The sequence below is a fragment of the Candidatus Weimeria sp. HCP3S3_B5 genome (assembly GCF_052064335.1).
Lineage (GTDB): Bacteria > Bacillota > Clostridia > Lachnospirales > Lachnospiraceae > Weimeria.
This window is the reverse complement of sequence record NZ_JBQHVU010000019.1, coordinates 1-50,652: the sequence shown is the minus strand read 5'-3', so window position 1 is coordinate 50,652 and position 50,652 is coordinate 1. Positions and strand designations below refer to the sequence as shown.

General features: G+C 46.2%; 46 protein-coding genes, 1 other RNA gene and 1 pseudogene. 9 read left to right on the top strand and 39 right to left on the bottom strand.

Annotated features, from left to right (window positions below; all coding sequences use genetic code 11):
* A pseudogene (locus ACTNCK_RS09530) lies at window positions 1–352 on the bottom strand (hypothetical protein); the annotation flags it as partial.
* Window positions 353–451: 99 nt separating this feature from the next.
* On the bottom strand, window positions 452–1,357 hold the full coding sequence (locus tag ACTNCK_RS09525; RefSeq protein WP_441082312.1) for a hypothetical protein: 906 nt from the start codon (window positions 1,355–1,357) through the stop codon (window positions 452–454).
* A gap of 290 nt (window positions 1,358–1,647) precedes the next feature.
* On the opposite strand from ACTNCK_RS09525, the gene ACTNCK_RS09520 reads away from it, so the two are divergent.
* Window positions 1,648–3,198, top strand: coding sequence for a flagellin N-terminal helical domain-containing protein (locus tag ACTNCK_RS09520; RefSeq protein WP_441082310.1), 1,551 nt, complete (start codon window positions 1,648–1,650; stop codon window positions 3,196–3,198).
* Between the two features lie 487 nt (window positions 3,199–3,685).
* On the opposite strand, the gene ACTNCK_RS09515 is transcribed toward ACTNCK_RS09520, so the two are convergent.
* Window positions 3,686–4,507, bottom strand: coding sequence for an aldo/keto reductase (locus ACTNCK_RS09515; protein WP_441082308.1), 822 nt, complete (start codon window positions 4,505–4,507; stop codon window positions 3,686–3,688).
* Window positions 4,508–4,722: 215 nt separating this feature from the next.
* Between ACTNCK_RS09515 and ACTNCK_RS09510 the strand changes: the two genes are divergently transcribed.
* From ACTNCK_RS09510 to panD, 4 genes are read left to right on the top strand one after another with little or no spacing between them, the layout of a single operon-like run.
* Window positions 4,723–5,559 carry a Rossmann-like and DUF2520 domain-containing protein gene (locus tag ACTNCK_RS09510; protein ID WP_441082306.1) on the top strand — a complete coding sequence of 279 codons (837 nt, stop codon included), beginning with the start codon at window positions 4,723–4,725 and terminating at the stop codon, window positions 5,557–5,559.
* Window positions 5,550–6,392: a 3-methyl-2-oxobutanoate hydroxymethyltransferase gene (gene panB, locus ACTNCK_RS09505; RefSeq protein WP_441082304.1), complete on the top strand. Its 843-nt coding sequence runs from the start codon at window positions 5,550–5,552 to the stop codon at window positions 6,390–6,392. Before ACTNCK_RS09510 ends, panB begins: the two co-directional genes overlap by 10 nt.
* The gene (panC, locus tag ACTNCK_RS09500) at window positions 6,389–7,234 is read left to right on the top strand and encodes a pantoate--beta-alanine ligase (RefSeq protein ID WP_441082302.1); all 846 of its coding nucleotides are present in this window, start codon (window positions 6,389–6,391) and stop codon (window positions 7,232–7,234) included. The genes panB and panC overlap by 4 nt, the downstream gene beginning before the upstream one ends.
* A 4-nt stretch (window positions 7,235–7,238) precedes the next feature.
* Window positions 7,239–7,622 (top strand): aspartate 1-decarboxylase, encoded by a 384-nt coding sequence (gene panD / locus ACTNCK_RS09495; RefSeq protein WP_441082300.1) that lies wholly within the window; start codon window positions 7,239–7,241, stop codon window positions 7,620–7,622.
* A 460-nt stretch (window positions 7,623–8,082) separates the two neighbouring features.
* Here panD and ACTNCK_RS09490 read toward each other — a convergent pair whose 3' ends face one another.
* The 6 genes from ACTNCK_RS09490 to ACTNCK_RS09465 are packed head-to-tail and all read right to left on the bottom strand — an operon-like array spanning window position 8,083 to window position 11,975.
* Window positions 8,083–8,490, bottom strand: a complete 408-nt coding sequence (locus ACTNCK_RS09490) for a hypothetical protein (protein WP_441082298.1) — start codon at window positions 8,488–8,490, stop codon at window positions 8,083–8,085.
* Between the two features lie 9 nt (window positions 8,491–8,499).
* Window positions 8,500–9,234, bottom strand: coding sequence for a tRNA pseudouridine(38-40) synthase TruA (truA, locus tag ACTNCK_RS09485; protein ID WP_441082296.1), 735 nt, complete (start codon window positions 9,232–9,234; stop codon window positions 8,500–8,502).
* A complete protein-coding gene (locus ACTNCK_RS09480; RefSeq protein WP_441082294.1) occupies window positions 9,231–10,871 on the bottom strand; it encodes an ABC1 kinase family protein in 1,641 nt (546 codons plus the stop codon). Before ACTNCK_RS09480 ends, truA begins: the two co-directional genes overlap by 4 nt.
* Window positions 10,871–11,242: a hypothetical protein gene (locus ACTNCK_RS09475; protein WP_441082292.1), complete on the bottom strand. Its 372-nt coding sequence runs from the start codon at window positions 11,240–11,242 to the stop codon at window positions 10,871–10,873. Before ACTNCK_RS09475 ends, ACTNCK_RS09480 begins: the two co-directional genes overlap by 1 nt.
* A gap of 17 nt (window positions 11,243–11,259) precedes the next feature.
* Window positions 11,260–11,652, bottom strand: coding sequence for a diacylglycerol kinase family protein (locus ACTNCK_RS09470; RefSeq protein WP_441082290.1), 393 nt, complete (start codon window positions 11,650–11,652; stop codon window positions 11,260–11,262).
* Window positions 11,649–11,975: a DUF1805 domain-containing protein gene (locus tag ACTNCK_RS09465; RefSeq protein ID WP_441082288.1), complete on the bottom strand. Its 327-nt coding sequence runs from the start codon at window positions 11,973–11,975 to the stop codon at window positions 11,649–11,651. Before ACTNCK_RS09465 ends, ACTNCK_RS09470 begins: the two co-directional genes overlap by 4 nt.
* A gap of 145 nt (window positions 11,976–12,120) precedes the next feature.
* Between ACTNCK_RS09465 and ACTNCK_RS09460 the strand changes: the two genes are divergently transcribed.
* Window positions 12,121–13,110: a LacI family DNA-binding transcriptional regulator gene (locus ACTNCK_RS09460; protein ID WP_441082287.1), complete on the top strand. Its 990-nt coding sequence runs from the start codon at window positions 12,121–12,123 to the stop codon at window positions 13,108–13,110.
* A gap of 667 nt (window positions 13,111–13,777) precedes the next feature.
* Here ACTNCK_RS09460 and rnpB read toward each other — a convergent pair.
* The 7 genes from rnpB to ACTNCK_RS09425 form a co-directional block, all read right to left on the bottom strand.
* Window positions 13,778–14,111: RNase P RNA component class A (gene rnpB, locus ACTNCK_RS09455), an RNA gene on the bottom strand.
* A 79-nt stretch (window positions 14,112–14,190) separates the two neighbouring features.
* A complete protein-coding gene (locus ACTNCK_RS09450; RefSeq protein WP_441082285.1) occupies window positions 14,191–15,603 on the bottom strand; it encodes a sucrose-6-phosphate hydrolase in 1,413 nt (470 codons plus the stop codon).
* Between the two features lie 57 nt (window positions 15,604–15,660).
* Window positions 15,661–17,544 carry a glucose PTS transporter subunit IIA gene (locus ACTNCK_RS09445; RefSeq protein ID WP_441082283.1) on the bottom strand — a complete coding sequence of 628 codons (1,884 nt, stop codon included), beginning with the start codon at window positions 17,542–17,544 and terminating at the stop codon, window positions 15,661–15,663.
* Between the two features lie 242 nt (window positions 17,545–17,786).
* Complete coding sequence (locus ACTNCK_RS09440) at window positions 17,787–17,996, bottom strand: hypothetical protein (protein ID WP_441082281.1); 210 nt, start codon at window positions 17,994–17,996, stop codon at window positions 17,787–17,789.
* Between the two features lie 11 nt (window positions 17,997–18,007).
* A complete protein-coding gene (locus tag ACTNCK_RS09435) occupies window positions 18,008–18,742 on the bottom strand; it encodes an amino acid ABC transporter ATP-binding protein (protein ID WP_441082279.1) in 735 nt (244 codons plus the stop codon).
* Window positions 18,742–19,443 carry an amino acid ABC transporter permease gene (locus ACTNCK_RS09430; RefSeq protein WP_441082278.1) on the bottom strand — a complete coding sequence of 234 codons (702 nt, stop codon included), beginning with the start codon at window positions 19,441–19,443 and terminating at the stop codon, window positions 18,742–18,744. The genes ACTNCK_RS09435 and ACTNCK_RS09430 overlap by 1 nt, the downstream gene beginning before the upstream one ends.
* A gap of 9 nt (window positions 19,444–19,452) precedes the next feature.
* A complete protein-coding gene (locus ACTNCK_RS09425) occupies window positions 19,453–20,256 on the bottom strand; it encodes a transporter substrate-binding domain-containing protein (RefSeq protein WP_441082276.1) in 804 nt (267 codons plus the stop codon).
* Window positions 20,257–20,583: 327 nt separating this feature from the next.
* Between ACTNCK_RS09425 and ACTNCK_RS09420 the strand changes: the two genes are divergently transcribed.
* Complete coding sequence (locus ACTNCK_RS09420) at window positions 20,584–21,099, top strand: helix-turn-helix domain-containing protein (RefSeq protein ID WP_441082274.1); 516 nt, start codon at window positions 20,584–20,586, stop codon at window positions 21,097–21,099.
* Complete coding sequence (locus ACTNCK_RS09415; RefSeq protein WP_441082272.1) at window positions 21,096–22,346, top strand: MvaI/BcnI family restriction endonuclease; 1,251 nt, start codon at window positions 21,096–21,098, stop codon at window positions 22,344–22,346. The genes ACTNCK_RS09420 and ACTNCK_RS09415 overlap by 4 nt, the downstream gene beginning before the upstream one ends.
* Before the next feature lie 54 nt (window positions 22,347–22,400).
* Here the strand turns inward: ACTNCK_RS09415 and ACTNCK_RS09410 are convergent, their stop codons facing one another.
* The 4 genes from ACTNCK_RS09410 to ACTNCK_RS09395 form a co-directional block, all read right to left on the bottom strand.
* Window positions 22,401–23,759, bottom strand: a complete 1,359-nt coding sequence (locus ACTNCK_RS09410; RefSeq protein ID WP_441082270.1) for a DNA cytosine methyltransferase — start codon at window positions 23,757–23,759, stop codon at window positions 22,401–22,403.
* A 108-nt stretch (window positions 23,760–23,867) separates the two neighbouring features.
* Window positions 23,868–24,119, bottom strand: a complete 252-nt coding sequence (locus ACTNCK_RS09405; RefSeq protein WP_441082269.1) for a helix-turn-helix domain-containing protein — start codon at window positions 24,117–24,119, stop codon at window positions 23,868–23,870.
* A 154-nt stretch (window positions 24,120–24,273) separates the two neighbouring features.
* Window positions 24,274–25,611 carry a hypothetical protein gene (locus tag ACTNCK_RS09400; protein ID WP_441082267.1) on the bottom strand — a complete coding sequence of 446 codons (1,338 nt, stop codon included), beginning with the start codon at window positions 25,609–25,611 and terminating at the stop codon, window positions 24,274–24,276.
* 642 nt (window positions 25,612–26,253) lie between these two features.
* The gene (locus tag ACTNCK_RS09395) at window positions 26,254–28,071 is read right to left on the bottom strand and encodes a glycerophosphodiester phosphodiesterase family protein (protein ID WP_441082266.1); all 1,818 of its coding nucleotides are present in this window, start codon (window positions 28,069–28,071) and stop codon (window positions 26,254–26,256) included.
* Window positions 28,072–28,182: 111 nt separating this feature from the next.
* Between ACTNCK_RS09395 and ACTNCK_RS09390 the strand changes: the two genes are divergently transcribed.
* A complete protein-coding gene (locus ACTNCK_RS09390; protein ID WP_441082265.1) occupies window positions 28,183–29,340 on the top strand; it encodes a GGDEF domain-containing protein in 1,158 nt (385 codons plus the stop codon).
* A gap of 40 nt (window positions 29,341–29,380) precedes the next feature.
* Here the strand turns inward: ACTNCK_RS09390 and ACTNCK_RS09385 are convergent, their stop codons facing one another.
* From ACTNCK_RS09385 to ACTNCK_RS09295, 19 genes are all read right to left on the bottom strand, one after another.
* Entirely contained in the window at window positions 29,381–30,619 is a 1,239-nt protein-coding gene (locus tag ACTNCK_RS09385; RefSeq protein WP_441082263.1) for a galactokinase, read from the bottom strand.
* Window positions 30,620–30,637: 18 nt separating this feature from the next.
* Window positions 30,638–31,975 carry an alpha-amylase family glycosyl hydrolase gene (locus ACTNCK_RS09380; RefSeq protein WP_441082262.1) on the bottom strand — a complete coding sequence of 446 codons (1,338 nt, stop codon included), beginning with the start codon at window positions 31,973–31,975 and terminating at the stop codon, window positions 30,638–30,640.
* Window positions 31,976–32,047: 72 nt separating this feature from the next.
* Window positions 32,048–35,074, bottom strand: coding sequence for a glycoside hydrolase family 2 TIM barrel-domain containing protein (locus ACTNCK_RS09375; protein WP_441082261.1), 3,027 nt, complete (start codon window positions 35,072–35,074; stop codon window positions 32,048–32,050).
* Between the two features lie 9 nt (window positions 35,075–35,083).
* Entirely contained in the window at window positions 35,084–35,923 is an 840-nt protein-coding gene (locus tag ACTNCK_RS09370; RefSeq protein WP_441082260.1) for a carbohydrate ABC transporter permease, read from the bottom strand.
* A complete protein-coding gene (locus tag ACTNCK_RS09365) occupies window positions 35,916–36,761 on the bottom strand; it encodes a carbohydrate ABC transporter permease (RefSeq protein WP_441082314.1) in 846 nt (281 codons plus the stop codon). Before ACTNCK_RS09365 ends, ACTNCK_RS09370 begins: the two co-directional genes overlap by 8 nt.
* Before the next feature lie 140 nt (window positions 36,762–36,901).
* Window positions 36,902–38,251, bottom strand: a complete 1,350-nt coding sequence (locus ACTNCK_RS09360) for an ABC transporter substrate-binding protein (RefSeq protein WP_441082258.1) — start codon at window positions 38,249–38,251, stop codon at window positions 36,902–36,904.
* A gap of 194 nt (window positions 38,252–38,445) precedes the next feature.
* Window positions 38,446–39,393, bottom strand: a complete 948-nt coding sequence (locus ACTNCK_RS09355) for an AraC family transcriptional regulator (RefSeq protein WP_441082257.1) — start codon at window positions 39,391–39,393, stop codon at window positions 38,446–38,448.
* Between the two features lie 8 nt (window positions 39,394–39,401).
* On the bottom strand, window positions 39,402–40,793 hold the full coding sequence (locus ACTNCK_RS09350; RefSeq protein WP_441082256.1) for a sodium-dependent transporter: 1,392 nt from the start codon (window positions 40,791–40,793) through the stop codon (window positions 39,402–39,404).
* Between the two features lie 78 nt (window positions 40,794–40,871).
* The gene (locus ACTNCK_RS09345) at window positions 40,872–41,309 is read right to left on the bottom strand and encodes a FoF1 ATP synthase subunit delta/epsilon (RefSeq protein WP_441082254.1); all 438 of its coding nucleotides are present in this window, start codon (window positions 41,307–41,309) and stop codon (window positions 40,872–40,874) included.
* 1 nt (window position 41,310) lies between these two features.
* Window positions 41,311–42,699, bottom strand: a complete 1,389-nt coding sequence (gene atpD, locus ACTNCK_RS09340; protein ID WP_441082253.1) for a F0F1 ATP synthase subunit beta — start codon at window positions 42,697–42,699, stop codon at window positions 41,311–41,313.
* A gap of 44 nt (window positions 42,700–42,743) precedes the next feature.
* A complete protein-coding gene (gene atpG / locus ACTNCK_RS09335) occupies window positions 42,744–43,643 on the bottom strand; it encodes an ATP synthase F1 subunit gamma (RefSeq protein ID WP_441082252.1) in 900 nt (299 codons plus the stop codon).
* Between the two features lie 6 nt (window positions 43,644–43,649).
* Complete coding sequence (gene atpA / locus ACTNCK_RS09330) at window positions 43,650–45,155, bottom strand: F0F1 ATP synthase subunit alpha (protein WP_441082251.1); 1,506 nt, start codon at window positions 45,153–45,155, stop codon at window positions 43,650–43,652.
* A 5-nt stretch (window positions 45,156–45,160) separates the two neighbouring features.
* Window positions 45,161–45,685, bottom strand: coding sequence for a F0F1 ATP synthase subunit delta (locus tag ACTNCK_RS09325; RefSeq protein ID WP_441082250.1), 525 nt, complete (start codon window positions 45,683–45,685; stop codon window positions 45,161–45,163).
* Entirely contained in the window at window positions 45,663–46,118 is a 456-nt protein-coding gene (locus tag ACTNCK_RS09320) for an ATP synthase F0 subunit B (RefSeq protein ID WP_441082249.1), read from the bottom strand. Before ACTNCK_RS09320 ends, ACTNCK_RS09325 begins: the two co-directional genes overlap by 23 nt.
* A 12-nt stretch (window positions 46,119–46,130) precedes the next feature.
* On the bottom strand, window positions 46,131–46,361 hold the full coding sequence (gene atpE / locus ACTNCK_RS09315) for an ATP synthase F0 subunit C (RefSeq protein WP_441082248.1): 231 nt from the start codon (window positions 46,359–46,361) through the stop codon (window positions 46,131–46,133).
* A gap of 18 nt (window positions 46,362–46,379) precedes the next feature.
* Window positions 46,380–47,066: a F0F1 ATP synthase subunit A gene (locus tag ACTNCK_RS09310; protein ID WP_441082247.1), complete on the bottom strand. Its 687-nt coding sequence runs from the start codon at window positions 47,064–47,066 to the stop codon at window positions 46,380–46,382.
* Between the two features lie 285 nt (window positions 47,067–47,351).
* Window positions 47,352–48,566 (bottom strand): aspartate kinase, encoded by a 1,215-nt coding sequence (locus ACTNCK_RS09305; protein ID WP_441082246.1) that lies wholly within the window; start codon window positions 48,564–48,566, stop codon window positions 47,352–47,354.
* A gap of 8 nt (window positions 48,567–48,574) precedes the next feature.
* Complete coding sequence (locus ACTNCK_RS09300; RefSeq protein WP_441082245.1) at window positions 48,575–49,774, bottom strand: homoserine dehydrogenase; 1,200 nt, start codon at window positions 49,772–49,774, stop codon at window positions 48,575–48,577.
* Between the two features lie 55 nt (window positions 49,775–49,829).
* On the bottom strand, window positions 49,830–50,282 hold the full coding sequence (locus ACTNCK_RS09295; protein ID WP_441082244.1) for an ACT domain-containing protein: 453 nt from the start codon (window positions 50,280–50,282) through the stop codon (window positions 49,830–49,832).
* Window positions 50,283–50,652: the final 370 nt, after the last annotated feature.

Here is a 50,652-nt window from a genome sequence, read left to right as displayed (position 1 = left end):
CTCTTCGTCCTTCATCTACAGCCTTTTCAATAGTTTTTTCCTGATCGTATTCAGTCAGTACCATCTTCATCACCTCGCTTCTGTTGTCAAGCAGGAATGGCTTTATCATATTGTCTTCCGGCATCTGATCAATGGCGGTATATACCGCTGCCTCGAGATCGTTCTTATCCTTCTGTAGCGTGCGGACCCTGTCGATAAACCAGGCATACTCACGGAGCGGTCTGCAGGCCTCCATCAGCGCCTTGTTCTTGCCATAGTTGATATTAAGCATAGTGACGAGGACCTCTATATCCCCATCACCCTCATATGCATCACTAAGCCGAAGGACACTGCTCTCAGGCTCATCCCGCATGCCATTGTAAAAGCAGACACATCTGGGACTTGGGATCTTCGATCTATAATAAAGGGCCCCGGTCTCCCAGAGCCCCACTTGAATTTCACATGACTTAATTTAAAGTGCCGTCACATGCAGCTTATCAGCCAGCTTCCTTATCGCTGATTCCGGAAGTCTGCTGATCCTTGAGATAAACGAGACTGTATGGTTTCCGTCCTGAAGCAGTTCAGTAGCAACTTCGACATTTCTTTCATCACGGCCTTCTTTTAGGCCTTCTTTTCTTCCTTCGTTTCTTCCTTCTCTTCGTCCTTCATCTACAGCCTTTTCAATAGTTTTTTCCTGATCGTATTCAGTCAGTACCATCTTCATCACCTCGCTTCTGTTGTCAAGCAGGAATGGCTTTATCATATAGTCATCCGGCATCTGATCAATGGCGGTATATACCGCTGCTCCAAGATCGTTCTTATCCTTCTGTAGCGTGCGGACCCTGTCTATAAACCAGGCATACTCACGCAGCGGTCTGCAGGCCTCCATCAGCGCCTTGTTCTTGCCATAGTTGATATTAAGCATGGTGACGAGGACCTCGATATCTCCGTCACCCTCATATGCATCACTAAGCCGAAGGACACTGCTCTCAGGCTCATCCCGCATGCCATTGTAAAAGCAGACACATCTGGGAGCAGGGATATTCTGGATCAGGCTGCTGTACTCATAGTAGCTGCTGCTTTTTATGTACTTATCATAGAGATCTCCTGAGTAGAGCAGGAATCTCATCGGCATATTCGGGTTGAAGGTGCTCTGATGCTCCCACAGCTCCATATCTGAGCTTATGATAAAGGATACATCATTCTTCATCCCCATATACACTGCGTCCTCTATCGTATTGAAGCTTATAGCTTCCGGATCGGTATAAGCTGATCCACGGATAGCATTGTAAAGTGATAGCGTCCAGGCCTTGTTCGCTGGATTGCCAAAGATAAACTTAAAGAGTCTGTCCTTATACTCCCTGTTCACATCTGCCATATTCTCCTCCTGTAAAAAACTGTTTGCTTTTGTGACAGTTACTTTCTGTCTCTATTATATCAGCCGGATAGAGAAATTACTATATCTTTTTATCTTTTCAATGCACTATTTCATACCAGAAAGTTGCACTCCACATACATAGAATCCTCTCCTGCCCCGTCCATGTGCACTACGACATCGGGAGGCGGATTCATACAGGAACTGCGGGAAAGGGATTCCCGCTTCACACTAAGGCTTGCCGGATGGTTCTAAAGGACACGGCAGCCAGAGATTACATGGAGGTAATTATTATGGTAGTACAGCACAACATGCAGGCAGCCAATGCCAACAGGATGCTCGGCATCACAACAGGAGCTCAGGCCAAGAGCACAGAGAAGCTTTCTTCCGGATACAAGATCAACAGAGCAGCTGACGATGCAGCAGGACTTGCTATTTCCGAGAAGATGAGATCCCAGGTCCGCGGACTTGACAGAGCTTCAACCAATGCTCAGGATGGTATCTCAGTAGTACAGACAGCCGAGGGTGCCCTTAATGAAGTACATTCAATGCTTCAGAGAATGAATGAGCTTTCCACACAGGCTGCTAACGATACTAATACCACACAGGACAGGAAGCAGATCCAGCTCGAGGTAGACCAGCTCACCTCAGAGATCGACCGTGTATCATCTACTACACAGTTCAACACGATGAACCTGCTCGATGGCTCGTTCTCTAAGAAGAACCTGCAGGTAGGCTCACTCTCAGGACAGACTATAGAGCTGAATATCGGCGAGATGAGCGCAAAGGGACTGGGACTGTCAGACGGCTCGGCTACAACAGCTACAGTGTCACTGACAACCGACGAAGTGCAGAAACAGTATGGTGCGTTAGCACTAACTAACGGAACTGCCAGCACGACATACATGTACTTCGACCACACACCTACTACATCTGAAAGAGACACAGACGGCGATGGGAAATCTGATACCGCTCTTGCAGTTGATGCCGGTGCTGGTTGGTATGAGGTAGATGCAGATGGTAAAATCGCTAAAGGTCAAGCTCTGACTCTAACAGACCCGCAAAAGAAAAATGAAGGTTTTAAAAACGCTAAGAATGGTGATAAGATCTCACTTGGCGCAGATAAAAAAGTAACATCCGCAGAAAACCACTCTAAACCAGCAACACACCCGAACAGTCTAAGCACAGATGAGATCTCAGCGAAGTACGGTGACATGCTCTACGATGGAACCGGCGCTGCCCTCGCAACAGGCAAATCATATGTCTACTACGACGCAGAAACAATAAAAACCGCAGATTTCGCAACGGGCGTTACCAACAAAGCCACAACAGCCGGGTGGTACGAGATAGGCACCGACGGGAAAATCGCAGCCGACGGTGCGACATCGGCAAACTCAAGCGCATCTGTCGATATCAAAACAAAAGACTCCACGACACCATTAGTGGGTAAAGCTGGCGATAAAATAACAATTGATGGTACAACTGCCGGAAAGATCGCATCTGCAAGTGAGCTTGTCTCAGGTCCTGTTGGATCCGTCGGTGGTCTTGATGTCACCACCCACGATGGTGCTGAATCCGCTATGGATAAGGTTCAGTCCGCTATCGACAAAGTCTCTACCCAGCGTGCTAATCTCGGTGCTGTTCAGAACCGTCTCGAGCACACTATCGCAAACCTTGACAACGTATCTGAGAACACCCAGTCAGCTGAGTCACGTATCCGTGATACAGATATGGCCAAGGAGATGGTTCAGTACTCCAAGAATAATATCCTTGCTCAGGCAGGACAGTCAATGCTGGCTCAGGCTAACCAGAGTAACCAGGGAGTGCTTTCTCTCCTTCAGTAACATCAATTATGAAGACCTGAGTCTTCATATGAGAAATCGAATTTCACAGGCGAGGGTCCACTATAGTGGGCTCTCGCCTTTTTATAAGATGTATGTCATGAGCAGTGTTGATAATATTCCGATCAAAAAATCAAAAAGGCCCCGACAGGTTATTACAAACCCGTTTATAATAGAAAACGGTGTTATGAGAGGGCGAGATTTTTTATCCCGTTAAACTCGATAACAAATGTCTCGATTTCTCGAATAAGGCCTATGGATCCAAAGCCCGGCATGATACATACACTGGTAGGGTTACTGCTTTTTTTGATCCCTGTAGATCAGATAAAGGAAATTTGCTAATAATAGTGAGACATTTATAGAAGACCTTATGGGCGATATCCGATTACGCTTTGAGGATCAGACCAGACAGCTTGCAGTTACAGATCCATCCAGCCCCAATCTGGAAAAATACGAGAGAATGAGAAAGCTCTGCAACCGCCCCTATCATCTATATCTTCTCAAGAGGGACTTTTCCACAAGGTGCAGGAAAGCTCTTGTCAAGCTCTGCCATATAGGGATCTAAGTCTGCATAAAGGCCCTTAAGGTCAGATACTATATGCTGGTAGGTGGAGCTTGAGAAAAGGGCAGTCAGATCGTGAGTCCTCAGATCAAAGGCCAGCATTATGGCAGCCGGACTAAGGCCCATCTCCTCTCCTATCCTCCTTATGTGCTCATTGCATTCGCATCTTTTCAGATCGCCGGTGGATGCAGACCCAAGAGTGGAATACGACATAGGGCGTACATCATGCTCCTTAAGCCAGGGAAGAAGGTCGTACTCTATCCCGCGATGACAGATATTGTAGAGGACCTGATCTACACAGCAGTCACTTCCATGCTCTACAGCAAACAGATCCTCCATATCGGACACATCGAAATTCGAAACTCCCCAGTGCAGGATAAGGCCCTCCTTTACCGCATCATTCATAGCGTCAGCGACGAAGGCCAGATCAGCCTTCTCTCGCCAGTGCAGCAGATAGAGGTCTATATAGTCGGTTCCAAGCCGCATAAGAGACCTCTTAAGACTTCTGCCAAAGCCCTCTTTTGTCGCATTATCCGGCAGGATCTTATCCACCAGATAGATATCCTCTCTTCTGCACCGGGAAAGCACCCGTCCCAGAGCCTCCTCGCTCCTGCCCGTCCCGTACATCTCGGCCGTGTCAATAAGGCTCACAAGGCCCTCATTTATAGCACGCCCCATTGCCTCTTCAGCATCCTCATTCCTGTTCCAGAAAACGGTGGTGCCAAGTCCCACCTCAGGCATATTTATCATAGTAAGCTCCTTTTTTTGCTCAAAAATACTTTTATTTATGATTATAGCATATCCTGTCCCAGGGTAAAAATTAACCCTTTACAAATCCATTCAAATGCGCTACCCTATCATTCGGATGGTATTCGAAAGAAACTGTACCAGCATGGGATTTGCATTCCGGGATCGCTTCTCGCAGTTGACTTTATGTAAGCAGCAAGCATAATGGAGGTGATGGAATGAGGATTGGCTTTATAGGTGCCGGAAAGGTAGGCACAGCCCTTGGAATCTATTTCCACGAAAGGGGCTACCCCATATCGGGTTATCTGAGTCACAGCAGGGATCATGCAGCTTTGTCGGCAAGAGCAGCCGGCGCATCAGTTTTTAATGATTACATGGATATCGCCAGTCACAGCGATATCCTTTTTTTAACGGTTCCGGACGCTTCTATCAGGGATGTCGCAGGGGAGCTTGCCGCATCGGCAGATGATCTTACCAGTAAGTGGATCATTCATACGAGCGGTGCATACTCCTCCTCTGTTTTCCCTGATCTGTGCGGTGCGTGCGGTTTCTCTCTTCATCCGGCAATGGCCATATCAGATCCATATAAGGCCGCCGGAGATTTTTCATCCACTATTTTCACTATCGAAGGAGCTCCTGATGGAGCAGCTTTATTTTTCAGGGAGGCAGGACTTAATGTCCTTCCTATAGCAAGTAAGGATAAGGCTATCTACCACCTGGCCTGCGCTGTATCAAGCAATTTCGTGGTCGCTCTTTTTTCCTGGGCGACTGACCTGCTCTCTCAGGCCGGCTTTGGGGCAGAGGATGCCAGGAAGATACTTACTCCCATCTTTATATCCAATGCCAGCTCTGTGGCAGAAAAGGGGCCCGTAGCAGCCCTTACAGGTCCTGTAGAGAGGGCAGATAAGGATACGGTGGGTAAGCACCTGTCCTGTCTTTCTGACCCGTCTGACAGACAGCTTTACCGGCTCTTATCAGAAAAGCTTATCAGGCTGGCAGAAGAGAAAAATCCTTCGAGAAGGTATGATGATCTGGAGGAATCATTATGGCATTAAAAAAACAGACAGTAACTACTCTTCAGAAAATGAAGACAGATGGCGATAAGATCGCAATGCTTACCTGCTATGATTTCACGACCGCAAGGCTTATCGAGCAGTCAGCTATCGATGCGGTGCTGGTTGGCGACTCTCTGGGAATGACGATGATGGGCTACGAGGATACCCTTCCTGTCACTATGGAGGATATGATACATCACAGTGCCTGTGTCTCAAGAGGGCTTAAGAATACCTTTCTAGTAGCCGATATGCCCTTCATGTCATATCACATCTCTGACCAGCAGGCCGTAGAAAACGCCGGCCGCCTGATAAAGGAGGGCCATGCAAATGCCGTAAAGCTCGAGGGCGGCGCCAAATACTGTTCCAGGATAAGAGCCATTGTAGACGCCCAGATCCCTGTAGTCGCCCATATAGGGCTCACACCCCAGTCAGTAAACGCCTTCGGCGGCTTCAAGGTCCAGGGCAGGAATGTCTCCCGTGCCAGAGAGCTAATCGATGATGCAAAAAAGATCGAGCAGGCCGGCGCCTTTATGCTGACGCTTGAATGCGTACCTGAAAAGCTGGCATCCCTGATCACAGAGGAGATAGCTATACCTACTATAGGAATAGGAGCCGGAGCGGGCTGTGACGGGCAGATTCTTGTCTATCAGGATATGCTCGATATGTATGACGGCCTGGCTCCGAAATTTGTAAAGCATTTTGCCCATATAGGACGCGAAATGAAGGATGCCTTTAATGAATATTCCGATCAGGTAAAGAAGCGCTCCTTCCCGGTGACTGGCGAACATACCTTTAAGATATCTGATGAAGTAATGGAGGAATTAAAGAAATGATCATTGCTCTTACAATTGCTGATGTAAAAAAATATGTAAATGAATGGAAGAAAAATGGTGAGTCCATAGGTCTCGTGCCTACTATGGGCTATCTGCACGAGGGACACGCCTCTCTGATAAAGAGAGCAAGGGAGGAAAACGACCGCGTGATCGTTTCTGACTTCGTAAACCCTACCCAGTTCGGTCCTAACGAGGACCTTGATAGCTATCCTCGTGATTTTGAGGCTGACAAGAGGCTCTGTGAATCGATCGGAGCTGACCTTATCTTCCATCCGACTCCTGAGGAGATGTACGGAGAGAGCCACTTCACTAAGGTCCATGTGGACACTCTTACAGAGGGGCTCTGCGGGGCTGTCCGTCCTGTACACTTTGATGGAGTCTGCACTGTAGTGACCAAGCTTTTCCATATAGCAGAGGCCGACAGAGCCTACTTCGGACAGAAGGATGCCCAGCAGTTGGCTGTCGTAAAGCGTATGGTCCATGACTTAAACTACAACATCGAGATAATCGGCTGCCCTATCATCCGCGAGGAGGACGGTCTGGCAAAGAGTTCAAGAAACACCTATCTTTCTCCTGAGGAAAGAAAAGCTGCTGTCATCCTTTCTGCCTCTCTTCGCGACGCAAGAGCCATGATAGATTCTGGAGAAAAGGATCTGGATAAGATCACAGCCCTTATCACAGAAAAAATAAAGACAGAGCCTCTGGCCAGGATAGACTATGTAAGCGCAGTCGATTTCACCAGACTAAAGCCTAAAAAGACTCTTGACGGAGAAGAGACTCTCATTGCCATTGCTGTCTATATAGGCAAGGTACGTCTTATCGACAATATCATTGTGAGGTGATAAAATGCAGATTACTATCCTAAAATCCAAGATCCACCGTGCCATAGTGACTCAGGCGGAGCTCAACTATGTAGGAAGCATCACTATAGACGAGGAGCTTATGGAAGCCGCTCATATCAGGGAATATGAGAAGGTCGAGATCGCTGATGTGGAAAACGGCGAACGTTTCTCCACCTATGTGATAGCCGGCGAGGCCGGCAGCGGTATCATCTGCCTGAACGGTGCCGCCGCAAGGAAGGCCTCGGTAGGCGACCATGTGATAATCATGTGCTATGCAAATGCTGATATAGACCATGAGGAAATAGAAAAGCCTGTTGTAGTCTTAGTCGATGAGACAAATACTGCAACAGAAGTCAGAAGATACGAGAAGCACGGTAAGCTTGTATAAGTCACAAAAAGCCGTCCACTTGCGTGGGCGGCTTCTGGTCATCAGTGATGTATTGTATTCGTTTCTCCCTATATATCCAACAGATCTGTTATCTTTCTAGAAAACATATTCAATTGGGTTTACGAGTCTGTGACTAATCCGTCTCTCCTCGGATGTATGTAGATCGCATCCGCTTGTCCGACCTTCACTCTGCTCGGATTCCTTCTCACTGTATCAGGATGGTCTGCTATGCATCTCTGGTGAGGGACGACTTAGTGTTTGTAAAAATAATGTCTGTAAGTTTCATCTCGGCTAAAGTTTCCTGCTCACCGCCTTCACTAATCTATGGTTTATTGGAAGCTTCCTTTGTTTCTCTATGACTGTATTCTAATACCACTTGCGATCATTGTCAAGGGGTTTTGTCTGATTTTTACAAGAACCGTCACGTTTTACAAATATTGTCAGCTATTTTTGTGCAATATTACGAGTTGACATTCATAATAACATCACAATACTCAGGTATCTTTCTCAAAAGCTCCTCATAAAGCCTGTACCAGTGCTGAACTGTATTCTCAAGGAAAAAATAATGTGCCAGGTAAAAGGCCAGAAGGATCAGAAATCCCAGAAATATTGGTGCTGAGGCCAGAAAGGTCTCCGGAAGAAAGAGCATGACCATAAGCGCACAGAGAGTGATCACTATAGTAAAAAATACCACGATTAGATGGATAAACCTCTCATGCGCAAGGAAATGCAGCTTCCTCAGATGATAGGAAAGCTCTCTCTTCGTCTCCTCTGCCGTGTGATCGCCTGAGAGGAATCCCTCTACCTGCTTTTCATGCTCCCTGCACCATTTCTTCACATTGATCCCGTACTTGTCCTGTCTCATCATTTCTCCAATCTAATAGTCTATGCGCACAAGGATAAGTCCCTGTGGCGGAGCTGTCGGGCCTGCTGCCTCCCTGTCCCTTGCGGCAAGGGCCCCTGCTATGAAGCCCTCCTGCCTCTGGCCGCTCCCTACCATTATGAGTGAACCGGCAATTATCCGGACCATGTTATAGAGGAAGCCGTTGCCCTCCACATGGATAGTGATCATACCGTCATCCGACCGCCTCACATTCAGGGCATAGATAGTCCTTACGAAGCTGTTTGTCTGCGACTTCACAGAGGCAAAGCTTGTGAAATCATACTCACCGACCAGACAGGAGGCCTCACGGTCCATTAGCTCTGCATCGAGTTTCCTGTGAAAAAAGTAGGAATATCTGGAAAGGAGCGGATCCGGAAAGGTCCGGTTTAGGATCCGGTATTCATAGACCTTCCTGGTCTTTGCAAATCTGGGATGGAAATCATCTGCCACCTGCTTTGAGCTCTGTACCACTATATCCTTTGGAAGGCGCTCGTTTAAGGCATAGGCTATTTTTTCTGCCGGCATACGCGAATCGGTATCAAAGACTGCTACATTGCCCAGGGCATGGACTCCGGAATCAGTCCTACTGGCCCCTATAGTCTCTGTCTGTCTGCCGAACAGGTCAGAAAGCGCCCTGTTCAACTCCTCCTGAACCGTGATCCCGTTTGACTGAACCTGCCATCCACAGTAATCCGTTCCGTCATAGGCTACCACAAGCCTGACTCTCATCTGATCCTACCTCCGATGCTGTTCCTGTAGCGTCCTTTCCTCGGACGGTTCCTTCGTCTCCTTATGATCTTCCTGATGAAGTATCTGGATGTGAAATAGATTATCGCGCTTACTGCAATAAAAAAGCCTATAAAGCCAAGAAAGGGGATCCCAAGTATCTTCGGTCTGAGATCAGTAGCACATATTATACTTGATCCGACCAGAAGTCCAAGTATACACAGGCCAATCACGAGATTTCTTACTGCCCGGTCGATCACTGCCGTGAGCGAATCAGTGGGCTTAAGGTCAAGGGTCATCTGACCCTTTCCACGCAGATACTCCTTCATGATCTCTGAGGTAAGAGAAGGGATCTCCGAGCCGTTTACGCTCATCCGCCACAGCTTTCTTCCTATATGGCCAAGCTCTCCCTTTATATCCGGCTCCTTAAGTCTCTCCTCGATAAGCCTCTGATAGGCTATCTCCATCATATTGACCTCAGGACTAATGTAAGCGAGCACTCCCTCGACCTGGGTAAGGCCTCTTGCAAGCATAGTCATGCCATGTGGCATACTCATATGATTTTCCTTCATGATATCCATCATGTCGCTCATCGCCACAGCCAGATCTATGTCTCCCATACCCTTTGACTGATAGCGCTGAAGGAAATCCCTGATATCATCATAGAGTGAATCCCTGTCAGGCTTTGACCAGAAGACACCGAGATCCAGTACCGCGTCTGTGACTCTTGATATATCATGCATGGCTATAGCCTCGACTCCGCGGATCATTATCCTGCGGTCCCTATCATCGAGACGGCCCATCATGCCCATATCAAGCCAGACGATCTTACCCTCGCGGATCTTTACATTGCCGGGATGGGGATCCGCATGGAAAAAGCCGTCGTCCATCACCTGCTTTATGAAGCTGTTGGCGAACTTCCTGCCTATCTCCGTCAGATCATAGCCACGATCTGAAAGCGCGGCCTTATCATTTATAGCAAAGCCATCTATATACTCCATCACCAGTACATGATGGGTGGTATATTCTTTATAGAGCTTTGGCACGGCAATATAGGCGATCCCCTCGTTCTTCTCAGCGAACTCCTCCATATTGGCTGCCTCTCTGGTAAAGTCCATCTCCTCCTTTGCCACCGACCAGAGCTCGTCCAGGACCATATCGAGATCCACTATTCCTCTGAGCCTTGGAACTGCTGCCGGCAGTACCCTTACTGCCTTATGCAGAAGCTCTATGTCCCGCTTCATAGTCGTTGCTATACCGCGCCGTCTGACCTTTATTATCACTGGGCTTCCATCGCGAAGCACCGCCCTGTGGACCTGGGCGATAGAAGCCGAGCCAATCGGCTCCTCATCTATCGAGCCAAATACCTCCTTCCAGTCCTTGCCATAGGATTCATTGAGGATCTTTTCGACCTCGCCAAAAAGCATGGGCTTTACTTCTGAGGTCAGCTTCATAAGCTCATTGCAATATGCCTTCGGGAGTATATCCGAATGAAGTGACATGATCTGTCCCAGCTTCACATATGTAGGGCCCAGGTCCTCAAGTATCTGTCTCAGCTTCTCAGGCGTCACTCCTCGTGTGATATGGTATCTGTGAAGAACAGCTGTGATCTCTCTAAGCCTTGATGTATCGTCCTTCATCAGTCCTTCTTTTCTTCGTCTTCCCCGGCTTCCTTTTCCCTCCCGAATGCCTTTTCCTTTGCCTCATCTATTCTCTCCCCAAGAGCATCTAGCTGCTCTGCTGTCATTCCGGCAAGGATAGCGTTCAGATCTCCGATCGGATTATCCGACTCCGCATAATCCTTTGCCTTTTCCTTTCTCTCCTTAGCCTTCTGCTTTGCGTTGTGCTTAAGCTCGCGGTTCATCTCTCTTCCGCGCTCTACTGTGGTGGCTCCCTTCTCGACAAGTCCCGAGAAAAGCTCAGCGCTCTTATCAGCTGTCACAGCCGCCGCCCCGACTCCGGCGAGAAAAACCTTCTTTACTGCTCCTGTAATGATCCCTTCTTCTGACATTTCATTTACCTCCTGTATCATTTAAAAAAGTCCATGATCTTTGGAACAAAGATCAAAAGTCCTATCACTGCCGCAAATACTGCCGATACCAGGACTGCTCCTGCGGCTGTATCCTTTGCCTTCTTTGCCAGCGGATGCCTCTCCTCTGTGACAAGATCCACCGTGCTCTCCACTGCCGTATTGACAAGCTCAAGGCTTATCACCAGTCCGAACAGTATAAGACATACTATCCATTCCTGCAGTGATATATGAAGCACGATCCCTCCGACAACCACCAGTGCTGTAAAGACCAGATGAATCCTGATATTTCTCTCGTCACGGATGCACTGTCCTATACCGCTTATCGCGTATCCAAAGCTCCTGTAGAGAGGCTCATGGCGGCGGTTCTGCCGCCTGTAATGGCTGCTCATCGGTTCAGGATGGCTGCTGCATCGTATCCGGTCATGCCATCTGTGATCCCGAGCTCTCTTGCTGCAGTGGTCATTCCCTTGACAGGATTCCCAAGGACCTCGTCAAAATCTGCTCCACCCACCAGCACTGCAGCATCCTTAAACTTCTCTGCTGCCTCAAGATTCAGATATCCGCACATCAGATATCCTCTTTTGCACTGTATCACTATCATATTCGGATGTCCTTCTCCGCCCGGACCTTTCATCATGATCCCCTGCGAAGATCCATTACCGGTATCTATCATATCTGTAATAAGCATGGCTGCCTCCTTTTCAACTGACATCGACTACATTATTATTTTACCAAGATGCCCCCTTAACGGCAAGTACCGAATGCCAAATCATCATTAGTTTTCTTTCAACTGCATCTTGTGAAATCGTTCTCAGGAATGTATAATCAAGGTATATCAACTTTACCAGAGGTTTTTTATGACTATAAATGAGATTGCAAAAATGGCCGGTGTATCACGGGCTACTGTTTCCAGATATCTTCATGACGGATATGTAAGCGATGAAAAGCGCGCTGCTATTGCCGCTGTGATCGAGAGCACCGGCTACAAGCCTTCAGTTTCCGCCCAGCTTCTAAGATCCCGCCATACCAATTTCATAGGTGTGATCATCCCGAAGCTTAACTCTGATTCGATCTCCCGTATGGCCGACGGTATCAGCAGGACCCTTGCCAGTGAGGGATACCAGCTTCTTCTGGCCTGCACTGAAAACGATGAGAAAAAGGAGCTCGAATATCTGTCTCTTTTCCAGGAAAATAATGTCGATGGTATTATACTTTTCGGGACTATCTTCACAGCTGCCCACCGCAAGCTTCTAAGCGGGCTTTTAGTCCCGGTCGTTATCCTCTCCCAATATGAAAAGGGTTTCTCCTGCGTCTATTCTGATGATTATCAGGCTGCCCTTGAGCTTGGCCGCTGCATCGCCCCTACCGCCGGTGAAACGGCTGTCATATCCGTCACTCCTTCCGATGAGGCCGTCGGGAAGAAACGTCTTAAGGGCTTTACCGACGCTTTCAGAGAAAGTGATATCGAAATAAAAAAAGATCACATAGCAATAAGCGGCTTTACTGCACAGTCCGGCGAGGATGCAGCAAGGGAGCTTCTGTCAAGGCACCCCGGTATAGATACTCTTCTATGCGTCACCGACACGATAGCCTCCGGCGCCTACCGCGCCATCCGTAATGCCGGCCTTACTATACCTGATGATATCCAGATCTCCGGGTTCGGTGACAGCACAGTCTCCACAGTCCTCTACCCTGCTCTTACCACAGTCCATCTATGCTTCGAGCAGGCAGGCGAATCAGCCGCCCATATCCTTCTCTCCCGTATCAGGGATGAAAATGAGCCTGTAAGTGAGGTAAGGTATGAGTATCAGGTGAGGGTGAGAGGGTCGATAAGGAGCAGGGCCTAACCCCTGATCCAGAGATAAATCCCTGATCGGATCTGTCCCTATAACCAGTATTTCATCCCATCCTTCTCCTTTTTCCACAGGGTTATTATGGAGCTTCACAGCCATATTATATAATTTCTTATAGGGTTCATCGGACTTTGCTTTTTCGGGGTCAATATAAACAACTGATATACACTTTTTTATATTGATTCCCTCTAATGAAGTCATCACAGCATTTCTGGCCTCTTTGTCAAGATTTGTGGCAGAATAAACGATATTGATACCATTTATATAAAGAGATCCTGATACCCTGCTGCAGACCTCTATTCATTTCTAACTTAGCAGCATAATTTTCACCTATAAAATCTGCTTTTTTCAGGAATCCCGTTTTTAGCATAAAAATCCCTCATCTTTATCAAAAACAACTGATGCCACATTTATGTCTCTATGCTTTAAGAAACCGGATTCCAGATCATCGTAACCATATTTTCATCAGAATCTGCTTACCATATAATCCGGGAAATTATTGAAAGGAGTCAGTCTGACCTTTTTCAGGCAACTGCTGTCATGTGATAACAAGAAATCTTTAGGATTTGCTGATTTTTCTGGCTGAGTGATTTTTGTACCTATCCCCTCTGACCTCACACCTCTCACCTCTGACCTCTGACCTCACACCTCTCACCTCAAAAAAACAGGCAGATCGATAAGCCGGGTTATGTCGTTGCATGGCCATCTATCCAGAGCTGCTGTCGCCAGCAGCCTCGAGCGACCTACCTGGGAGAGACGGGCCACCTTATCTCCCTATGCGGTCTTGCTTCGGATGGGGTTTACATGGCTTCCCCTGTTACCAGAGGAACGGTGGTCTCTTACACCGCCTTTCCACCCTTACCTGCAAAGCAGGCGGTATATTTCTGTTGCACTGTCCCTGGAGTTGCCTCCGCCGGCCGTTAACCGGCATCCTGCCCTGTGAAGCCCGGACTTTCCTCTCGCGCAAAAGCGCCAGCGACCATGTGATCTACCTGTCTTTTTATTTTACGACAGTCCTATATTTTTTTCAAGTAAAGATTCGCTGGGCAAATAGTTAATGTTTAGACCTCTCACCTAAACAATCCTCCACCCCTCCGCACTGATCACGCTGCGAAGGAATACCATGATCCTGTCAGGATCTGACGGGTAGTATCTGGTCGTAAAGACTATTTCTCCGAGATTTACATAGATTTCAAGCAGGCTTCTGTCAAATACCAGGCGAAGGCGCTCTACCCTGCCATTAAGCAGTCTTGCCCTTCGCTCTGATCTCCCGCAGCCTGCATCTGAGGTAAAGCCAAGAGTCAGGCAGTCTTTATCCTTCCAGAGCTTCAGATCGTCATTTAATGAAAGGATCAGACCGTTTTCTATATCCGCTGTACTGATCTCAAGATCCCAGGCACCTCCTGTAAGCTCAGAACCTAAGATGTTCTGTTCGCCTGCTGCCTTATTCACTAAGCCAAAGCCAAGCACCTTTCTCTCGCGTCGCTTCTCGAGCTCCTTTACAGGATAGGTATAAAGGATCCCGTTCCTTACGCTTATCTCTCTTGGCAGGGTAAGCGAATGCTGCCATCCCTCCGCTATAGCAGGGTCATTGCCATATCCGCTGTCCGGAACTCCCGCCCATCCGATCAGGATGCGTCTTCCGTCAGGCGCCTTAAAGGTCTGGGGAGCATAGAAATCAAAGCCCATATCCCATTCGCGGAAGTTGTCTATGCTAACAAGCTGATCCAGGTCTGTGGCAGCTATCTTATGATCCGACAGACAGTAGCCAGACTCATAGGTATTCTGGAATCTGTCTGTCTCGTGCTTCATGCCCTGGGGGCAGAAGGAGACGACTGTCGATCCGTCAATGTCGAAAAAATCAGGACATTCGAGCATATATCCGAAATCATCCTCAGGATATATCTCCTTTTCGCTCTCCCAGTGCAGTCTGTCAACAGACCTCAGGAGAAGAAGCCCGCCCTTTGAGGAACGGCTTCTCATGCCAAGAAGCATATAGAAACAGTCGTCTTCCTTGAACACCTTTGGGTCCCTGACATGGCAGGACAGATCAGACGGATAGTCAGCATTTGTAAGAATAAGCTGCTTTGGGCCGGGATGGATCCCGTCAGCGAAGTCGACCCTTATCACATTGTGATCTCTGCCTTCGTTAATGTAATCATAGTTGCCGGCATGCTTTACATTGCCGGTATAATAGATCTCCAGAATCCCATCACCTGTATAGGCCCCGCCTGAATAGGCTCCGTCACTGTCCCAGCTTGTATCAGTGACAATAGGCGTGTCCACAAATGTGAAGTGGGCCAGATCTTTGGACACACAGTGGCCCCAGAATCTCCCTCCAGCTCCTTCCGGGCTGTTAGGAGAGTATTGAAAAAATATATGATACTGTCCATTGAAATAACAGGTCCCGTTCGGGTCATTAAGCCAGCCTTTAGGAGGCTTTATATGAAACCTGTGTCTGTATTTTCCCTCTGCTGTTTCTTTCATGTCAGAGCCTTTGCCTTTCTGCTTGCGAGGACGACCAGATCTGTGGGAAGTCTTATATTATACTCTTGCTGTGATCAGAGGCTCCCCCTGCTTAATCAGTCCTTCCCTTGCCGGGGAGATCTCCTTATACATATCAGGATTCGTGACAAGCACAGGAGTCACCAGCTTGTATCCGGCCTTCCTGATAGAGGCCATATCAAATGTCAGGAGCAGATCTCCCTTTTTCACACGATCTCCTTCATTAACTTTTCCCTCAAAGAACTGTCCATTCAGCTCAACTGTGTTAAGTCCCACATGGATCAGAAGCTCAGCTCCCGCATCCGTGGTGATCCCGATAGCATGCTTTGTCGGGAAAAAGGTCGTTACCGTGCCGTCTGCAGGTGCATATACTTTTCCCTCTGACGGCTCAACTGCAGCTCCCTGGCCCAGAACTCCCGAAGCGAAGGTCTCGTCCGGGACCTGGTTTAATGGAATTATCTCACCGGCAACTGGAGATGCGATCTCCTGATCCCCTGCCTGCTCAGCTGCCTCATCCTTTTTGTCTTCTGCCTTTTCCTCCTTTACAGGATCCTTGTACATCACATAGGAGCAGATAAATGCTACTATGAAGGCCACTGCCATTGTAACCGCATACATGACAACTGACTGTGTCGTGATAAGGAATCCGAAAAGTCCTGTTATGCCATAAGCTGTCGCATAAACGCCTGATATAGCTGCTACAAATCCGCCTGCAGCACCTCCTATGCAGCCTGCTATGAATGGCTTCATGAATCTGATATTGACACCGAAGATAGCCGGCTCTGTGATCCCTAAGAATGCCGAAAGAGATGAAGGAGCTGCCATTGACTTGATCTTCTTGTCCTTTGTCTTTACAGCAACTGCAAGCGCTGCTGCACCCTGTCCCACGTTAGCTGCTGTAGCTATTGGCATCCAGGTGTTCTTTGGTACTGCAAGTGAACACATTTCAGCTTCTATCATATTGTACATATGATGAAGTCCTGCTACTACTGTGATAGCATAGAGACCGCCGATCAGGATACCGCCGATTCCGAATGGAAGTCCGATAAGAGCCTGTGCTCCGTGAAGGACCCATGACTCTACCATCGAGAAGACAGGTCCTATGATCGTAAGTGTGAGATATCCTGTGACAAGCACTGAGACCAGCGGTGTGACAAAGAGGTCAAACATGGCCGGAACATGCTTGTGCAGCCATTTCTCCAGCTTGCTCATAAGGAATATGGCAATGATGACCGGTATTACATGTCCCTGATAGCCAACCTGATCTACATGCCAGGCACCAAACCATACGCTCAATGTAGGGATATGCTTGCCTGCTTCCTCAAGACCTGCTACGCTCCATGCATTGATAAGGCTTGGATGGATCATTATGAATCCGATAACTGCTGCAAGGAACTGATTGCCTCCGAACTTCTTCGCTGCACTTATAGCTATAAGTATAGGAAGCATGGAAAGGGCTGCTCCTGCAAAAAGATTGATGATATTGTAGGTATCGCTTTTGGCTATAGCTGGGAAGGCGCTTGAAAGGCCACCCAGAAGTCCGTTCAAAAGACCACTGGCCACAATAGCCGGAATGATAGGAACGAAGATATCCCCGAGTGTCTTTATGGCTCTAAGAAACCAGTTCTGCTTTTCTGCAGCAGCGGCCTTGACATCCTCCTTGGTGCTGCCCTCTATATGAGCCAGGTCTATAAACTCGTCATAGACATGATTTACTATTCCTGTGCCAAAGATGACCTGGAGCTGTCCGCTTGCCTCGAAGCAACCCTTGACTCCGTCTACAGACTCAATCGCTTCCTTATCCACCTTGCTGTTGTCGGCGATCACGAGACGCAGCCTTGTCGCGCAATGTGCAGCCGATACTATATTTCCAGAGCCCCCTATATGATCGAGCACTCCCTGTGCTGACTTCCTGTAGTCCATTGTTTTTCCTCCATAAAAACGGGTTTATGAAATCGTTCTCATATTATTCAAAAAAATATACAAAGGCTGAGCTCATTGCCTTTGAATATTTGTGAGAACGTTCTCATATCTGTCGAATAAATTATTCTATGCCTAACACTTGTTTGTAAATTGGAAGAAACTGACAAAATTAGAGAGCAATTTTTGTGCAACTTTACTGGTCAAAAAAATACCGCCTCTCCACAAAGAGAAGCGGTTCTCTGTCATAGTCTGGCTATGATACCATTCTGGTCAATATCTATCTGATCCCCTTCATTGATATCCTTCTGATAGAGCTCATCATCAGCCACATCGATCGTGGTCTCCTGCCCCTCACTATCTGCTATTATGACCTTATCCATGGCTACATAATCATCAGGCCTTTCCTCGCAGCCGTAGGGCGGCTCGAGGATCCTCTTCACTATATATTCCATTTTGAAAGCACCTAGAGTATCTTTGAAAGGAATTCCTTCAGCCTGTCATTTTCAGGGTGATCGAAAACCTTCTCCGGACTTCCCTGCTCAAGTATCCTTCCATCTGCCACAAAGAAGACCCTGTCGGCCACCTCTCTGGCGAATGACATCTCATGAGTCACGACAGCCATAGTCATCCCTTCTGACGCTACCTCCTTCATAACGTCAAGGACCTCGCCTATCATCTCAGGATCAAGAGCGGATGTCGGCTCATCGAAAAGCATCATCTTCGGGTTCATGGCAAGAGAGCGAACAATGGCTATCCTCTGCTGCTGGCCCCCCGAAAGCTGTCTTGGATATGCATCGATCTTTGACTCGAGCCCTACCCTTTTAAGCAGTGACAGAGCCTTTTCATCGGCCTCCTGCTGGGTCATCTTCTTAAGAAGCACCGGAGCTAAGGTTATATTTTCCCTGACTGACAGATGGGGAAAAAGATTGAAATGCTGGAAGACCATGCCCATCTGAGAACGAACTGCATCTATATCAGTTCCTTTAGAGGTGATATCTACTCCGTCAAAGATGATCTCTCCCTCGGTCGGGGTCTCAAGCAGGTTCAGACACCTAAGGAAGGTACTTTTACCAGATCCTGACGGACCTATTATAGCGACCTTTTCCTTGTCCTTTACCTCAGCATCTATGCCCTTCAGCACCTCTAAGGGACCCTTTACTGTATTAAATGTCTTTTTCAGTCCACTTACCCTTATCATTATCTGGCCTCCCTTCTGGCCACGCGTCGTTCAAGCACGTGGAGAACCTGTGTCATCGCTATAACAAGCACCAGATAGATAAGCGCTACCAGAAGCAGCGGTGGATACGGATCAAAAGTCACAGAACGGATTATATCTCCTGCCTTGGTCAGATCCTGGATCCCTACGTATCCTGCGACCGAGGTCTCCTTCAGAAGCGTAATAAACTCGTTGAAGATAGCAGGGGCGACGTTTCTTACAGCCTGAGGAAGCACTATCCTTCTCATGGTCTGTGACCATGAAAGTCCGAGTGATCTCCCGGCCTCTGTCTGTCCTTTATCAACCGACTGGATACCGCTTCTGAAGACCTCTGATACATAAGCTCCTGAATTTATTCCAAAGGCAATTATCGCAATTATTATCCCATTATCCACATTCTGAAGGATAATGAAATAGGAAATGAGAAGCTGTACCACAGTAGGGGTCCCTCGGATGACCGTCAGGTAAATGCCGACGATCAGATTCAGGACCTTCATCAGAGGCCCCCTGCTGCCCTGATTGTAGGTAACCTTTATCATTGAGGTTATGATGCCAAGCGCCACTCCTATTATCAGTGCGAAAACAGTGATCAGAAGAGTATTCCCGAGACCGGATACTATATACATATACCGGTCCTTCTCTATGAAATCCTCATAGAGATGCTCTAAGAGATTATATCCCATGAATTCTCCTTACTGAGCCGAATCAGATGTATATTTGTCAATGATCTGATTCATCTCGCCGCTGTCGCTTAATTTCTTTATTACCTTATTGATCTCACCAGCCAGATTCGATCCCTTTGGTACTGCTGCTGCATACTCCTCAGTAGTCAGGTTGTCTGAGACCTTTTCGATCTTTCCCTCGTTATCCTTGAGAAACTGTTTAGCCGGATAATCATCGAGTACAACCGCATCTATCCTTCCTGCGATCAGATCAGAAACCGCATCCACAAACTTCTGATATCTCTTGACCTCCTTGACAGAAATGTCATTCTTTCCATCCTCGTTGGTGCAATAGGTATCACCTGTAGTACCCTGCTGCACTCCTACCACCTTGCCGTCAAGATCCTTCGGCTTAGAGATATCTGTATTGCCCTTCTTTACCAGTATAACCTGTGAGGCATTGAAATATGTATTCGTAAAATCAGCGTTCTTCTTTCTGTCCTCTGTGACTGACATTCCTGCCATGCAGAAATCAGCCTTGCCTGCCTTAAGCGCCGGTATGCAGGAATCAAATGCTATATCCGTTATCTCAAGCTTCACTCCAAGGTCATCTGCTACTGCCTGGGCCAGATCAGCATCTATTCCTATGACCTTGTTGCCGTCCTTGTACTCGAACGGACGGAACTCTGCGTTTGTGACCATCGTGATCTTTCCAGCCTTCTTTATCGCTGCCACAGCATCATCCGACTTGGCAGACTTTCCTCCCTTCGATCCACATGCTGCCATTGACAGAGCCATTGTTGCTGCAAGAACTAATGCCATAATCTTCTTCATAAAAAATCCTTTCCATATGCCGCATCCCAAACGGCATAACTGCATAATTATTCATTGGAAGATTATAGAACAAAAAATCTGCAGCGTCAAATCATTTTATTCCCTCTGCCACAAGCTTCTCAATAAGCTGCCTGTCTGCAGGAAGCCAGTTAAGTGATGGAAGCTCAGCCGATACCACTTACAAAGACTCTAAATTACGTTTGTCGATTGAAATATAAGGCAAAGATCAGTAATATTCCGCCTTTATCTATTACCCGTTAAATTGATGGTTATATATCATATATTGTTGGGGAGATAAGAGTATAATGTAAATATAAAGGAGGAAACATGGATACTGAGTTTATCCCGACTGAAATTCTATTGGTTTTTGGCACTAATATTAGAAAATCACGTGAAAGGCTAGGATATACCATTTCAGATTTAGCAGCATCTATAAAATATGACCGTGGTTGCCTTTCAGCATTAGAGTATGGTGAGCAAAACATCGAATATATCACCGCTCTAAACCTCGCAAAGAAATTGGATGTATCTTTTCCTGATCTATTTTCAAGAAACTATATCAATAACTCAGCATATGATAAGAGCAATCGTTCCAACGTCTTCAAAGACGATGACTATCTACTAGTTTTTATCGAAAACTTCAAAAGGGAAGTGAGAAGCAGACAGATTAAACAGATAGAATTATACGCAGCAACTGATATCCGAACTGAAACAATCAGTAGAATCATTAACCGTAAAGCATTTAACCCAACGATTAAGACGCTATATGCCATGTCATATATGGTTGACACTGATATGTACAGTTTATTTTCACGCACAACAAGAAAGGACGAAGTAATATGATTTTTACACCATATTCAGATGAAGCAAATGTAATCAATATGATACGTCGTTTTAGAAACGAAGACTATGCATTAATTCGCTTGACACATACTATGATTGATAAGAATAATCTGGATGCTAATGGAATTCTAAGAGATCTGCTGTTCGACTGGGAGCTTGTTGATTATGATCAGTTAGAGAATGGTGGCAGTCATGGCATTTCCTATGATGCACTCTTCATTCAGGATGGCAAAACAGAATCGGTTAAACTCAAGTTTTATAAAGTTGCCAATGATCGAAGTGATAGGCGTTTTTCAATTGAAACAATAAAACAAAGAATGGAAAAAGGCGAAATTAATGAAGGTGATCTCCTTTATATTTCTGTCTATAGACAGTCAACAGGCTACCCATTAATCTACTTAATCAATCTCACGCACAATATTCCTTCGGAGAACGATCTATTAAATGCTATTGGAGTAGATGCAATTACTAATCTGTTCTATAAAATCCGGCCTCGCCTTCAGAAAATTGTTAATAGCGGTTTTATTGATAATTCAAAAGGTCCCGGTCATATTGATCCGAAGGACGTTGGAGATACTTTGGAATTTCTACTTGGTATCACTACTAATAACCGTACCGATGCTGATTGTCAGGGCTTAATAGAGATAAAATCAAAAGGTAGCAGCGGAACCTTAGACACCCTTTTTACTTTAAGGCCACGATTCGAAGGAACGAGAGTTGCAGATTATGAACCTAAAGATAGATATAGGGTCTCCGCATTTACTAGATTATATGGCTATGATTCAGATGCTCATTCTGGGTATAATAGCTTGTATATCACTATTGGTTCAATAGAAGCACCTCATAATAATCAGGGTTTTTATCTTAATGTTAATGATGAAGCTAAACGCGTAAATATCATCTGGACAGATCCAAAGACTGGTAACCGTGAGGTGGCTGCATACTGGTCTTTTAATGACTTAAGACAGCAATTATATTTAAAGCATCCATCAACATTATGGGTAAAAGCTGAAAGCAGAGAGATTAATGGAATGGGTCAATTCAAATACGACGAAATCGAATTTTCCAGAGAACCACAGTTCACAACATTCCTCTCTCTAATTAAAGAGGGTATAATTACTTATGATTGGCGTGGATACACCACAAAAACAGGTCCATATTCCGGAAAGAACCATGGGAACGCATGGCGAATCAAGCCAACTGCAAGGACCTACTTATTTGGTGAAATCGAGCGAGTAAAGCTATAAGTATTTCTTATAAAATTCAAAAGGGTAATCCACATCACATGGATTACCCTTGATTTACAGCACTTTAATAATTTCTAATGCAACTGCTTTTGCTAAGAGTGGTGGTACCGCGTTTCCAACCTGAGTGCATTGTGGAACCTCTGTCCTACGTTTTAATCCACCAGTTGTTCTCTTTCCCAAAAACTCAAAAGAATCATCAAATGATTGACATCTTGCCATTTCTCTAACGCTTAATGTTCTATCTTCCCAAGGATTTATATAGTCGTCAGGAAGCGTAACTACAGTTGGCGAAGGCTCATTGGAATCCAATCTTTGTCTAATGTTTTTTTTAGTTAATAAAACATCTATAGCATCATCCGGCGCATTCGCATGCATAAATAGATCTATGACATCATCAGACTGCATTCTTAGCTTATCGCAACAAAGCTTTATCAAAGCATCCTTTCCTCTGATATCGATCCCTTGCTCTTTGATACGTTTTCTAAGCATTGTCCCTGTCTCACCCTCGTTGAATAAATCAAATCTCTCCAAAACAATGTCTGTGGAGTTTGGTAATTCAAGGTTCTGAAGATCCATTCTGTCACAAGGAATAGGTTTCCCTGTAATTAATGACGGTGTTCTTCCTGCTCTACTTTCCTTTTGGTAATCAGATAGTGTATGACTTACTTTGCTTTTTATTCTCGTATCATATACTAGATCGCTTATTGCATCCTTTAAAGTAAGCCTATTTTTAGGTTCAACCGTAGGTTTCGGATACGATGGTGCAGGAAGCTCTCTTCGAAATCCTATAAAAATCACGCGATTCCTTCTTTGCGGAACGCCATAATCTGCAGCATTAAGAACTCTAGGTTCCAAAGTATCATAGCCTATCCTATTCAATTCAGACCTTAAAATTGTAGGTGTAACAGAGCCATCCGGATACAGTGATCCCTCCTCAATAAGATTACCATTTTCATCGTACAAATCTAATCCCTTATACCCAAAAAACTGCATATCCATAAAACCTTCTACATTTTCCAATACAATGTATTTAGGTTTTACTTCATTAATCACTCTGACATATTCTCCAAACAGCAGATTTCTCGGGTCTTCTTTATCTCGTTTCCCAGCTCTTGAAAATCCCTGACAACTTGGTCCACCAATCATTAAATCGATTTGAGGTACTTCTTTATCGTGAAACATTTCAAGTTCACTAATCTTCTTATTAATGAAATCACCATGTAGGTCTCTAATATCAGCTCTTTCAAACCAGGTATTCCGTCCCTGAATAAGACCTAACTGTTTATGACGATATTTATACGTCACCTCAACCATGTCACTGATATCAGAACTAAACAGGATATGAAACCCCGCCTGAATTAAACCTTCTGAGCATCCTCCAGCTCCACAAAATAAATCTACTGCGTATGGCATATAGTCACCTTCCTATAGTTTAAGCATTAACATTTTATAGTTCAGGAACTTTTATAAGACTATCCAAATCTGTTGTGCCGTTTATAACTCTGTTATTAGCATATCACTCTATATATTATTCCCATTTCTTATGTCATGATCAGAATGTTTTTCTAACCATGCTTTTTCAACATTGTCAAAATCAATATGTAATGCATTACAGTATGACTTAAGCCTTTTCATGGTTGATACATTAGGGATCATTTTTCCCGTTTCCCAACGGTTTACTGTTGAAAACGATACTCCAATGCGTTCAGCAAACTCCATTTGAGTATAGAGTCCTTTTTTTCTTATAAGTATAATCTCATCTGATAGATTCATAGCGTTATATCGTCCTTTTTTAGGCATTATTATAGCAAAAATATAGCTTTTTGACAATATGATTTATAAAAATATGGAATCATTTTTCCATGTGGATAAAGTCCTTTCATTGACAGATACATATCTAAAGAACAAGTATTTTTATTAGATATCATCATATCATCCCCAGAAACAAGCTCACAAACCCAAGCAGCATGTTATGAGGGTTGTTGAGCTGGGACTGGAGGAAGTAACCGCACAGGCCATAGAAGAAGACCGATGCCCTTCTGCCCCGGAGCGTCCTTACCAGGCAGGCCGTGACAAGCGAGATATAGGCTGCCCCGGTTACAAGGCCTCCGCAGACTAAGTGCTGCAGAAGTGAGCAATGACAGTTCGCGACAGTCCTGCCTCCTACCGTAAGTCCTGATGTGAAATCACCGAACCTGTCAGCTCCTGTGCCTATGAGCTTCCTTACAGGGCCTCCCTCTGAAAATACCATAAGTGCCCTTTTCCAGATCCGTATCCGGCCATTTCCCAGGTTTTCTGATCTGGCAAGCCCTGTCAGAAATATGGTCAGGGCTGTCACAAGGATAGCAGCGACCATTATATATGCCCAGGACCGTGGAAACTTCTTTTCGCTGAAACGTTTTCTTATAAGAAGCTCTGCAAGGACCGTAATAATAAAGACAATAAGGGCTATCCTGTATCTGTCCAGCATGAAAGAGATCTGCTTCTGAATAGGGAAGGCATCTGATGAGACTTTCTGGATCATCTCTGAAAAAAGGACCGAAGCAGATATAGTCATCATGATCTCATTTACCTGCCTCAGAAGTAGTTCTTTTTCCATCAGAAGTATGGCAATAAGCCCTCCGAATAATCCTATAAAGCCGCTGTCTACTCCTGCAAATGATAATCCGCTGACAGCTGCAAAAAGCCCTGCAAGATAAACTGCTTTCCGGGTCCTTAGGAAGGAAGCGGCATATAACGGCGCGAAAAGACTCACTATGCCGGCAAAGGCATCCACATTTCCTGCTGTGGAGATGTAGTTGAACCTTTCCTCGGCCAGAAGCTCCTTATGGAGTGAAAAAACATCAAGCCCTGCCCCGTGCAGAACTGCTATTATAAAGAATGGAAGTCCTCCGACCAGGATCAGACCAGCCACCCGGTCAGGTGAAGGAGACAGCCATCTTATCTCAAGACATAGGATAAAGCCGGCCAGATATGCCAGAGCTCCGACATTCCACCCATCTCCTCCGCTCATGGCTGCTCCTATATCTTCCGACAGAAGGGCAGATAAAAGATATGCCAGGACAAATATCAGATAGCAGGAAACCACCCCTCCCATATACTCCCGCACGATCCCTGCTCCCTTTATCCTGCTTATGAGCACATATACTGCAAAAACAGCTGTAATGATAATAAAAGCCAGATAGAAAGCCCTGGTCTTGGCAAGGATAGTATCGAAGTAACCCTGGTGAAGGTAGTAGAGGGGGAGGAGGAAGAGGAGGTACAAGGTGCGAGGTCCGAGGTCCGAGGAATCAGAGCCTAGGTACGAGGTCCGAGGTCCGAGGTCTGAGGTATCAGAGCCTAGGTCCGAGGTGCGAGGTCCGAGGTCCGAGGAATCAGAGTCTAGGTGCGAGGTGTGAGGTGCGAGGTCCGAGGAATCAGAGCCTAGGTACGAGGTGCGAGGTCCGAGGTCCGAGGAATCAGAGCCTAGGTACGAGGTCCGAGGTCCGAGGTCCGAGGAATCAGAGCCTAGGTACGAGGTGCGAGGTGCGAGGTCCGAGGAATCAGAGCCTAGGTGCGAGGTGTGAGGTCCGAGGTCTGAGGAATCAGAGCCTAGGTACGAGGTGCGAGGTCCGAGGAATCAGAGCCTAGGTACGAGGTCCGAGGTCCGAGGTCCGAGGAATCAGAGCCTAGGTACGAGGTCCGAGGTCCGAGGTCCGAGGAATCAGAGCCTAGGTGCGAGGTGTGAGGTGCGAGGTCTGAGGAATCAGAGCTTTTTTCTTTACCCACGGCCTTCTGATCATCAGAGCCAGTTAAGATACTTTGAAATTCTTCCATATCTACCTTATTATCACGCATAATCTTCTCCTATAAGTACCTCACACCTCTCACCTCTCACCTCTCACCTCACACCTCTCACCTCACACCTTTAGAACGCCAACAACACCCTCTGTATCCTCCTCATAGCCCCGACTACTCCCTTATTGCGCCTGCGGGCTGTACCGGCCAGACGCACATTGTCAGTTATTATCGCGTCTACATTCATATCGATCATCCGGTTCATTGTGACTCCACTGTTTACGGTCCAGACAAAGATACCCTTATTCTTTTTCTTCATGTACTGCACGAAGCCCGGTGTCACGAAGTTGGAATCGACAGAGAAGGCATTGGCATCCTTAAGTCTTGCCAGAGCGCCTCCTCCGACAGTAGTAGTGTAGACCGTATAGATCTTTGGATTTAGTCTCTTGACCTGGGAAAGGGTTGCATAGTCGAACGAGGTGATGTCACAGTCGTTTTCATACTGGTTAGCCTCTATTATCTCAAGAGTCTTTTCTACAATACCGCTGTCATGGCCAGTCCTTTTGATCTCTATGTTCAGATACAGCTTACCCTTGCAGACCTTGAGCACCTGATCTAAGGTCGGTATCCTTGTGAACTGGTAGGTATCGCTGTAGAAGCTTCCGTTGTCGAGATCCTTGATCTGATCATATGTCACCTGCCAGACCTTTTTATCAAGACCTGCCGTTCGTTTAAGTGACGGATCATGGAGGACGATAACTGTCCCGTCTCTTGTCAGCTGGACATCAAGCTCTGCGGCGTCAGCTCCGTTTTCTATGGCCTTTCTGAAGGCCGGGATGGTGTTCTCAGGAGCGTCTGCTGAATCCCCCCTGTGGGCCATTATCATGGTATCCCTTCCACCATACAGAAGGGCTGTCTTTAGCTGTCCGTATCTCTCCGGCACGAAGAAGAAGAGGCAGACAGCGATTAGAGCAAATACCATGACCCGGAGGAAGATATTATCGGCGGCCTTTCCCGCCTTCTCGTCAAAGGGGCCTGTCTTATCCCCCTTATCCTCAGAAAGCATATAAAAGCCGGTCTGTATTCTTGTCAGTATTAGAGGGGTGATAAACCAGGTAAAAATCAGCAGAACTATCGACTGACACACAAGCGTGACCCCCGGATTCTTAAGGACAGTATCAGCCATCGACGGCTCAAGCCACATGACCACAAGCTTTACTATAAGAAGCAGTACGCAATAGGCTCCGGCGAATACTCCTGCTATCATGGCAAACCAGATGGCTGCCCTGATCAGTATCCTTGGCATCCTCCCTAATGTGTATGATATACTGGTCCTTGCCGCCATGAGAAAGCGCTGGTTCTTTACCATCATAAGCGGGATCACATAGATAAGGCAGAAAGTCATAAAAGCCAGGATCACTATTGCAGTATAAATATAAGGATAATAGCGGTCATCTCTTGTAAGCCTCTCTATCAGATAGCCAGGTACTGAAAAATTGCTTGCTGCGGTAAAGACCTCGTAGAGATCAGCGACAGGAAGGATCAGGAATACGTAGAAAAGAAAAAGCCAGTTATAGGGGTGGAAAATGACCCCGCACTTTCTGACACCACATATCAGCATGGCGCGGGCGCTTATCCTTTTGTCATGATAGGAGGCGCAAGCCGCATAGGAGAGTCCGAAGAACTCTACGGAGATCATTACAGCCACTGCAAGCAGTACCAGAACAAACATGATCCAGACGAAGGGAGACTTGAGCACAAGCCTCAGATTGAAGTTGCTCAGATAATAAACTCCGGCCAGCCTTAAGGACAGTCTCTCTGTCTTTTCCAGAAGAGGGAAAAAGATCACAAAGGTGATCAGCTTGTATATTATCTCAAAGCGCATTATGGCGCCCATGTTTCTTTTTATATAGATTATCGTGCGTTTTGTTCCATCAAGCATATTCATAAGATTTATTTTACCACAGTCTTTTGTTTTTTGCTTTACACCTGCTTAAAATATGGTAAAATATATGGAAGGAAACTCTTAAGTTTTGCAGGAAATGATCCAGGGGTTGTTATGCAAAAAAAGGTTATATCCCTTCAGAAGTTCATTCTGTATGGGTCAATAGATAAGGATATATATGAAGAGGCCCGAAAGGAAACCGACATCACGAACCTCCGTACCGTAAATAGGATCTCCCTCCTCGGTATGCTGCTGTTCTTCATGGACGGTCTCTTTTCGGCATCAATGCATGGAAATAATCTGGGCTTTGTCCTTGATATGTTCTTCACAGGGGCTATCGGGATCATAGTTTTCATATCACTCGGGATCCCCGAGAAGAGAGCCAAGACAGCGCTGGGAGTGGTCTACACCTTTTCCTCCCTCTTCCTGTTTGGGCTTCTTCTGATTGACGGCATGGTGACGACCAAGCTGCCATCGGTATCGTTTATAGCATGTCTGATCATCTTTGTAGTCGCATTTACCGATGTGCCATGGCATCTGTTTATTATATCAGGCGGTGCTTCTATCCTGATGCTGATCTTCTCATATGCATTCAAGCCTACAGAGCTCTTCCTCACTGACACTGTGAATGTGATCCTGTTCAATATGATCTCACTTTATCTGTGTCCATATATGATGCAGATCAAGTTCGCAGATATCCTGACCAGACGAAAGATCGAAAACGAACGTGATATGGATGCGCTGACCCAACTCTACCACAGGGATGTGGTTCGTCATACAGTAAACGAATCCTTAGCTCTCTCAGCCTTCCATGACTGTGCTCTTATGTTCCTTGATGTCGATAACTTCAAGCACTACAACGACACCTTCGGACATGCAGCAGGAGACGCTATCCTTAAGTACATAGCCGATTCGATAAGAGAAGGCTGTCCTGACATAGCAACGGTGGGCCGGTACGGAGGAGACGAGTTCATAGCCTTCATACCGGAGATAGATGATGTGCAGCAGGTCAGGGATATAGCCCAGAAGATACTCGATCTGGTGACCGACAGGGAACGCTGTCTTCGTATCACAGACGTACCTGACTGTCCGTCGCTTTCTATCGGAATAGCTATCTATCCAAACGCAGGTCACTCATATAATGAGCTGGTACAGGCTGCCGACAAGATCCTCTATGAGGTCAAGAACCACGGCAAGAATAACTACATGGTCTACGGTGACACCGGTGTCACAATGCTAAAGCGAAATAAATACGGCCATTACACCAATTAAAAAGGACGCTGCATCTGCAGCGTCCCTTTTTATTATCCTCTTATCGGATCACCGTGGCTCCTGTAAGCCTTATATTCATAGGATATATATTCTCCTCTCCGAAATACCTGGACATAAAGCCTATATAGTCCTTAAGCTCCTCCTTAGGAAGCACAGTCTGTATGACTCCTGCCAGACCTCCGCCATGAACACGGCAGATTCCCTTCCCTGTCCCTGCCAGGAACTCCTCTGATAGAGCAAGTGCAAGTGCTATCTTCTGCTCCTTCCAGTTCTCATTTGTATAGATATTCTGCAGGAGCTTGTAGGATGAATCCCCCGACTGCCTCATAAGCATAAGGATCTGATCAAAGTCCTTTTCTCTGACAGCCTCTGCCATCCTCCTTACACGCTCTGTCTCATTGAAGAAATGCAGTGCACGTAGTATCGCACGGTCATTCCCGAGCTTCTCGTCAATCTCATTCAGGTGCCCAAGAAGCTCCTCCTTCGATGTATCGCAGAGCCTCTCACCACCCAGCTCATGGGCCACAGCCTTCATCTCAAGCGGCATTGCGGAATAGCCTGCCGAGAGGTCTGCATGACCCTTGCCTGTGTTGATGATCACCATCTCATAGCCATATTCACTGAATGAGAACGGAATAGGCTCGACAGATATGTCACCCTTGAAGTCTAAGAGTATAGGACCGCCATAGGCACAGGCCATCTGATCCATAAGCCCTGATGACTTGTTCCAGAAGTGATTCTCGCTGTACTGACCTATCCTGGCATAGTCTGTGACAGGGATGGTATCCTGATTGAAAAAATGATTGACCATAGAGCAGAAAAGCATCTCGAATGAAGCCGATGAACTAACTCCTGCAGCTGCGATCACATTTGTAGTGACGTAGGCCTTAAAGCCTGATACCCTATAACCCATTTTCTCACAGGCCTCTGCCATTCCTGCTACAAGGCTTAAGGTACCTCCCTCCTTAGGGATCTGATCAAGACAGTCAAGATCGACCTCTACCTTTTTGTAGCCTTCGCTTACTATCTCTATTATACTGCCTTTGGATTCCCTTGCTGCTCCTATTGTATCCAGATTTATGGATCCAGCAATGACCTTTCCTCCGTTATGGTCGGTATGGTTGCCTATGATCTCTGTCCTTCCCGGAGAAGTGAAGTATGAAAGCCCCTCACAGTCTCCATATTCACTCCTAAACCCCTGATCGAGATGCAAAAACCTCTTCTCTGCCTCTCCGGCAGCATCTCCGTAAATCCTGCTCAGATCTCCGTAATTTCCCATTTATTACCTCCTAAAAAATCAATCCTCAACATGGAGAAAGTATGCGCAGTGAGGCTCCATTATCAGTCCTCCGCCGAAATCATGCCATTCTCCTGTTATAAGATCCCTTGCCCTGCCTGCGTCCGCATTGAAATGCGCTCTGTATTCGCAGTCCTCTAAGTTCACTGCCACCATCACCCGATCCCCCTTGTATTCTCTCTCGAAGATGCAGTGCTTGTTTTCAAGCAGCCTCATCGATATGCCTCCGAAGCATAGTGCTGGTGATGTCCTGTGAGAGTCTGCCATAGCTGCTATTATACTGGTAAGATCATTCCATTCAGGCCTTTCTATGGCAGGACGAAGCTCATGATCTCCGGGCTTCTTCTCACCCTTTATGCCCCATTCAGAGCCATAGTAGACCATAGGGATACCCGGCTGTCCGAAGACAAAGGCATAGGCCGCAGGAAGGTTTCTCTCGTCATTAAGCTCGCTTGCTATACGGGCCACATCATGGTTGTCAACGAATGAGATCAGATGCTTTCCTCTGTAAACACACCAGTCCTCTGGTCCGAACTGTCTTTGAAGGGAATGACAGATCTCAAAGAGATTATCTGAATTGATAGCCGAGTAGATACCCTTTCGGCACTCATAGTTGGTGACCGAATGGCACATCTCGTCATTCATGATCTGATTGTAATCGCCGCCGATCATCTCTCCTGCAAGGAAGAAATCCTTCTTCCATGCCGAGGTCTCTCTCCTTAGTCTTCTAAGGAAATCCCGGTCAAGCATATATGCCACATCAAGACGCAGGCCGTCGATTGCGAACTCGTCTATCCAGAACTTCACCTGCTCCATCAGATAGTCACTGACCGCAGGATTTTGCAGATTAAGCTTTACGAGATCGGTCGCGCCCTCCCAGCCCTCATACCAGAAGCCGTCGTTATAGTCACTGTTGCCGTCAAAATTCAGATAGAACCAGTCCTTGTAGGCTGAATCCCATTTCTTCTCCTTCACATCCAGAAAACCGAAGAAGCCTCTGCCTACATGGTTGAATACCCCGTCAAGGATCACACGTATGCCTGCCTTATGCAGCTCATCTACCACCGTCTTCAGATCATCATTTGTACCAAGTCTGACATCGACCTTATGATAATCCCTGGTATTGTAGCCATGTGAATCGCTCTCAAACAGGGGTGAAAAGTAGACTGCATTTACATTAAGCTTCTTCAGATGGTCTATCCAGTCCAGCACCTTAAGGAGTCTGTGGGTCAGGACTCCGTCGTTTTCATATGGAGCGCCGCACATCCCTAACGGATATATCTGATAGAAAACCGCGCTCTCCCACCATGCTGCTTCCTTAAAAATCTCATCAGGCATAAAAAACTCCTTTCAGATCATATGATAATTTACAAGTAGTATTATAACATAAATCTGAAAGGATGCTAAGAATCAAATGCCCTTAAGCCAGAATGTAAGCTCGAGAGCCTTGCTGTTGTCAATATAGTACTTTGGCAGCGGGCGAGCTCCCCAGCTGTCGTCTCCTCCTATGCCCTGCTGGGCCAGATCTACCCTTATATAGGTCGAAAGGCTCTGCGGCAGCTCATTCGGATGCTCACAGGCATCTATCATATCAGGGCTGTATGGAAGGACCGAAAGACTCAGATCATTTCCCTCGAAGCGTAAGCCCCTGCCGTTTTTGTCCTTTACCTCTGCCCATCTCACATGGGTATGGTTGCCGCATTCCTGCGGTCTCAGATAGGAAGCCATATTGTCAGAAGCTGTAGTCTCAAAGACTCCAAGCCTTCCTCCACTCTCCCTGTCTATATAGGTGTCGTATGGTCCCATTCCGTACCAGGTAAAGTCAGAAAAAGATGAAGCCATTTCAAACATCACTCCGAATTCCGGGAGCTCTCCTATGTCTTTAGAAGCTTCAAGATAAAGCCTGCACCTTACTGCTCCGTCCGGATGGACCTCATATGAAAGTCTTGCCTCCTTTGAAGGACTGGTCGGAAGATGGTAGGTAAATTCTACCGTTACATTACCATTATTCTCTGTGACCTTGTAGCCCTCGCCCATTCCATTATCTCCAGCATAGCACATATCAGAGGCGTTTCTCCACTGGGCGGCTCTCCACGGCATCATGCATCCCTTGTCGTTATCTGTAACGGGTCTCCAGAAGTTAGGACGAGGCATCCTTTTTATCAGCTCTACTCCTGCCTTCTTATAGGATACCATACCTCCGTTCAGATTCGAGAAAAGGATAGTGAAATCCTTACCCTTTACTCCTGTATTAAGCCAGCCATGGATGACTCTTATCTCTCCTCTGCTGTGGTCAGACTCCTGTCTGTCTCCGATGACCTTCTGGGCAAAGGCTATCTCTGTCCCGGCTTTTGCCCAATCCTGATCCTCCTTCAGGGTAAATGAAACTGTAAGAACGCATTCCCTGTCCACATCAAGTAGCTGGTCAGGAAGAGCGAATTCGGATCTCTCTCCCGGTCCTACCTCTACGCTTCCTCTCTGTTCAAAGAGCTCCTCACCCTCACATTCAAGAGAGATAGTGCATATATACTTATCTGTATTGGTAAATAGACTATTATTCTTTATCTGGAAGGATCCTTCTCCAAAACTTATATCAAGAGGAGAATAAACCGCCTTTACCTCCTGCATCTTAGGTGTCGGCTCTCTCGTATCTGCATAGCAGAGGCCATTGCCTGAGAAACTTCCATCATTCGGACGGTCATCAAAATCTCCGCCGTATCCGAGATAGGTTTTTCCATTCGCATCCTCTGCCGCTATTGCCTGGTCTATATAATCCCATATGAAACCGCCCTGGTAAAGACTGTTCCTTTTCGCAAGCTCTGTATATTCATTGATGCCCCCGCAGGAGTTCCCCATTGCATGTGAATACTCACAGCAGATAAATGGCTTGTCCGTATGCTTTGAAAGATATTCCTCTATCTTTTCGACAGGCCAGTACATGACGCTTACCATATCTGTTGCCTCAGGATATCTCTCGTCATGGATCACGCCCTCATAATGCACCAGCCTTGTCGGATCCTCCTTCCTAAGGAAGTCATGCATGGCGACGAAGTTCGTGCCGTTAAGGGACTCGTTTCCAAGAGACCAGATAAGGATCGACGGATGATTCCTGTCACGACGCATCATGCTGTTGGCCCGGTCAAGCACCATGTCCCTGTAGTCAGGCCGGTTTCCCGGAAGAGCATAGGAGATATCCTCCCCGCCTCTTTCTAAATGATCCCAGACTCCGTGACACTCCAGGTTGGTCTCATCTATCACATATAGTCCCAGCTCATCACATAGCCTGTAGAATAAGGTCTGATTAGGATAATGACTGGTACGGACGGCATTTATATTGTTTCTCTTCATGGTGATCAGATCCTTATAGATCTCATCCTCTCCTATAGCCCGTCCCTTATATGCCGAAAACTCATGTCTGTCGACGCCGTTGAAGACTATCCGCTTTCCATTGAGACACATTATACTATCCTTCATCTCAAACCGGCGGAAGCCTGTCTCCTCACAGATATATTCACATACCTGACCCTTTTCGTCCCTTATCTCCATATATAGGGTATACAGATACGGATCCTCAGCGCTCCACTGATCGACATCCGGAATATTAAGCCTTGCTTTTCCTAACGGAAGAGGAATCTCCTTTTTCACAAGTGCCTCTCCATCCTTATCGAAAAGACTCAGCTGAGCCGTCCCCTTTTTCCCTATGCTTTCAATACTTATATCAAGGATTCCATCCCTGTAGTCGTCCGTGAGATCAGAAACTATCCTCATATCACGAATATGAACCTGCGGATATGTATATAGATATACCTCGCGGAAAAGTCCTGAGAATCTGAAGAAATCCTGATCCTCGCACCAGCTTCCTGCGCTGAATCTGTAGACCTCAACTGCCAATCTGTTCTCTCCGTCACGATCTATGAATGGTGTCAGGTCAAACTCACTCGGAGTGAAGGAATCCTCGCTGTAGCCTACATAGCTTCCGTTGAGCCAGACAGCTATAGCACTCTCTGCTCCCTGGAAGGATATGATCACAGGACCATCCTTCATGAACTCAGGAAGCGTAAAGTTCCTTATATACTGGCCTACAGGGTTCATCTCCTCAGGGATCTGACCGGGCTCTATCTCCTCAAGCCCGTCCCATGGATACTGAGTGTTGACATACTGTGGACAACCGTATCCCTGCATCTGTATATGGCCTGGTACAGTTATATAATCCCAGCCGCTGGCGTCATAATCCTTTTTTTCAAAGCCCTTTATTGTCGCAGACAGGTTGCCCGCATAATGAAACCTCCAGTTTCCATTCAGTGTGACCTTCAGATCGGATCTGCCGGTTTCTATATTTTTCTTATCCCTGTACCATTCGTGGTCAGAATGGGCAGGAAGTCTGTTTTCCTGAAAGATCCTGGGATCCTTTATTATTTCATAATTGAATCCGGACATAATCCCTCCTTATTTTACTGATCCTGTGATTCCTTCTGCAAACTGCTTCTGGAGCACGAAGAAGATTATCATCGTAGGTACTGAGCAGAACAGCACACCCATCATAAGCATTCCATAGTCTGTAGTATATCCGCTTGCCATATTCGCTATAAGCATAGGCATGGTCTGGGCCTTAGGCTGGTTCATGACTACCTTTGGCCAGAGATATGCATTCCAGGCATTCATGAAACAGATAACTGCGGCTGCAGCATAGGTGGATTTCATTACAGGCATATACATCCGAAAGAAGATCCCTATCTCTGAGAGTCCGTCTAGTCTTGCGGCTTCCATTATGTCAACCGGGAAATTCCTCGAATTCTGACGGAACATCATTATCATAAATGGTGTCGAGATAGCCGGAAGTATGAATGCTACTGATGTGTTAAGAAGGTGCATGGATGATATCATCTTGAAAAGAGGTATCATAGTTGCAACCTGAGGCACCATCATTGCAAGAAGCAGAACCGAGAACAGTCCGTCCTTTATCTTGTCGTGATAGAGTTCAAAGCCGAATCCGGCGAGCGAGCATATAAAGAGGCAGAGAAGCGTCTGTAATACTGCGTAGAAGAAGGAGTTCCACATGGTTCCCCAGAGTGAAATATCCTTGCTGTAGTTTAAGAGCTTGGTAAAGTTATTAAGAGCCTCCGTCCCGAACCAGATCTTACCACGAGCCACGTCTACTGTATTGTTCGTTGCAGCGGTTATCATCCAGAAGAGCGGGAATACCGAGATCAGAGACCAGATGATCAGGAATACATATGTAGGTATAAGTCTTCTCTGAATTGCAGATTTATTTTTCTTCTTAGTCACGGGTATCACCTACTTTCATATTGATCACGGCAAGAACTGCCACAAGGACAAATACTACAAAGGACATAGCCGAAGCATATCCGAAGTTTGCTACACCTGTTCCAAATGCGTTGTTGTAGATATAGTGGGACATTGTCATACTTGTAAATGACGGACCTCCCTTTGTCAGGTTTACTGACTCATCAAAGAGCTGAAGGGTTCCGTTTATAGACATGATAAAGGTCATCACTATAGTAGGCTTTAGCAGCGGCACCGTTATATGCCAGAAGGTCTTCCAGCCATTTGCTCCGTCTATCTTGGCTGCCTCATACACTGAGTATTCTATGTTCTGGAGGCCTGCAAGATAGAATACCATATTGTAGCCTGTCCATCTCCAGATCAGGGCTATGATGATAATTGCCCTTGCTGTTCCAGTATTTCCAAGGAAGTTGATATTCTGACTGATGATACCAAGATGCCTCAGGACAGTATTTATAAGGCCCTGTGTGGCAAAAAGTGATTTGAAAATCAGTGAGTATGATACAAGAGATGTCGCACATGGCAGAAATACCATGGTACGGAAGAGCCCCTTGAACTTCAAATCCTTGTTATTAAGCAGCTGGGCTAAAAGAATAGCCAGAATCAGCATTATAGGAACCTGAATGATAAGATACAGAAAGGTGTTTCCCATAGTCAGAAGGAATTTCCTGTCCTTAAACATCCTCATATAGTTCCAGAAAACTGGCTTCGCCCAGTGCAGATCTGCTGATGAGCCTGTCTGCAGGGAAATGATAAATGCCCTTACTATTGGCCAGAAGCTCATCACAAAGATCAGGACAGTAGCCGGAAGAAGGAACATGAATCCCGCTGCTCTCTGCTTTGTCTGTATACCTTTATTATTCAACTTGATTTCCTCCTTTCGGGGATCATCCTTTTTAAGACAAGCGGGAAACCGGTCATCCGATTTCCCGCCCTCTCTAGTCCAAAAATATATATCTCTTATTTCTGATCGTTACCTTCCATTGCGAATGTAACCTGATCCTGTGCCTCCTTTAAGGCATCCTTTACAGAGGTACCATCTATGATATTATGGATGGCTGCAGCTACATTTTCACGTGCTATGTAGTGATAATCGCTCTGCTCAACTGTATTTACCTTACTTCCCATCTCAACTATCTTTTGATAGATAGGCTGGTCATTAAAGTATGCAACTCCCTTTGTATAGACATCTGACTTACCGCAGGTGATGTTTGTAGTGATCACACCACCGTTTGTAAGTGCTGCATCATAGGTCTCCTTGGCACCATCTCCACCCCCGAAGGTGTATGCCAGGAAATCAGCTGCGAGATCTGTCTTCTTGCAGTTTGATGTGATGTAAAGTGATGAGCCCCCGTTTGAAGCATATCCTTCAGCGCCTGTAAGAGTAGGCATGGAAGTGATCTCCCATTTTCCTGAATTGTCCTTTACCTGTTCTATGGTAGGGATGATCCAGTTTCCGTTCATTACACCTGCTACCATATCTCCTACGATAGTCTGATCTGTGTAGTCAGACCAGTCATTTGCCAGATAGAGGACATTGTCCTTCTGAAGCTTTGCTATCACATTGATAATGTCTACCATGGTCTTATTGTCTACGAAATTCGGCTTTCCATCCTTGAACTGGGAAACTCCCTCTGCCTGAAGCATCATATAAGGAAGATCGTTTCCGTCTCCGTCCATCGAAAGAAGATACTTGCCTGTCTTCTGATAGACCTTCTTTCCTATCTCATCAAACTTATCCCATGTGATTCCAGTCAGATCATCGATAGTGTATCCGCATTCCTTCAGTATATCGGTCCTGTATGCGAAGATCACTGTACCGTTATCCACCGGCACTCCATAGTGAGTACCATCGATAGTCGAATAGGAAAGCTTCTCCTGTCCGAAATCATCCCAGTTGATGTTCGTCTTATTTATAGCATCTGACCATGCCTTTGGATAATCATGCACATATCTGTTGAAGTAATGGTCCTGGAATAGAACTATATCTGGAAGAGCGCTGTAGTCATTTGATGATCCGGCAAGAGTTACAGCATCCTCAACGTCGGAGGACTGTGACTGCTCTATGATCTTCAGCTTGAAATCAGGATCCTTTTTCTGATATGCCTTTTCTGCTGCTTCAAGAGCAGGGATATTGAAATTCTTATCCCAGGCATATACAGACAGCTCGTGGTCACCTTCCTTTGAGGTATCCACTCCCTTTGCAGCTGACTTCTTTGATGAGGACTTCGACCCATTGCCTCCGCATCCTGCCATCAGAGCTGCCGTCATAGTTGCGGCCAGTATCACTGACAATAATCTCTTCTTCATAAAATAACCCTCCTTTGGTCATTTTCATTTATTTCGCCGGTCCCTTACGGCGACTTATCTTGTTTACGATACAGATTATAGCAGTCTGTCTCTGATCTGTGTTCACAAAAAAAAGCCCGAAATATGCAATTTCGAGCTTAATAATCGTTTTTGCACTTTTACTTGGTAAAAATGCACAATGTTAGATTGTCTTATCAGCGGTTGACCCCGTAGGCCTCCCAGCCCTTTTTGGCCGTAATACTCATCTCAGCAAGCTGGTTTCCACCGCTCTTCTTCCAGTGAAGCGGGCTCATTCCCGTATATCTGGCAAAGTTCCTGTGAAAGGTTGAAAGCGTCACATATCCGACTTTATATGCAATTTCTTCCATCGTCATATCTCCATGACTTATCATATCACAGGCCTTATCTATCCTGACCATATTCACATACTCCAGCGGCTTCATATTCATGCTCTCCTCAAATATCCGCCTGTAATGACTCTCGGATAGTCCGGCTATCTCAGCCAGGTCTCCAACCTTTATATCCTCGGAATAATGCTTGCCAATGAATTCTATCGTATCGGTCAGATAGGTATTCATCTTTCCGACTTTTCTTACCCTGTCCTCTCTTTCCTCATTTACTCTAAGTATTTCGATAACAAGAAGATAAAGCAGGCCCTTAAGAGCTGTTTTCTTATAGCGCGAATCCTTCCTGCATTCTGCTATTATATCCTGTACGATCCTGCACAGATAGGGATGATTACGCATGGTCTTTAAGGTTCCCCTGCTGTTTACATTGGCAGCTATATCGTCCAGATTCATTTCGCAGTCTCTCATCTCATTCTGCACGAATCCGTCAATATCGATAAAGAGGAATTCCCATTTATCCCTGTGACCCTCCCTCGACTTGGTCGTATGGATCACATTCCTAGGGATGATAGTAAAGTTATCCTTGCCATAGTTATATTTCCTGTCCTCTATCACGACAGTCCCATCGCCGTAGTAGCAGTAGCCCAACTCCATATAATTATGGAAATGCAGATCTGACTCGCTCATGCCCTCGCCATACTCAAGGATCCATCCGTCTCCAAGCTTGGGGAGGACATACTCCCCCTTGGGCATCTCATAATATCTGAATTCTACATTCTGCTTCTGCCTTTTCATAGCATCACCTATAGCCTTGCCAGAATACCTGTTGACTGCATAAAGAGCGCAACCATTATTACCGGACAGACGAACCTTACCATTATTATATAGAGCTTTTTCCTGCGGAATTTCACACCGCTTGATTCTATCTCATCAGTGATCCAGTCTGGTCCTACTATCCAGCCTATCAGGATCGTTGACAGAAGTGATATAAACGGCATCATGACTGAATTGGAAACATAGTCCATCAGGTCAAGAAGCTGTCCTGTGCTTCCATTCGGAAGAGGTATCTCACAGTAGAATACGCTGTAGCCTAAGGCTATAACGACCGAGGCTATCGTATATATGATTCCCAGTGCCAGTGTCGTTGAATGTCTTTTTGTATGGAAGACCTCCATACAGTTAGCCGCTATCGCCTCAAGCACCGAAATGCAGGAGGTAAGAGTTGCAAATGAGGCCATTATGAAAAAAGCAGCACCGACTACGTTTCCTACAGCTCCCATCGAGGCAAAGACCTTTGGAAGAGAAATAAACATTAGTCCCGGACCGGCATTCATTCCTTTAAGTCCTGAAAAGGTAAATACTGCTGGTATTATTGCCATTCCAGCAAGAAGAGCGACTCCTGTATCAAAGATCTCTATCTGTCCTACTGCCTTATTGAGATCGACATCCTTTTTTACATAGGATCCATAGGTGATCATTATTCCCATTGATACTGAAAGGGAGAAAAAGAGCTGGCTCATAGCATCAAGAAGGACTGCCATGAATTTTTTTATCGTAAGTCCCTTTATATCAGGAGTAATATATACGAGAAAGCCCTTAAAGCCTGTACGATCTCCATGTTTGATAAAAAGTGAATAAAAAGCCACAAAAACTATCAGCACCAGAAGTACAGGCATCATGAACTTAGAGCAGGCCTCGATCCCATTTTCAACGCCCCTGTATATGATTATAGCTGTGATCACCATAAAAATGACCGCATAGATTACCGACTGGAGGGGATCACTTATAAACGACTGGAAATAGCCGTCCTCAGCTGCTGATCCTCCCTGTCCGCAAATAAAGGCAACCATATACTTTGTGATCCATCCGCCTATTACTGCATAATAGGTCATTATCACTACCGGTACAAGAAAAGTGAGGACACCTAGAAATTTCCATTTATGGCGCATCTTTTCATATGCACCTATGGCACTTTTCCCTGTCCTTCTTCCGATCGTGATATCACTTGTAAGAAGGGTAAATCCAAATGTTAGAACTAAAATAAGATAGATAATGAGGAATAATCCTCCCCCGTCCTTTGCCGCAAGATATGGAAATCTCCATAGATTTCCCACACCGACAGCGCTGCCGGCCGCTGCAAGAACAAAACCGAGCTGCCCGGTAAAAGAGCTTTTCTTTTCTTTCTTTTCCATCATGTTTCCTTTCTATAGACGGGATTTTGGTGATGGAAAGATTATATCATATTTAGGGGTTTGGGGATAGGGGTCAGGCCCTCATCCCTCACCCTTCTTCTTCGCTGCTGCCAGCCTTGCCATCGCTCTCGCGAGCGAAGCTCTCGAATGGTAATACTCCTGAATACTCTGCTTCTGACGCAGCTTCTCCCTGGCGCGTTCCTCTGCCTCCCTGGCACGACGCACGTCGATCTCCTCAGGTCTTTCGCATGACTCTACAATGATAGTCACACGGTTATTTATGACCTCGGCGAAGCCTATGCCGGCAAGACCGGTTATTACCTGGCCCTTGCTTATATCAGCGCCGTTTCCGGCGTTAAGAGCAGGAGTGATCTCTATTTCTCCTTCATTTAATGCAATAACCATATTCTCATGATGGGAAAGGATCTGCTCCCTTCCGTCATGAGACTGGAAATTTACCGAATCAGCAAAGCCGGCGTAGAAGGTCTTGTCGGCGGCAATTACCTTAAGATAGAACATTTCAGTCCTCCTGGGCCCTGGCCTTTTTCTTTACATCCTCAATCGTTCCGACGTTAAAGAATGCATTCTCAGGATAGTCATCCATCTCACCATCAAGTATAGCCTTGAAGCTCTTTATGGTCTCCTCTACAGGCACATAGACTCCCGGTACACCGGTGAACTGCTCTGCCACATGGAAAGGCTGTGAGAGGAATCTCTGGATCTTACGCGCTCTGTAAACAAGAGTCTTATCCTCATCAGACAGCTCCTCCATTCCCAGAATGGAAATGATATCCTGCAGCTCATTATACTTCTGGAGTATAGCCTGAACTCTTCTGGCTGTCTCGTAATGCTCCTCACCGACCACATCGGCCTCAAGGATACGTGATGTGGATCCTAACGGATCTACAGCCGGATAGATTCCCTGTTCAACTATCTTTCTTGAAAGAACGGTGGTCGCATCCAGATGTGTGAATGTCGTCGCAGGTGCCGGGTCTGTCAGGTCATCGGCCGGCACATATACTGCCTGAACAGAGGTTACAGAACCGTTCTTTGTAGAAGCGATCCTCTCCTGCAGCTCACCCATTTCATTAGCAAGTGTAGGCTGATATCCTACTGCTGAAGGCATACGGCCAAGAAGAGCCGACACCTCGGATCCTGCCTGAGTGAAACGGAAAATATTATCTATGAAAAGAAGCACATCCTTATTATCATGGTCACGGAAATACTCAGCCATTGTAAGACCGGTCTCTGCGACCCTCATACGTGCTCCAGGCGGTTCATTCATCTGGCCGAAGACTAAGGCAGTCTTCTCAAGGACTCCGCTTGCCTTCATTTCTGTCCAGAGGTCATTTCCCTCACGGGAACGCTCTCCTACTCCGGTGAAGATCGAATATCCGCCATGCTCTGTTGCGACATTGGAGATAAGCTCCTGAATGAGGACTGTCTTTCCTACACCAGCTCCTCCGAAAAGTCCTATCTTTCCACCCTTAGCGTATGGCGCAAGAAGATCGATGACCTTGATACCTGTCTCAAGCATCTCTGTTGCCGGCTTCTGATCCTCGAATGCAGGCGGCTGTCTGTGAGTCTCCCAGCAAGGAGCATCCTTGATCTGATCGCCGTCGTCTATTGTCTCTCCTAGTACATTAAAGAGTCTTCCAAGTGTCTTTTCTCCGACAGGAGTCTTTATGCCACTTCCAGTATCTGTGACCTCCATATCTCTTGAAAGACCCTCAGAGGCCGAGAGCATAATACAACGGACTATATGGTTACCCTGATGGGAGGCAACCTCCATTATGCACTTTTTACCATTATTATCTACTGACAGAGCCTCGCGGATCGGCGGCAGCGACTCGCTGTCAAAAACCACATCCACCACCGGTCCTGAAACCTGTATTATTTTTCCTGTCATGTTATTCTCCTTTAGGGATCAGAGATCCATGTGCTGGCAAAGGGCTATCTGCTTTCAGCCTGGGCTCTTGCTCCTGCAACTATCTCTGTTATCTCCTGGGTTATGGCTGCCTGTCTGGCGCGGTTATACTCAGTGCTTAGTGACTTAAGCATCTCATCGCCCGCATCAGTAGCAGCCTGCATAGCTGTCATTCTGGCATTCTGCTCGCAGCAGAAGGACTCGACTAAAGCTCCATATACGAAGCCTGTCACGTATTCAGGAGCTATCCTTCTCATCACATCCTCCGGCGACGGAACGAATTTAATCGTCTCTACCGGAACGTCAGCCATGATACGAGCCGCATTTGGATCGATGAAGCTTTCCCTCCTCAGAGGAAGAAGCTGCCTGACCTCAGTTGTCTCAGTCAGAGCATTTTCCATTCTGGTATAGATCATAATGATCTTATCTACCCTGTGCTCAAGATAATCATCTACGAGCTGCTCTGTTATCCTTCTGGCTCTTGAAAGATTAGGATCCTGCACGACATAGTTGAATTCTTTGTCGATCTCGACTCCACGGGACTCGAGATAATGTTCTCCGATCTGTCCCATGCAGTATACCCTTGAATCCTTGTACTTCAAAAGCTCCTGGTCCATGATCTTTATGACATTGTGATTATAGGCTCCTGCCAGTCCCTTATCTGCTGTAACGACCAGAATACCGGCCTTCTTGTCTGTATCATCCTTATCTTCATTATCATAGAAGAACGGACTCTTCATATCCGGAGCGTGACGAAGCATTCGTGTAACCGCACTCTGAAGAGAATAGAAGAAGGGCTCTGTATCAGCCAGCGATTTTTTAGCCTTTTTCAGCTTTGATGAGGAGATCAGATACATGGCGTTGGTGATCTTTAATGTATCACGCACGCTTGATATCCTCTCCTTGATTTCCTTGGTTGAAGGCATCAGCTATCACCTCGATGCTTTATATGCGTTTGCGGCATCAATTATCCGCTTCCTTATATCATCGGTAAGCTCTTTCTTTTCAGCAAGAGTATTGTAGGCGTCAGCGGCATTATCCCTTACAGCAAAAATCACATCCTGCTGCAGCTTCTTGACATCCTTCTTTTCGACATCATCGAAGAACTTCTCCTGAGCAAGCACTAATGTGATGACCTCATCCGCCATTGAAAGAGGATGATTTAGAGGCTGCTTTAAAAGCTCCATAAGTGCATTACCATGAGCCAGCTGTGCCTTGGTGTTGTCATCAAGGTCTGATGAGAACTGGGTGAATACCTCAAGCTCCCTGTACTGCGCAAGATCGATTCTTATGGTACCACTGGCCTTCTTCATGGCCTTTGTCTGAGCGGCTCCGCCGACACGGGATACCGAAAGTCCTACATTTACCGCAGGACGCTGGCCCTCAAAGAAGAGCCTGGTCTCGAGGAAGATCTGTCCATCTGTGATCGAAATGACATTTGTAGGAATATATGCCGATACATCGCCGTCCTGAGTCTCTATTATAGGAAGGGCCGTTATGGATCCGCCTCCCTTTTCGTCTGAAAGCTTTGCACATCTCTCGAGAAGTCTTGAATGAAGATAGAAGACATCTCCCGGATAAGCCTCACGTCCCGGAGACCTGCCTAAGAGAAGCGAGATTGCACGGTAGGCAACTGCGTGCTTGGAAAGATCATCATAGATGATCAGCACGTCCTTTCCCTGATCCATGAAATGCTCTGCCATAGAGGTGGCTGCATAAGGAGCTATGTACTGGCAGGCAACAGGATCAGACGCTGTAGCGGCAACGACAACGGTATAATCCATCGCGTCACATTTTCTTAAGTTGTTTACAACTCTTGCGATCGTAGATGCCTTCTGACCTATTGCTGCATAGATACAGATGACCCCTTTGCCCTTCTGGTTGATCATAGTGTCAGTAGCGATCGAGGTCTTTCCTGTCTGTCTGTCTCCGATTATAAGCTCACGCTGTCCACGTCCTATTGGAAACATGGAGTCGATCGAGAGGATTCCTGTCTCAAGTGGAGTGTCAACAGACTTTCTGTCTATGATACCAGGAGCCTCATGCTCGATCGGACGGTATTCGTCCTCCTTTATCTCTCCCTCTCCGTCAATAGGTTCTCCAAGGGCATTTATAACCCTTCCAAGAAACGCGTCTCCAGTAGGGATTCCGGCTCTCTTGCCTGTACGAGCCACCCGGCTTCCCTCATGGATGCCGCTGTCGCGTCCGAACAGGATCACGCCGATCTCGTGTTCCTTGATATCAAGGACCATCGCCTTGACACCGTTATCAAAGACCACTATCTCACCATACTGGGCATGATCGATACCATATATCCTGGCTATTCCGTCTCCGACACTTATGACAGACCCTGTCTCCTTAGCCTGGAAATCAGCATCAAAATTCTCTATTTCACTCTTGATGATGGAGATAATATCGGTAGCGCTGATTGCTGCCATGATCTTCACCTCCCGTTAATTCTATCTTCCAATTGTTTCAACTGTCCTTTGTAGCTGTGGTCTATCTCATAGCCATTACATCTTACGATATAGCCTCCTATTAGTGAGGGATCAGGCATTAGGCAGAAACGGAACTGCTTTCCCGGGAAAAGCTCCATAAGCTCCTTCTTAGCCTTTTTCTCACCTGAGACAATATCCTCTTCTTTTGCATAGCAAAGCTCGGCATCAAGAAAACCAGCCTTCTGATCCTCTATCCGTATGTATTCACGGATAATATCCGCAAGTAGGCCTTCATTATGATTTCTTATCATTACTATAAGAAAGTCCGTAAATAGCTTTGAACGGCCTGCCTTCTTTGAGATCTGTCTCTCGACATCCTCCTTAACCCTGCTTGGAATCACCGGGCTTTTCATAAAGCTCTGATACTCATTCAGTGAATCAGTCTCGCGCAGATATTCAAGGATCTCTTCCTTGTCGATCGAAAGCTGTGAAAGGACAATAGCATTATTACGAATTCTTTCCTGCTGCATCGCTCTCACCGCCGTTCTCCAGGATCCTCTTAGCAGCCATCATGGCAAGAGCGCTTATGGCCTCACGGCTCTCAGCGAGATTTCTCTCCTTGATATCCTTAGCGTCTATTCTTGCCTTATCTCTGATATGGTCTGCCTCGACTGAGGCCTCCTTTATCCTCCTGTCATGGATCTTATCTGCCTCAAGGCGGGCCTCTCTTATGATCTTAGCCGCTTCTTGTTCTGCTGCATCCTGCTTTTGCATGTATTTCTTTTTTTCTTTTTCAGCATCCTGCTCGCGGCGTTCTGCCTCATCATACTTTTCCTTTATGTCGTCCTTTCTCTCGCTTATGACCTTCATCACACGCTTGAAAAGGAACTTGTCAAGGATCCAGTATATGATCAGTACGTTTACTATCGTAAACAGGATGTTAAAGAAATTGATCGAAAGCATAGGCGCCTCCTATTATTTCAGGAACAGGATTATAAGCAGTGAGATAACGAATCCGTAAATAGCTGTTGCCTCTGCAAGAGCGCATCCTAAGAGAAGTGAGCTCTGGATCTTTCCGCTTGCCTCCGGCTGTCTTGCTATCGCATCAACTGCACTTGCTGTTGCCTTACCGATTCCAAGTCCTGCGCCGATACCTGTAAGAACTGCGATTCCGGCTCCGATTGCTACGAATAATGATGCTGTCATTTTATTTTCCTCCTAAAATCATTCAACAGATTCTCTGATAAACAGAGATGTAAGAAATACAAATACATAAGCCTGGATCAGGCCATCGAAGATATCAAAGTACAACGAAGCAAGCGCCGGGACCACTACCGGGACCACAAGCTTTAAAAGCTCCATTATAACAAAGGATCCGAGCACATTTCCGAAAAGTCGCATACACAGTGACAGTGGCCTGATAAATATCTCCAGGATATTTATAGGCGTAATCACCGGCATAGGCTCTGCGAAGCTGTGAAGGAACCTCTTTGGTCCCTTTTCGACAACCCCGCTCGCCTCTATCAGGATAATGCTCATAAGGGAAAGGGCGATCGTGACATTCATGTCCTTTGTAGGCGGTTTGAACCCTATTATGCCGATCAGGTTCGATATAGCTATGTATATAAGAACCGACAGCAGGTAAGGGACATACCGCTTTCCCTTCTCTCCGATTGTCTCTCCGAAGAAGTCAAACAGCTTCTCGACGCCGCTCTCAAGCAGCAGCTGTCTCTTTCTCGGGTGTTCCACGCTTAAGTTCCTCGTGAGCAGAAGACATATGACAAGGACTGCCGCCATTATGATCCATGTGAGTACCACAGATTCATAAACTGGAATACCTCCGAACAGAGGTATCTTAAAGACCGTCCTTACATTAAGGTCTTCCTTCAGCGAAGTAACAAGCGTATTCAAAAGCGCTCACTTCCTTTCACATACTCTCAATTCCGAACGAATTTTAATACAACGAAAAAATAAAGTCAAATGAAATTTTTGTATATTTTGAACAATTTCGAGACTTCATTTTTGTGAAAAATTACTATTACACGTATATACGTTCAATATATTTTTGTCTTTTTTTAACAGCATTAAAACCATTCATAAACACTTCTTAACGGTTCGGGTAATTATTACAAAAAAATCAGGACCAAAGGTCCCGATTTTCTAATTTACATTGAAACAGTATTGAACCAGCAATGATCAGTTATTGTCATCATCGATAAACTTATCGTGAACTGCTCTCATAGCAACCTTCACATCATCGATATCTATAAGAACTGTGATCCTGATCTCTGAGGTAGAGATCATACGGATGTTTACTCCAACGTCATAGAGCGCCTCGAACATCTTTGCCGCAACCCCTGCATTGGACTGCATTCCTGCTCCTACTATAGAAAGCTTGGCAACGTTTTCCTCCTCAACAAGCTTCTGGAAGGTCAGACGGTCCTGATTCTCCTTTAACAGATCGACAGCCTCCTTAGCCTGTGAATCATCTACAGTAAACGAAATATCCTTCGTGTCCTCACGGCCGATAGACTGGAGGATCATATCTACATTTATATTCTTCTTTGCGAGAAGATCAAATACCTTGAATGCGATACCCGGCTCATTCTTTAATCCTATAAGAGCGATACGGTCTGCATCCTTATCTACTGCAACTCCGCTTACCAGCATGCTTTCCACTTTTGTTACCTCCTTAACGACAGTACCCTCTGCCTTTGTAAGACTTGAACGTACCACGAGAGGCACGTTATACTTCTTTGCCATTTCTACAGATCTGTTATGCAGCACCTGAGCTCCAAGTGTAGCAAGCTCAAGCATCTCATCATAGGAGACCTCCTTGAGCTTTTTCGCATTCGGAACTATGCGCGGATCTGCTGTATATACTCCGTCGACATCTGTATAGATCTCGCAGGCGTCGGCTCCAAGGACTGCAGCAAGGGCAACTGCTGTAGTATCTGAGCCTCCTCTTCCAAGTGTTGTTACATCATCATATCTGTTGACCCCCTGGAAGCCGGTCACGATTACGACCTTTCCCTGATCAAGCTCTGCGTTTATCCTGTCTGTATCTACCTTCTTGAACCTCGAATTCATATGATGATGAGTCGTATGCATGGCTACCTGAAAGGCATTTAAAGATACTGCTGGAACTCCAAGGGAAGCCATTGCCATTGCCATAAGTGCAACTGACACCTGTTCTCCTGTGGAAAGAAGCGCATCCATTTCTCTCTTTGGGGGATCCGGATTTATATCCTTTGCCATTGCGATCAGATCATCCGTGGTATCTCCCATTGCAGAGAGCACCACCACTACCTTGTTTCCTTTTTTGTAGTCCTCGATACAGCGCGAAGCAACATTGAAAATCCTCTCCTTGTTCGCTACCGAAGTACCACCAAACTTCTTGACTATTAACATTGTGTCTCCTATGCAAATCTAATACTATTAACAAAGCCCGGCAGATTCTTTCTTGCCCTGTCAAAATCAGCCTGCTTTATCTTCTTCGTTACGAAGCCAACCTCTCCCGGTACGAAATCGCTGTCTATATAGCTGACCTCTCCGAATGCTGCCTCGATCACTCCCTGATCGTCCATGGTACGGACGAAGAAGCGATATTCATCATCCCCTGGATCAGCAAGAACAAGCTTCTCTTGCTTCCACTCAAGAGGGATATTATGATCTATGTTCTTAGCTATCTCTACCATATCAGATACCACAGCCGATGCCGTAGGAAGCGATCCGGCTCCTGAGCCGTAGAACATTCCGTCTCCTAATATATTTCCATGGACAAGCACTGCATTGAAAACTCCGTCCACGCTGTAAAGCGGACTATCCGGTGCAAGAAGGAAAGGCGCCACACGGCAGGCATAACTGTCTCCTGACTCTGTGCTTGTCGCAAGCAGCTTTATCTTGCGCCCAAGAGCTGAAGCGTATTTCATATCTTCCTTTGTGATAGAGGTTATGCCCTCTGTAGGAATATCCTTGTAATCCACCTGAGCTCCGGCTACAAGAGATGTAAGGATTGCTATCTTCCTGCAGGCATCGTAGCCCTCTATATCAGCTGTAGGATCCTTCTCGGCATAGCCCTTCTCCTGAGCCATCGCCAGAACCTCATCGAAATCGGCTCCCTTTTCAGTCATCTCTGTCATCATATAGTTGGTCGTTCCATTTACGATCCCGGCCATATACTCGACCACGTCTCCTGTCAGGCAGGAGTTTATAGTCCTTATAATAGGGATACCGCCGCCTACAGATGCCTCGAACATGAAGTTTACATTATGCTCTCTTGCTATCTCTATAAGCTCTGCTCCCTTATCAGCCACCAGGGCCTTGTTTGATGTAGTCACATGCTTACCTGCCATAAGCATTGCCTTTACAAATGTATATGCCGGCTCTACTCCGCCCATTGTCTCGACAACGATACGGATCTGTGGATCATTTACTATATCCATATAATCATGAACGATAAGAGGCGCTATCTTTTCGCCCTCAAAATCGCGGATATCAAGAACCTTAGCCAGTTCGATAGGCTCTCCGACTCTTTCTGCAATAATATCGCGATTAACCTCAAGTGTCTTCGCGACGCCGCTTCCAATGGTTCCAAAACCCATTATAGCTGCTTTCATCTGTCATCCTTTCTTTCTACAACCAAGTGTAAGCAAAACCTGTTTCTTTGGATCATCAGTCCTGGGCCGGCTCCTCAGCAAGTATCTTCGCATAGGAAACACCGGCTGTTTTCTCAATCCTCTCAGTAATCACGGAAATATCCATTTTCATCGGAATATCTATAGAAAGCGTGATCGCCGCAACTCCGTTTACCGGGACCGCCTGATGGATGGTAAGTATATTGGCCCCGAGATCAGCGATTATCGCAAGGATCCTTGAAAGGATCCCCGGCTCATCAAGAGTCCTGATTATGACCGTGAGCCTTCTTCCCCGCCGTCTCTTACTGTACTTAAATATCTCATCCTTATACTTGTAAAAGCTCGACCTGGAGATGCCGGCCTTTTCCGCTGCATCTGATGCAGAAAGACATTTGCCGGATTCCAAAAGCCTCTTGGCCTTCTCAACCCTTAAAAGTACCTCCGGAACTGCCTTTTCCTTCAGGACGTAGTAGTTTTCCTCGGTCATCAAACCTCCCTGACCTGTCTTTCCATGAAATACAATTGTCTTTGCCGGGAATACTCTATCACAATTGCCGGCCTACGTCAAGGGGGAGGTCTGAGGTTAGAGGTGAGAGGTTAGAGGTCTGAGGGGCGAGGGATAAAATGGGGTGTGAACAGTAGCCCTCGTACCCCACACCTCACACCTCGCACCTCTTCCCACTTCCATTCCCATATTATATGGCCAGCAGAAACTGATAAAAATATGGTTATGATGATCTGAAATCCTAGGGATAAAATGGGGTGTGAACAGTAGCCCTCGTACCTCACACCTCGCACCTCTCACCTCTTCCCACTTCCATTCCCCATATTATATGGTCAGCAGAAACTGATAAAAATAT

Bases quoted from the DNA above. Each gene is read 5' to 3' on its own strand.
- ACTNCK_RS09420 (WP_441082274.1), top strand. From the start codon at position 20,584: ATGGATACTGAGTTTATCCCGACTGAAATTCTATTGGTTTTTGGCACT.
- panB (WP_441082304.1), top strand. From the start codon at position 5,550: ATGGCATTAAAAAAACAGACAGTAACTACTCTTCAGAAAATGAAGACA.
- ACTNCK_RS09380 (WP_441082262.1), bottom strand. From the start codon at position 31,975: ATGCCTGATGAGATTTTTAAGGAAGCAGCATGGTGGGAGAGCGCGGTT.
- ACTNCK_RS09490 (WP_441082298.1), bottom strand. From the start codon at position 8,490: ATGATGAGACAGGACAAGTACGGGATCAATGTGAAGAAATGGTGCAGG.
- ACTNCK_RS09510 (WP_441082306.1), top strand. From the start codon at position 4,723: ATGAGGATTGGCTTTATAGGTGCCGGAAAGGTAGGCACAGCCCTTGGA.
- atpG (WP_441082252.1), bottom strand. From the start codon at position 43,643: ATGCCTTCAACCAAGGAAATCAAGGAGAGGATATCAAGCGTGCGTGAT.
- ACTNCK_RS09395 (WP_441082266.1), bottom strand. From the start codon at position 28,071: ATGAATATGCTTGATGGAACAAAACGCACGATAATCTATATAAAAAGA.
- ACTNCK_RS09470 (WP_441082290.1), bottom strand. From the start codon at position 11,652: ATGAGCAGCCATTACAGGCGGCAGAACCGCCGCCATGAGCCTCTCTAC.
- ACTNCK_RS09475 (WP_441082292.1), bottom strand. From the start codon at position 11,242: ATGTCAGAAGAAGGGATCATTACAGGAGCAGTAAAGAAGGTTTTTCTC.
- ACTNCK_RS09300 (WP_441082245.1), bottom strand. From the start codon at position 49,774: ATGAAAGCAGCTATAATGGGTTTTGGAACCATTGGAAGCGGCGTCGCG.
- ACTNCK_RS09480 (WP_441082294.1), bottom strand. From the start codon at position 10,871: ATGAAGGACGATACATCAAGGCTTAGAGAGATCACAGCTGTTCTTCAC.
- ACTNCK_RS09305 (WP_441082246.1), bottom strand. From the start codon at position 48,566: ATGTTAATAGTCAAGAAGTTTGGTGGTACTTCGGTAGCGAACAAGGAG.
- atpE (WP_441082248.1), bottom strand. From the start codon at position 46,361: ATGACAGCATCATTATTCGTAGCAATCGGAGCCGGAATCGCAGTTCTT.
- ACTNCK_RS09525 (WP_441082312.1), bottom strand. From the start codon at position 1,357: ATGGCAGATGTGAACAGGGAGTATAAGGACAGACTCTTTAAGTTTATC.
- ACTNCK_RS09390 (WP_441082265.1), top strand. From the start codon at position 28,183: ATGCAAAAAAAGGTTATATCCCTTCAGAAGTTCATTCTGTATGGGTCA.
- ACTNCK_RS09325 (WP_441082250.1), bottom strand. From the start codon at position 45,685: ATGCAGCAGGAAAGAATTCGTAATAATGCTATTGTCCTTTCACAGCTT.
- ACTNCK_RS09435 (WP_441082279.1), bottom strand. From the start codon at position 18,742: ATGATAAGGGTAAGTGGACTGAAAAAGACATTTAATACAGTAAAGGGT.
- ACTNCK_RS09320 (WP_441082249.1), bottom strand. From the start codon at position 46,118: ATGCTTTCGATCAATTTCTTTAACATCCTGTTTACGATAGTAAACGTA.
- ACTNCK_RS09520 (WP_441082310.1), top strand. From the start codon at position 1,648: ATGGTAGTACAGCACAACATGCAGGCAGCCAATGCCAACAGGATGCTC.
- ACTNCK_RS09515 (WP_441082308.1), bottom strand. From the start codon at position 4,507: ATGATAAATATGCCTGAGGTGGGACTTGGCACCACCGTTTTCTGGAAC.
- ACTNCK_RS09410 (WP_441082270.1), bottom strand. From the start codon at position 23,759: ATGCCATACGCAGTAGATTTATTTTGTGGAGCTGGAGGATGCTCAGAA.
- ACTNCK_RS09385 (WP_441082263.1), bottom strand. From the start codon at position 30,619: ATGGGAAATTACGGAGATCTGAGCAGGATTTACGGAGATGCTGCCGGA.
- ACTNCK_RS09355 (WP_441082257.1), bottom strand. From the start codon at position 39,393: ATGAAAAGGCAGAAGCAGAATGTAGAATTCAGATATTATGAGATGCCC.
- ACTNCK_RS09430 (WP_441082278.1), bottom strand. From the start codon at position 19,443: ATGGGATATAATCTCTTAGAGCATCTCTATGAGGATTTCATAGAGAAG.
- ACTNCK_RS09360 (WP_441082258.1), bottom strand. From the start codon at position 38,251: ATGAAGAAGAGATTATTGTCAGTGATACTGGCCGCAACTATGACGGCA.
- ACTNCK_RS09465 (WP_441082288.1), bottom strand. From the start codon at position 11,975: ATGTCAGTTGAAAAGGAGGCAGCCATGCTTATTACAGATATGATAGAT.
- ACTNCK_RS09375 (WP_441082261.1), bottom strand. From the start codon at position 35,074: ATGTCCGGATTCAATTATGAAATAATAAAGGATCCCAGGATCTTTCAG.
- ACTNCK_RS09415 (WP_441082272.1), top strand. From the start codon at position 21,096: ATGATTTTTACACCATATTCAGATGAAGCAAATGTAATCAATATGATA.
- ACTNCK_RS09450 (WP_441082285.1), bottom strand. From the start codon at position 15,603: ATGAAAGAAACAGCAGAGGGAAAATACAGACACAGGTTTCATATAAAG.
- ACTNCK_RS09405 (WP_441082269.1), bottom strand. From the start codon at position 24,119: ATGAATCTATCAGATGAGATTATACTTATAAGAAAAAAAGGACTCTAT.
- ACTNCK_RS09345 (WP_441082254.1), bottom strand. From the start codon at position 41,309: ATGTTCTATCTTAAGGTAATTGCCGCCGACAAGACCTTCTACGCCGGC.
- ACTNCK_RS09425 (WP_441082276.1), bottom strand. From the start codon at position 20,256: ATGAAGAAGATTATGGCATTAGTTCTTGCAGCAACAATGGCTCTGTCA.
- ACTNCK_RS09365 (WP_441082314.1), bottom strand. From the start codon at position 36,761: ATGTTCCTTCTTCCGGCTACTGTCCTGATCTTTGTGATGAGCTTCTGG.
- ACTNCK_RS09460 (WP_441082287.1), top strand. From the start codon at position 12,121: ATGACTATAAATGAGATTGCAAAAATGGCCGGTGTATCACGGGCTACT.
- panC (WP_441082302.1), top strand. From the start codon at position 6,389: ATGATCATTGCTCTTACAATTGCTGATGTAAAAAAATATGTAAATGAA.
- ACTNCK_RS09440 (WP_441082281.1), bottom strand. From the start codon at position 17,996: ATGGAATATATAGTGAAGAGGATCCTCGAGCCGCCCTACGGCTGCGAG.
- truA (WP_441082296.1), bottom strand. From the start codon at position 9,234: ATGAGAGTCAGGCTTGTGGTAGCCTATGACGGAACGGATTACTGTGGA.
- atpA (WP_441082251.1), bottom strand. From the start codon at position 45,155: ATGGCAGCAATCAGCGCTACCGATATTATCTCCATCATCAAGAGTGAA.
- ACTNCK_RS09350 (WP_441082256.1), bottom strand. From the start codon at position 40,793: ATGATGGAAAAGAAAGAAAAGAAAAGCTCTTTTACCGGGCAGCTCGGT.
- panD (WP_441082300.1), top strand. From the start codon at position 7,239: ATGCAGATTACTATCCTAAAATCCAAGATCCACCGTGCCATAGTGACT.
- ACTNCK_RS09445 (WP_441082283.1), bottom strand. From the start codon at position 17,544: ATGGACTACAGGAAGTCAGCACAGGGAGTGCTCGATCATATAGGGGGC.
- atpD (WP_441082253.1), bottom strand. From the start codon at position 42,699: ATGACAGGAAAAATAATACAGGTTTCAGGACCGGTGGTGGATGTGGTT.